Raw genomic sequence first — 54,537 nt, 5'->3', positions numbered from 1 at the left:
AGCTTTCCAGCGCCGATGGTACTGCCTCCTTGCTGGGGTGGGAGAGTAGGACGCCGCCGTAATTGATGTTGGTTGGGCTCGTTTGGTTGCCTCTTGTGGGGGTGGCTGGGCGAGCCCTTCCGCATTTTCAGGGGTGTTTGTGTGTTGGGGGGGCGCTGCCCCCCCTTTTTTTTATGAACGGGGTGGCTTCCTGCCCTCGCAACGTCCAGGCCGGCGTGCGGCACCGGCTGTCAGATTTTCCAGAAGAGCCGTCCGTACGACTCGGGCCCGGCTCTCCTGGTGAAAACGAGTGGTTCTCACGGCGGGGCGGTATGCGAAGCGAGCTGATCCTTTGTGGTTGCGGGTCTTCAGAGACTCCGGCTGCTTCCACTGCTTCCCCAGAAGCGAGAAGCGGGGGGAGAACTTCCCGCCAGACGCGCCCAGTGGCTGACGTCGCTGGTCCCTCCTCGGGGCCCTCAGTAGCTAATCGCGCGGGTCTCCTGGACCCGCTTCTGCGCCTGCCTCCGCCCGAACACACGGGTGATGGAGGAGTTTAGGGCGTGAACTTTTCCCCGCGAGAGGGAAGCCAAAATATCGACAAAGAGACACGTCGATAACTAGATATCATGCCTGTCCGAAATTCGACCGCCACTCGTCCGTCACCAGGCCGAACGGGCGCACGGCGAAAGGGAGAGGTGCGCGTGCAAAAGTGTGCCCGGGGACGCGTCGAACCGCGGGCAGCAGACCGCCTCGGCGGGGGCCGACCGCTCCCCACCGAGGAAAGGGGTCGGGTTACTCCTCTTCGGAATCGACTCCAGAAGGGGTCTCCGCTACCTGGCGTACAAGTGCCATAAACTCTTCGTCGCTCATGGCCGCCCAGTCAACACGTTCGTTCATGGTGACCGGTGTCCCCCGGTTCAAGATCAATAAGCGCGGAACTCGGCCAATTGCCGGAGGAGTTTAGGTAAAGTTCGGGTTTCGTGCTCTTTTCGAACCCGACTGTGCCTTTGACGTGGGGATTCTCGAACCGTCCAGGTCAGATCTTGCGTTGGAGCGCGCTTCGGCACTCTGGGCAGCGGCAGCGCTTGTTGTAGCCGGTGAGCGTTCCGTGCGGCAGCGAGGGGTCGCGCTCGGCGGTCAGTGTCGTGTCGAGCTGTTCCCCGAACGCGCCGAGAATTCGGGCTGCTGCGAACACCTGTTGAGGACTTACCCCAAGGTCGCGGGAGGCCTCATCGATATGGGCCCCCATTCTGAGTTTGGCGATCAGCCGGGACCGCGTGGCAGGCGGCAACTCCTCCTCCGCGTTCGCGATCAACTGGTTGGTGTCGTCAATGGGGTAGCTCATCGGTTTCCTTGTTAAGGCGCGTGAGGGAGGCACCCTCCGCAATCCAACCTGAATCGTACGCCGTGTGCGGACAGGCTGTGACGAACCACTGCTCAGAGGTGTGATTCCTGCCTCCGCGGTCGTGTCACGGGGCACTGGTCGCCATTTGTGAATAGGTCAGGCCACGTGGTCCGGCCCCGGACACGGCGAGCCGTACCCGGTCACGACAAGACGGCGTCGTGGCTCTTCGACGTGGGGCAGGACCGAGTGCGGCGTGGATCTTTCTGATCATCTCAGGTTTCCTCGAGGCGGCCCGAGCCCACACCGTTGGGGTGCCCAAGGGCTTCACCCGACTGCCACCCCCGTGGTGGCGCTGGTGACGGGCATGGGTGCTTGGATCCTGCGCACGATTGCGACGAGAACGGGTTATGCCGTCCGGGGCGGCGTCGGTGCGGTGGGCACCGCGGTCGTGGGTGCGGCGCGGCCGGGAGGGCCGGCCGGTTCCGCCAGGCTTCTATGTCTGTTGTTGATCGCGCCTGGGGCATGGACCTGAAGCTTCTGCACCGATCCGAGCGTGCCGCACGCGTGGTTCTGGTGAGTTTGATACCAGAGTGAATAAGGATGCCGATCGGACCGGTTCACTGAACCGGTCCGATCCTCTGTTACCACTTCTGCATCCGCAAAAGCAGTGGATAACTGCCGTTGAATCCATTGGAAAGCAGCCCGCCCCCAACCGCGTGCCGCCTAAGAACAGTGTTTCGGGCAGTGAAAATTCGGCATTCGTCGACTAATTTCTACGAATGCATTGCTAGCTGCTAGTGGTAGTGCTTCTCTGGTTTGCACGACCACCACTCCCCCGGCAGGTACGGATACGAGGTAATGACCAGCCCCATCGTTCGCCGTCGTCGCCTCTCAGTGGAACTCCGCCGCCAGCGTGTGCAAGCGGGGATGACCCTCAGCGACGTCGCAGAGGAACTCGAATGGTCACCGGCGAAACTCGGTCACATCGAGACGGGCATCCGCAAGTGGCCCTCGGTGATCGAGGTTTCGGCCCTGCTCAGTCTGTACGGAGTGCGAGGCGGGCAACGCGACGCCATTCTCACCCTGGTGCGTGAGTCGCGGTTGCGGCCCTGGTGGACCGAGTACGAGGACGTCGTCCCATCCGCCTACATCGGGAACGAGGCAGGAGCCGTTGCGATCGACTCCTACGCCGGCATGCTTGTCCCCGACCTTCTCCAAGCCCCCGAGTACACCGCTGAACTCGCCCGGGCCAGAGGGCGTGACGGTGCAGCCGTCGAGCGTACGGTCGCCGCCTATCTCAAACGCCAGGAGATTCTGGACCGGGACAATCTGGGGCGCTACCACGCTCTGATCGAGGAGGACGCGCTTCAACGTGTCGCCTCCCGGTCGGAGGCACTGCACGCCCAGCTGCGCAGGCTCATCGAACTCGCCGAGGGCGACAGTCGGGTCACCGTTCAGTTGTTGCCGACCTCGGTCGGGCTGCATGCCGGAGCCGCCGGCCCCTTCACGGTCCTCGAGTTCGACGAAGGCGAGAGTTCCCTGGCCTACGTGGAAGCGACCCAGGGGGGAGCGATCGTCGAGGACGAGGCAGCGGTTGAGCGCTGCCAGGAGGTGTGGCGGCGACTTGTCGACGTAGCGGTCGACCCCCTGGCGACCATCGTCACGTTGAAACGCCTCGACCTGCTGACCTGAGCATCCCGTCATCGGTCCCCTCCGGAAGGTGACACAACCGGCAGTCTTCCGTTCTTCAGGAGTTCGGCGGCCAACACCGCGGTTGCCCACCGTGCTATTGGCCGATTCGGGCCAGCCGCCGTCATGGAGCCCGGTGGTCGCTCCACGGCACATGGGAGTCGCAGTACCTTTTTGAGCTTGGTGGACGTCTTTGCCCGGGGTGTCGCAGGCCGGAACCAGGACGCTCTCTGGCAGGATCGAATCCGTTTCCCGGTCCGGCGACGCCCGGGGCGAGTGCGAAGGTTCGTCATGCCTACCAGGCACAGTCTCGTTCTGGCGTCCGGCGTGTGGAACAGGCCCCAGCGGGGGTTGCTAGGCTACTTGTGGACAAACCCATAAAGTGCTCTACCGACGCCATCCGGCTCGGCCGGACATGATTACCGGCCGCTTTTCGCCGCGGCCGGGCCGTGCGTCGAGACTTGTTCCAAATCCGTGTAAGGAAGTTAAGGGGTCCTCGCCGTGAAGAAGATCATCGTCCTGGTGCTGGTGGCCCTCGGGGCGTTCGCCGTCTACCGCAAGATCCAGGCCGACCGCGCCGAGCTGGACCTGTGGACCGAGGCCACGGCCGCTAGCGACAACTAGCCCCGACGGCGTCCGCCACGGTGCACCCGAGGGTGCCCCGGCGGTCGCCGGGGGACAAGAGCGAGCCGAGAGCGCCGGACGGCGCCTTTCGGTTCACTTCCCGGCATGCAGCCGCCGTCGACCCGACTCGCTCGGGAAGCGGTATGCTCTTCAATCGTTGGCGTTCGCCCGTGTCCCACGGGGATGCGACAATGGATCGGACGAGGGGCCATAGCTCAGCTGGCAGAGCGCCGGTTTTGCATACCGGAGGTCAGGGGTTCGACTCCCCTTGGCTCCACAATCGAATAAGCAGGACAGCAACACGCACTGGGGCCGTCCACTCGACAGAGTGGACGGCCCCAGTGTCATTGCGGCCGGCACGAGCGGTGCACACGGCCTTCGTGATCCGGAAGCGGGCGGCGCGGCGTTTCGGACGCCGGCACCGCACCACACACCGGCTTCGGGAGCGGCAGAATCACCGCTGCGAGCGTCGCAGGCGCACCACGCAGGGTTTTCCCTGTTCCGGCGCGGAGCGGGCTCCTGAGTGCACCAGGGCCCCGTCGTCGCCGACCAGTCGGCCCCGAGGCGGAAATCAGGGGCGATCTCAGGGTTGTTTCATTGGCCTTGCCAGGGGGCGATCACCGATCATGGACAAGTAGACCGGACAGCAGCCCTGTGCAACAGGAACTCGACGCCATCGTGCGGCAAGGAGTGAACGTGGCCGTGTACAACCCAGCACCTCCTCCCGCCCCCTACAGCGGTGGTCGTGGTCCCGGCCCGTCGTTGCGGCTCACCCATGCCGACCGGGACCAGGTGGCCGAGCTGCTCCGGACGGCCTACGCCGACGGCCGGCTCGACGAGGAGGAGTTCGACGACCGTTTGGGAAAGGCGATGACGGCAAAGGTCCAGGGCGACCTCGAACCGTTGTTGGTGGACCTCGCGGTCGCCCCCGCCCAGGCTCCAGGGATGCCGGCAAATTCTGCCGAGCCCACCCGGGAAGAGCGACTGTGGGCGATGGGCGGTCACCTCTCCGGCTATTTCACGCTGGCGATCGGGCCGCTCGTGGTGTTGCTCGCCAAGGGCGGCACCTCCCACTACGTGCGCCGCCAAGCCTTCGAGGCGATCAACTACCAGCTGAACTTCCTCATCGCGTGCGTGCTCCTTCCGGTGCTGGCCATCCTGGTCCTGCCGATCATCGCGTTCGTGTTCATGTTCTTCGGCTGGCTCGTCCTTCCGCTCGTCGCAGGTCTGGCCACGGCGCTGGGAGCCAACTGGCGCTACCCGTTGACTTACAGGCTGATCAAGGACCCGAAGGCGCCCAAGACCGCCCGCCCCGGTGCTTGCCGTCAGTGACTGCACCGGATCCGGGACAACGCGTGAAAACGCACCGACACACCAGTGGCCCCGCGATCGCTCGCGGGGCCACTGGTCGTCGGGTGGAGCAGTCGGCTAGTTCTTCACCCGGCCGTTGAGCTCCCGTGCCGCGTCCTTGGCACCCTCGGACGCGGTGTCGGCGGCCTCCTGCGTCTTCGCCGCGGCACCCTCCGCCCCGCCCTTCAGCCGGTCCTTGGCTTCCTTGGCCTTGGTGGCGAGCTGGTCCTTGGTCTCGCGCACCTGCTCCCGGGCGTTGTCGAGGTTTTCCTGCCACTCGGCGTCCTGGGACGCCTGGCGCAGTTTGAGCACCCCGTACAGGGCCGCTGCACCGAGTGCACCAACGCCGATGACCACGAACGAGCGCGAGAGCCGACGGCGACGCCGGACGGCAACCGGCTCGACCCGGTGAGCGGCTGCGTTCAGCAGTTCTGCCACCCGCGGCGCTACGGTGTCCTCCACCCGCTGGGCCGCCGTTTCGAGGCGAGGCGCGGTCCAGCCGCGAGCCTGGTGGATGCGCAGAGCCGCGCTCTCCTTGGCCTGGTCCGCGTAGGGCCCGAAGCGTTCGGCCTGGTCGCGAGCCAGTCCCTGGAGGCGGTTCAGTGCCTCTTCGGTCTCCCATTTGGCCTTACGACGCTTCAAGGTGATGGACACGTCGTCCTCCTTCGCACTAGTGGCTGCTGAGTAGTCCCCTGCCCGATCTACCGTCGGCTATGCGCTGACGGTTGCTCCCGAAGCCCGCGATCGGCCTGTTATGGGGGTGTTACCTCAACATACGTGGTCGATGTGGATCGGATCACGCTAGAACCGCCGTGTCCCGGACCTCTCCTGGCGGAGTGCGCATTCACCGCGGCGGACTGAAGCGGACGGTAACGTGTGGGGTGGTAAGCACACACAACGGAAAGGCACCCAGGTGTCTGAGGCTAACGGCCAGCTTTTCGCACGGCTGAACACCAACAAGGGCGACATCGTCGTCAAGCTCTTCCCGGCCGAGGCGCCGAAGACGGTTGAGAACTTCGTCGGCCTCGCCGAGGGCACGAAGCAGTGGGTGGACCCGCGCACCGGTCAGTCCACCAGCAGCAAGCTTTACGACGGCACCGTTTTCCACCGCGTCATCAAGGGCTTCATGCTCCAGGGCGGCGACCCCCTGGGCAACGGCCGCGGTGGTCCCGGGTACCGCTTCGAGGACGAGATCCACCCGTCCCTGAAGTTCAACCGTCCCTACCTGCTGGCGATGGCCAACGCGGGCCCCGGCACCAACGGTTCGCAGTTCTTCATCACGGTGGGGGCCACCGACTGGCTCACCGGCAAGCACACCATCTTCGGTGAGGTCGTCGAGGGCAAGAACGTCGTGGACGAGATCGCCACGATCGCCACCGACCAGATGGACAAGCCGCTGGACGACGTCGTGATCCAGTCCGTCACGGTCGAGCGCAGGTAGGCTCCGCCTGATATGAGCGCCTCCCAGCCGCCCACGCCCCAGGTCGTTCCCACCTGTTTCCGGCATCCCGACCGCGAGACCTACGTCAGCTGCAGGCGGTGCGGTCGGTCGATCTGCCCCGACTGCATGCGTGAGGCAGCCGTCGGCTTCCAGTGCGTCGAGTGCGTGGCCGAGGGCAACAAGGGCGTGCGGGAGGCGCGCACCACCTTCGGCGGAAAGGTGGTGGCGCGGCCCTACGTGACCTGGACGCTTCTCGGACTCATCGGCGCGGGTTTCCTGCTCCAACAGGTCAACCCGCAGATGACCGGCCAGTTCTCCATGTGGGGAGCCGGCATCGTTCTCGGTGACCAGTGGTATCGGCTGATCACAGCGGCTTTCCTGCACGGCGGTATCACCCACCTGCTGTTCAACGGCTTTGCCCTGTACGTATTGGGTCCGCAGTTGGAGAACTGGCTCGGGCACGTGCGCTACCTGGCACTGTGGCTGGTCAGTGCGATCGGCGGATCGGTGCTCAGCTATCTGGTCGATCCCGCTCAAGCCTCGGTGGGAGCGTCAGGGGCGATCTTCGGGCTCTTCGGTGCGATCTTCGTGATCGGTCGTCGGCTCAAGCTCGACACCCGCTTCATCGTCGGGCTGCTGGCGGTCAACCTGTTGATCACTTTCGTCGTCCCGGGGATCTCCTGGACGGCGCACATCGGCGGTCTCGTCACGGGGGCGCTCCTCGGGCTGGTCTACGCCTACCTGCCTCGTTCGGGAAACCGGGCGGGACGGAGCCGCGACCTCACCCACGGGGCGCTCACCGCAGCCATCACCCTTGTCCTCGTCGCCGCTGCGGTGGCCTGGACACTGTTCCTGCGGGGCTGAGGCAAAGAACGCGTCAGGGCCCGGTACCGATTACGGTGCCGGGCCCTTTGCGTAGCTTGAGGAGCAGCACCGGGGTGCTGCTTGGGACAGCCATGCCCACAAGGGACTTTTCCCCTGTGGATAACTCTGTGGACAACTGGTTGGTCAGCTGTGGATAAACCCTGTGGAAATCCTACGGAGCAGGGACAACAGGGCCGGTTTCGTCTTGTGGACAGCTAGCGCCAGCGTGTGGAAAGAATCATCGCGATAACAAGGCCGCTGAAGCCGATCGCGAGGTTCCAGTTGCCGAGGTCTCGCATGAACGGGATGAGGCCCCCGGCGATGTAGTAGACACCGATCCACAGGATGCCCAGGAGGCCGAACGTCACCATGGCCGGGGCCAGCCACCGCGGACTGATCTTCGGCTTGGCGGCGGTCGGCGGCGGAGTGTAGACCGCCTTCTTCTTTCGATCGCTGCGGGACTTGGGCACGGTCACTGCTCCAAAGACGAATCGGGCCGGGCTTATCCAGACTGAAGGTTCAGTGTACGACCCAGACCACTCTCTTGGGGACGTCGAGGGGGATCTCTTCGCCGGCGGAGAAAACAGCAGGCAACGACGCGGGCGCCGCCCGGACCACGGTCCAGACGACGCCCGAGACACCTCTCGGTCAGTTGTCCCTGCCATCCTCCCAGGGGAACCAGGAGGGGAAACCGTCCTCGGGACTTCCCTCGCCCCCGTCCGGCGGCGGATCCGACTCGGGCGGATCCGACTCGGGCGACTCGCTGGGCTGTTGCGGTTCGATCGCGAAGACGACCGTGACCTCACTGCCCGGGTCGACCATGGCGTCGGCCCCCGGATCCTGGCGGATGGCGGTCCCCGGAGTCGTTCCGGCGGCCTCCTCCTGCTGGGGGTTCAGGCCCAACCCGAGTTCTTCCAGCCGGGAGCGCGCCTGGTCCTCGTTCAACCCGCTCAGGTTGGGTACCTTCACCTGGCTCACAGCCTTGGCCAGGACCACGTTCACGCTGGTCCCTGTCTCCACGGTGGAGTCGATGGCGGGATCGCTCTCCAGGACGGTGCCTTCCGGTGCGGAGCCGTCCTCGCGTTCCGATGTGCTGCCCAGTTTCAACCCGGCGTTGTTCAGCGCGGACTCGGCCTGGTCCTTGGTCATCCCCTGGATGTTGGGGACGTCGGTCTGGCCGGTGCCGCTGGAGACCACGATGGTGATGGAGGTCCCCTCGCTGATGGACTGCCCGCTCGGCGGATCGGTCCCTACGACGAGTCCCTCCTCCACGTCTTCGCTGGCCTGCTCCTTGGTGTCCTGGGCCACGTTGGTGAAACCGGCGTCGGTCAGTTCGGTCCGCGCTTGTTCGACGGTCTCACCGGACAGGTCGGGGACGGTGATCGCCTCCGCCCCACCGCGCAGGAACAGCCACCCGATGAAGACGAACGAGCCCAGGACAGCCAGGGCCAACAACGCCAACAGCGCCTTTTTCCTGGTGTCGCCGCGGCGGTCGTCCTCGTCGTCGTACTCGTAGTCGTCGTCGTACTCGTCACGCCGGTTCTGGGTCGGCGGCAGCATCGTCGTCGAGCCCGCGGCCCCCATGGCCATCGTGCCGGCCTCGGTGGGCATCCCCTGCATGCCGCGCTGGATGTCGGCCCGCATCTCGGCGGCCGACTGGTAGCGCTCCTCCCGATCCTTGGTCATCGCCCGGAAAACGATCTCCTCGATCCACTCGGGGATCTCGGGGTCGAGTTCGGACGGGGGGACCGGGTGCTCGCGAACGTGCTGGTAGGCGATGGAAACCGGAGAGTCGCCGGTGAACGGGGGGCGACCGGTGAGCAGTTCGTAGAGCACGCAGCCGGTGGAGTAGATATCGCTGCGCGCATCCACGCGCTCACCCCGTGCCTGTTCGGGCGAGAGGTACTGCGCGGTGCCGATGACCTGTGAAGTCTGGGTCATCGTGGCCTGGGAGTCGTTCATCGCCCGGGCGATACCGAAGTCCATCACCTTGACCTCGGCCTGCTTGGTCAGCATGATGTTCGCCGGTTTGATGTCACGGTGCACGATGCCGTTGCGGTGACTGTAGTCCAGCGCACGCAGGATGCCGTCGACCAGTTCCACGGTGCGCTCGGGCAGCAACCGCCGGTCGTCGTCGAGCAACTCCTTGAGAGTCCGCCCGTCCACGTACTCCATGATGATGTAGGGGATGGAGACCCCGTCGATCATGTCCTCGCCGGTGTCGTACACGGCGATGATCGAGGGATGGTTCAAGGAGGCGGCCGACTGCGCCTCGCGGCGGAACCGCTCCTGGAAGATGTGGTCCCGGGCGAGGTCCGAGCGGAGCGTCTTGACGGCCACCAAGCGGTCAAGTCTGAGGTCGCGAGCGCGGTAGACCTCGGCCATGCCACCCCGCCCGATCACCTGGTCGAGCTCGTAGCGACCACCGAGTAGCCGTGGCTGAGACATGTCGTGAACTGTTCCTCGTGATGGGTGAACGACCCTGTGCGGTCGCTATCGGGTCATCGGTAGCGTGAAGCCTCTGGAGTTTCCTCCCTGGTTGACGCCATCCCCACTGTTGCCGGCGTCCCCGCCGCCCCCAGGATTGCCGCCGCCTTCTTCGCCGTTGTCGCCCCCGCCGTCGGGAGCCTCCGGTTCGGTCTCAGTCTCCTCGACCGGGGGTTCCGGAGGAGTCTCGGGCTGGGACTCGGGAAGCTCAGTGTCCGGAGTGCTGGGCTGCGGCGCGGGAACGTAGGGCTCGTTCGGTACCGGGGCTTCCCCGCCACCGGGCGCAGGAACCTCTCCGCTGGGGTCAGGGTCCTCTTCGGGGCTCGGAGACACTGACGGAGAAGTATCGGACACGGGGGAATTGCTGCCTGTCATCTCGCCATTTGGCTCATTCCCCCTCCACAGCGCCGATACCAGTACCACGCCGAGTGCGACCACCGCGACGGTGGCGACCAACGCGAAGACGACGGACCGGCTCGGGCGGCCGCTCGGTGCGGATTCCTCGGCAACCCTATCCGAGGCGTCCACGGCCGCCGGTGACCATTCCTGCTCCGAGGCGATTCGTCCGGTCTGAGAGCCGGACGAGGCGGTAGTCGGGGAGGTGATGGGACCGCTCACAGCTCCGGCCAGGACCGTCGGAGCGGAGCCGCTCAGGTTCAGCGCCTCGGTGGCCGCGGTGGAGTCGATTCCCGCGCGTAACCGTTGTGCGTGTTGTGCGACATCGGCAGCGGAGCCGGGACGGGCGTCAGGATCCTTCTCCAGCAGCCACTCCACCAGTTCGCGCACCGAGGTGGGAACGGATTCGGGCAGCGGCGGCGGCGCCTCGCGGGTGTGCATCAATGCCAGGGCCAGCGGGGTGTCCGCGGTGAACGGAGGGCGCCCGGCGAGGCACTCATAGGCCACGACCCCCAGGGCGTAGATGTCGGAGGCCTGGGTGGCCGGCCTGCCCGAGACCTGCTCGGGCGAGATGTACTGAGCTGTGCCCATGACCATGCCGGTCTGGGTCAGCGTCACCGACTCGTTGCCCCGGGCGATGCCGAAGTCGGTCAGCTTGACCGAGCCTTCTTCGGTCACCAGAAGGTTGCCGGGTTTGATGTCGCGGTGCACGATTCCGCGGGCGTGCGCGGCCGCGAGCGCCTGAGCCGCCTGGCACAGGACATCCAGGGCGGTGTCCGCGTCGAAACCGGGGTTGCGCTTGATGATCGTCGACAGCGACTCGCCCGGGACGAGTTCCATGACCAGGAACGCGGTGTCGTCCTGCTCGCCGTAGTCGTAGACCTGTGCGATTCCGGCATGGGACAGTGCCGCGGTGATCTGGGCCTCGGTCCGGAAGCGCTGTCGGGAGATGGGTTCGCCCATCTGCGCCGTGTGCAGCATCTTGACGGCCACGGGACGGCTGAGCAGTGTGTCGGTCGCCCGCCACACCTCGCCCATGCCACCCGCGCCGATCTGCTCCTCAAGGCGGTATCGGTTGCTCAGGAGGGAGCCGGCCCGGGTGAGGGGCCGGCCACCGGAGGCGTCGTTTCCGCTCACTCGTTGATCACTGCCTCCATGATCGCCTTGGCGACGGGAGCGGCGAGGGTGCCACCGCTGCCGCCACCGTTCTCGATCACGACGGCCACCGCGACCTGGGGGTCGTCGGCGGGAGCGAAAGAAATGAACCAGTTGTGGGTCTGTGCCCCGGACACCTCCGCGGTTCCGGTCTTGCCGGCCACCTGGATGCCCGGGATCTGCCCACCGGTACCGCTGCCCTCGGCACCCTCGGTCACCAGGATCATCGCCTCGGTCAGCTGGTTGGCGGTGCTGGAACTGACCGCCTGGCTGTAGACCTCGGGGCTGGTGGAGGCGATTTCCGCGGCATCGGGGCCCAAGACCTCGCTGACCATGTAGGGCTTCATGACCTGGCCGCCGTTGGCGATACCGCCTGCGACCATGGCCATCTGCAGCGGCGTGGCCTGCACGCTGCCCTGGCCGATCCCCGAGCGGGCCAGGTCGTTGTCGTCGGTGGGCGGCGGGTAGTGGCTGTCCTCGACCGGGACGGGGACACCAGGGAGTCCGCTGTCGAAGCCGAACGCCTGTGCCTGCTCGGTCATCGCGGTGCCGCCCAGTTTGAGCGCCCAATTGGCCATCGAGGTGTTGCAGGAGCGTTCCAGCGAGTGCGCGATGGAATCGGGGGCCCCGCCGTTGCAGGCGCTGCCGAACGCGTTGGGCAGCGCCGGGCCGCCGTTGGGCATCTCCAGAGTCTCGGGTGCGTCGATCGTGCTGTCGATCGTCTCGCCGTTCTCCAGGGCCGCGGCCGCGGTCACCACCTTGAAGGTGGAGCCGGGGGGGTACAGCTCGTTGAACGCGCGGTTCAGCAGCGGCTTGTTCTCGTTGCTGTTGAGAGAGTCCCAGGTCTCGACGGACTTGGTGGTGTCGCTCATGTCGGAGACGGCGGCCGGGTCGTAGTTCGGAATCGACACCGCGGCCAGGATCGCACCGGTCGAGGGGTCCAGCGCCACGGCCGCGCCCTTGCCGCTGGGGCTGTTGTTCTTGATCGCCTCCAACCCCGCCTGCTGGGCGTCGGGGTTGAGGGTGAGGGCGACGGTGGCCCCCTTCTGCTCGCTTCCCGTCAAGGTGTCCAGGAAGTTGCGCACCAGCAGGCGGTTGTCGGAACCGTCCAGGAAGGAGTTCTCCGCCCGCTCGACCCCGTAGGGGCCGAAGGGGTTGAACACGCCGACCGGGTGCGAATAGAGATCGCCGGCCGGGTAGAACCGCTGGTACTGGGTGCTGCCTTCGATCAGCTCGGAGTAGGCGATCTGTTCGTTGGCGACGAGGATCGGGCCTCGGGGGACCCGGAACTGTTCGGCTGCACCCCGGCGGTTGAACTCGTGGTCCTGGAGCCACTGGGCCTGGACCGCCTGGATCCAGGTGACGTTGAGCAGCAGGACGCCGAACAGTGCAAGGGAGAACAGAGCGAGTCTGCGGATGGGTTTGTTCATCGGGAGATCACCTGGGTCGCGCCCTCGTCCTGGATGGCCACGGGGGCCGGCTTGCGGGCGTTGTTGCTCATCCGGACCAGGAGGGCGAGCATGATCCAGCTCGACAGGAGGGCCGATCCGCCCTTGGCCACGAATGGGATGGTCGCACCCGTCATCGGGATGACGCGGGTGACTCCGCCGATGACGACGAAGGTCTGGAAGGCGATGAGGAAGGAGATGCCGGAGGCGAACATCTTGACGAACAGCTCACGCGAGGCCAGCGCGATGCGCATTCCGCGCTGAGCGAGCAGGGCCAGGGCCATCAGCATCACCATGACACCGGTCAGGCCCAGTTCTTCGCCGAACGCGGTGAAGATGAAGTCGTTCTGCACCTCGATGATGCCGCGGACCTCTCCGCCGCCGAGTCCTGCGCCCAGGATGCCGCCCTCGCCCATCGCGAACAGTCCGCCGACAAGCTGCTGGCTGGTCCCCGAGACCTTGCAGAACGCCTCGTCAGCCGAGGCCATCACCGCGTCGGAGCAGTACACATCGGGGTTGAAGGCGTCCAGCCAGGTGATCATCCGGACCCGGAAGTGCGGCACGAAGGGGTACAGCAGGGCGCAGGCGCCGAAGAACGCGGTCAGACCCAGGATGATCCAGGAGGACCGTTGCGTGGCGACGTAGATCATCGCCAGGAAGGTGCCGAACAGCAGGAGCGAGGTGCCGAGGTCGTTCATCAGGATGACCAGGACGATGATGCAGAAGCCCCACATGGCGGCCATCGGCGCCATGTCGCGCATCCGCGGCAGCTCCAGGACCTTGATCGGCCCGATCTTGATCGGCTTGCTGACCAGGGCGAGCACGTCGCGCTTGGTGACCATGTAGCCGGCCAGGAAGATCACCAGGGCGATCTTGGCGAACTCCGAGGGCTGAAGGCTGGTGAACCCCAGGTTGATCCATTGCCGGGCGCCGTTGACCGAGAAACCGAGGCCCGGGAGGAGCGGCAGGAGCAGCAGGACGACCGCGGCGAGCCCGATCAGGTAGGGATAGCGCTGGAGCGTGCGCGGTTCCTTCAGGAAGAAGACGATCCCCGCGAACACCACCATGCTGCCCGCGGTCAGCATCAACTGGGTCATGGAGCTTTCGGTCGCGCCCTCCGACGCGAACTCGGGCACCAACTGGGGAGCGTCGAGGATGCGCCACAGCATCGCGATTCCCAGCCCGTTGAGCAGCGTCGCCAGCGGCAGCAGCAGCGGGTCGGCGTAGGGGGCGAAGAAGCGGATGAACACGTGCGCCAGCAGCGCCATACCCGCGAAGGGAACCGCGTACATGAAGAGGCTGGGCGGCAGCTCACCGGTGTAGGCGAGGCCGGCCGAGATCATCGCGAACATCGTGATGCCGATTGCGAGGAGCAGCATCACGAGCTCGGCGTTGCGCCGCTTGACCGGGGGAAGGGCGGTCGTCAGTCCTTCGCTCATGGCGTGCCCTCCGTATCCGGGGCCGGTGCGGAGGGAAAGGCGGCGTCCGGTGTCGCCTCCGTGGTGGCCGCCGCGCCGCTGCCGTCGGCGACGTCGAGGCCGCAGGAGTCGGGGTCGGCCTGGCAGCCCTCGAACACCTCGCGCATTTCCGCCACGCGGGTCTCGGCCTCTGCGCGGCTCTCCACCGGAATGGTCCGTTGCACGGCGTCGCGCTGGGTCTCGGGCAGCATGGCCAAGGGGATGCCGGTGCGCTCGGCCTCCTCGGCCAGGCTGTAGCCGGCGACGTCGGTGTTGATGCCCTGGTAGATCGAGACCTCGTCGCCGTCCTGGCTGGGGCCGACGAAGTACTGATTGCTCAGGAACTGGTTGCCGAAATAGAAACCGGCGCCGGCCACGATCGCGACCAGCACCAGGAATGTCAGGACCATCGGCCACCAGCGCCTGGTGCGCGGGCGTGGCTCGGAGCTGTCATCGGACTCGTAGGCGGGGATCCGGTCCATCTCGGCGGTGTCGCTGGCCCCGCCGGCGGCCGTGTTCCGGGTGAGCCCCTGTGCCCGTCCCGCCGGTGTGTCGGGGGTCATCGGCGGTTCGCGGCGTTGGTCGGCGGCGCCCACGGTCGTGGCGTCGGTGGTCGGCCCGTGCGGGTCGGTCGCGGTGTCGATGACATCGGCGATGACCGCCGTGATGTTGTCCGGCCCGCCGCCGCGGTTGGCGAGGTCGATCAGACGTCGGGCGGCGCGTTCGGGCGTGGCCTCGGTGGCAAGGGTCTCGTGGATGGTCTCCTTGCTGACCACGCCGGAGAGACCGTCGGAGCACAGCAGGTAGCGGTCGCCGACCTGCGCCTCGCGCACGGACACGTCCGGGTCGACGTGGCCCTGGCCCTGGATGGCGCGCAACAGCAGCGAGCGCTGCGGGTGCGTGGCCACCTCGTCCTCGGTGATCTTGCCTTCGTCGACCAGGGTCTGGACCAGGGTGTGATCGTGCGTGATCTGGTGGAACTCGTTGCCGCGCAGAAGGTAGGCGCGGGAGTCGCCGACGTGGATCAGTGCGACCCGCGCACCCGACCACAGCATGGCGGTCAGCGTGGTCCCCATGTTCTCCAGCCGGGGCTCCTCGCGGACCTTTTGGGCGAGTGCGTCGTTGGCGTTGTCCACGGCGGCTTCCAGCGACTGCACCATCTCGCTGCCTGGGACGTCGTCGTCCAGCGGGATGAGCGAGGAGACCGCGAGTGCGCTGGCGATCTCGCCGCCGGCGTGGCCGCCCATCCCGTCGGCGACCACGAGCAGGTAGGGGCCCGCGTAGCCGGAGTCTTCGTTTCCTTCGCGAAGGCAGCCGACATCTGAGTACGCCGCGTAGCGGAGTGCGATTGTCATTTGCGTAGTTCCAGAACGGTCTTGCCGATGCGGATGGGCTGTCCGACGGTGATGGGCTGGGGGCGGGTCAGGCGGTTCTGACCGAGGTAGGTCCCGTTCGTCGAGCCGAGGTCTTCGACGATCCAGCGGCCGTTGTCGGAGAAGATCCGGGCGTGGCGACCGGAGGCGTAGTCATCACTGATGACCAGTGTCGCGTCCTTGGCACGGCCGATCGTGATCGGCTGGGAGGAGAGGTCGAGTGTGGTCCCGGCGAGCGGGCCCTTCGTTACGACCAGGGAACGGGGCTCGTTGCGGCGGCCTCGGGGTGCGGGCTTGGCGCGCCGTGGCTCGGGCCGGGCGCTACCGCCGCTGCGTTTCGCTTTGCTGGTGGCGGGACCGAACAGGTCGGTACGGATCACTCCGACCGCCATGATCACGAAGAGCCACAGCACCGCGAGGAACGCGAGCTTGATCAGCATGAGGGTCAAGTCGGACATTGAAGTGCTCTTCAGCCCCTGTCGTGCTCCGGCTGGGTCAGCGGTGGTGGCTCCGCCAGCGCGTCGTGTTCGCGTGAACCGTGCCTACCGCCTCGAGGAAGCCGAGTGAACCCATTGGACCCGGTAATTGTGCCCGATTGGTCAAGCATTTGGGATAAATTCCCGGTTGGGCTGGGGATGTCGGCACTTGAGTCGATCGATACGGCGATGGGCGAAACCCGCAGACCCACGGGTTTCGTGGTCGCGGGCCTCGCCCCTGTTGATGCTTGTTCTACTGCGTTTGTTCTCAGTCCCGGCGGAACGTCATTGTCGTCCTGCCGAGGCTGATCCGGGTCCCGTCCGACAGGCGCGTGCGTTTGACCTGCTGGCCATTGACGAACGTTCCGTTGGTGGAACCCAAGTCCACGAGGACTGCCTCATCGTCCTCGACTCGGATCTCAGCGTGGTGTCGAGAGACTCCGTTGTCCACCAGGCGAAGATCGCAGTCGGTCCCCCGGCCGAGCAGCGTCACCTGAGCGTTGAGCTCATATGCCTGCTCCGCGCCGTGGGAGGCGAGGTTGCCCTCGACGGTTGCGCCGCCCGGTGACAGCAGCAACCGCGGGTGGCCGCGCATGGCGTCGTCGTGCCGCGGGTGGTCGCTGACCGGTTGACGGATTCCGCCGCCGACCGGGTCCACCGTCGTGCCGCGGATGACTCCCGAGCGGATCCGGAATCTTCCGGTTTGCAGGTCGTCGGCGGCGTCGAAACGGACGCGCACCGGTCCCACGAACGAGTACCCCTGCTCTGTGGCGTACTCACGCGCCAGCTTGGACAGCTCCTGTCCGAGGCTGTCCGAGTAGACCTCAAGTCGTTCCTTGTCCGAGCCGGCCAGTTCCACGACGAAGTCGTTGGGCACCAGGGTGCGGCCCTGCGCCACGATGGCCGCGCGCTCGTCCATCTCCCGTTGGACCGCGCTGGCGACCTCGACGGGCTGGAGTTCCGACTTGAAGGCCCGCGCGAAGGTGCCTTCGATCATCCCTTCGAGCCTGCGCTCGAAGCGCTGGAGCACTCCCACGAGCTACCTCCCTTACTCCACGTCCCGATGTAGACGATCGTATCCGGGCAAGCGTGTCCTTTGCTTCACCGCCGCCCTTGGGGGCCTGCGCGGAGGCACTTCGGCCGTGCACGACCAGGGTTGCGATCGTGCTAACCTTTAACTCGTCGCCAGGGAGCAGCTCGAAGGAGCGGCCGGACCAGGCGACAGTATAAGTGAATGTCACTCGGGCGGGTGGCGGAACGGTAGACGCGCACGGTTCAGGTCCGTGTGTCCGAAAGGATGTGAGGGTTCAAATCCCTCCTCGCCCACAAGTTGTTTCTTCGCCGTGAGGCCCCGACCCGGAAAAGGGTCGGGGCCTCACGCGTTGTTGGTTCCTTTTCTCAGGTCGTGGCCGGAGTCAGCACTGGTGCCAGCGATTCCCAGCGGTCGATCTCGCAACCGTCGGCCCTGCTGAATTCGGAGTCCACCTCGGTGTCGCCCACATGGCCGACAACGGTGGCTGTCTCCGGGCCACCGTAGATAAAGGTGCATACCTGGCCATCGGGTACGGGCTGGAACGCCTCTGCGCCTGCGGAGGCCAGCGCCGCGCACGCGGCGGCCGGATCGGGGTGGTCGCCTCCATCCGGGGCGCAGGTCAGGGTCCAGGTACCAGGGGTGAAGCCGTCGAGGCCGGGTTCGTCGCCGGCATCGGGATCGGTGGACAGGGTGATGGTCAGTTCGGTTTCGGCGCGGTCCGCGCCGGCGCCCGCAGAGGGGGAGCCGGACGGCTGGTCGTCTACGTTGACCTCGGTGACCCCTTCACCGCAGCCCGTGACGAGGAAACCCACAGTCGCGAGCAGTGCGATCGGAGTCAGCTGGGTCGTCGGGATGTGCTTGCGCATAACCTGTTGGACGTCCCTCGGAGCCCCGTGGTTCCCGTTGGTGACCCGTATACGACGGATGGTGACGAAGGAGTGTGGCGGTGTTCGGTTCAAGCGTTCCGGTGGTCGGGGTCGACGCGGTCCCCGATGGGAGCTATCTCCTCGACGTCCGGGAGCAGGACGAGTGGCGCGCGGGCCACGCGCCGGAGGCGGTGCACATTCCCCTGAACGAGCTGTCCCAGCGGGCAGCCGAGGTTCCCCGCGACGTCCAGGTGTACGTCATCTGCCGGGTCGGAGGCCGCTCCGCCCAGGCCGTGCAGGCGCTCAACGACGCCGGGTGGCGGACCGCCAACGTGGCCGGCGGTATGAGTGCCTGGGCGCTCTCCGGGCGCCCCATGGTCAGTGAGACGGGTGCGGAGCCCGCGGTCGTCTAGAACGCCGGGGTCTTGGGACTGCGCCGTTCCCGTTCCAGACGCAGCAGGTACTGCTTGGCAGCGGTACCACCGGTGTAGGGGCCGCATTCCCCGGGGTAGTCCGGCGGTACGACCCGATGGCAGGGCAGGAACAGGCAGAGCGGATTGGTGGCCAGCGTGTTGGCCACGGCCCTGGTAGCGCTTGCCCGTCCGATCCTGGCTGCCAGGTCGGTGTGGAAGGTCGTCGATCCGTAGGGCACGTCCAGGAGGGACCGAAGGACCACCCGACCGAAGTCGCTGGTGAGTCGGAGGTCCAGCGGAACGGTGAACGCCGTCAGCCGGCCTTCGAAATAGGCGTTGAGTTCCTGGCGCACCGGTTCCAGCCAGGCGTCGTGCGGCCCGATCCGGGGTGACACCGCGCGTGCCAGCCGGGGGAGGACTGTGTCCTCGGAGTCGAATGAGCACGAGACGAGGCCGCGCGGGGTCAGCGCCAACGAAAGGAAGCCCACCGGTGTTTCGGCGGTCCCCGACACGACATCGAACGGAATCTCTCTCGGGGCCACTTGTGGCCGTCGCACCATTCCCGGGGGTACCGCGGAGACCGCGTTGATCAGAGCGTCGATGTCACGATCCACGGCATCTGCGTCCTCGGTCGCGGCGATCCGGTCGTTCCAGCCTTCTCGCCAGGTCCGCATCACGTTCGTCCCGCCTTCCGCCGGTCCCGCCCGACACAGCACAGGATGACACGGCAGGGCTGGTTCGCCGCTCCGACGCGGCGGTGCGGTGACGACGTTGATGTGTCGCGGCCACCTAATTGCCCCGACCTTCGGCGTTCACCTGCCCCAGACGAGGCCCGAAATGGCACTATGACGTGGTGAGCTTCGAGCCGGCAGCCTTCAACGCAGAGGCCGTGTTGGCCTCAGTGGCCGACGCGGTCGTGGTCCTGGACGACAAGATGCGGGTCGTGCAGTGGAATCCGGGCGCGCAGCGCATGTTCGGCTGGACCCTCGCCGATGTGCTGGGGCGTCAGGCCCCGATCGTGCCCGACGAGCGCATGGCCGAGTACCACGCGGTGCTGGAACGCGTTCGCCTGGGCACGCCGATGTCCCTCACCACCGTTCGGGTCACCCGCAGCGGGGAACACCTCGACGTACGGTCCAGCTACAACCGGCTCAACGGTGACGACGGGCGGATGGCCGGCTGGGTGTGCGTCCTCCACCAGCACACGGTCACCGCTTCCGAGATCGAGCTCGAACAACTGCACATGACCGAGCGCGCGCAGCTGGTGCGTCGCCTCACCGACGTCATGGGCGACATCAACGCCGATCTTCACGTCGACGACATCCTCGACCGCATCGTTCACTGCCTCACCGAGCTGACCGGCGCCGACGCAGGTGGATTCGCGCTGATCCAGGGCAACAGCCTGCGCCTCGTGAGTATTACCGGCCTCTCCGCCCACCTGCGCGGATTCGAGGCTTCGCTGCGGGCGAGCCTGTTCGGGGAACTGCTCGCGAGTGGAAAGACGGTGCTCCTGGCCACCGACGACACCAGGACGTTGAGCGACCTCATCTGGTCGGACCTGGAAGGGCTGCACACGATCGCCCTGGGCGTGTCCAACGTGCAGAGTCGTCCCTACGGTGCGCTGTACGCGCTCTACAGCAGGCGCAAGGTCGGACACATCGAGTTGGAGCTGCTGGAGTTGATGGCCGCGCACGCCGGTGTGGCGCTGGGCAACGCCATGGCCTACCAGGAGATGGTCCGCCAGCGTGCCCACGAACAGGCGATCGTGGACGCCAGCGCGGACGGGATCTCGGTGCTCGACCATTCCGGTCGGGTGCGCAAGTGGAACCGGGCAGCCGCCGAGCTCACGGGGTACGCGTTCACCGATGTGGTCGGCAGGCCGCCGCCGTTCCCGCTTCCGGTGGTCCGGGGGCAACTGGTCAAGCACCGGATGGAGAGCGGACGTTGGCTGGAGATCCTCCTCGCGGACATCACCGGAAGTGAGGAGCGGGTGGTGGACTTTCGCGACATCACCCCGGCCAAGGCACTGGAGGAGCAGAAAGACCTGTTCCTCGCCACCGCCGGCCATGAACTGCGCACCCCCCTGACCGTGGTGCAGGGGCTCTCGACCACGCTGGACCGGCACTGGGACCAGATGGACGACCTCCAGCGCCACGAGCACGTCGGTACGATCGCCGATCGCGCGCAGACGATGACCCGGTTGGTGAACAATCTGCTGCTGGGGTCGCAGGCCGGAACCGGGAGCCTGGTGGTGCGCAACGGGGTCTTCGACGTCCGGGAGCCGCTGCGGCGCGCGATGACCGCCTTCGCCTCGCTTTCGGACAAGCACGAACTCTGTCTGGAACTGCCCGAGGAACTGCCCGACGTGTACGGCGATCCGGCTGCCAGCGACATGGTGATCAGCCAACTGCTGGAGAACGCCTTCAAGTACTCCCCCGACGGAGGGCGGGTGACGGTCTCAGCGGCGGAGGAAGACGGTCTGGTTGCCGTGACCGTGCGGGACGAGGGGGTGGGAATCGAGCCGGCTGACACGGAGCGGATCTTTGAACGCTTCGTGCAGTTGGACGTGGGGGACCGCCGAAGGTTCGGCGGGATCGGCTTGGGCCTCTACATCGTCCGGCGATTGGCCAGAGAGCAGCGAGGGGACGTCACTGCGCACGCCGACGACCCCGGAGGAACGCGGATGAGATTCACCTTACAGTCCGTCAATTGAGTGTCCCCGGAGGCCCGGGAAGGACTTGACCTGTGCTTTCGGTGAGATGGTCCGGTTGGGATGAAGTGATGGGCGGCTGTTGATCGAGACCCGGATGCGGGTTTCCATAGTGTTCCAACCGGGCATTTCGGCCCTGGTGGGATTTGATTTCAGGGCGCTTCTCGGCCGAAGCGACAACCAGATCAGACAAGCAAGGGCGTGTCCGCACCGCAACCTTCGCGCAACCGGATCAGCGCCCGGTGCCCGCGGGGATCAGCACGCTCGGGAACGGGAGAAGGACGTGTCGAGGGCCGTACTGCTGCCACATGTGCCGTCGAGTGTCACCACCGCGCGTCAGCACCTGTGTACCGACCTGCACGAATCAGGGGTGGCTACCTCCAAGGTGGAGGACGCCGCGCTCATCATCAGCGAACTTCTCAGCAACGCCTTGAGGCATGCGGGCCCGTTGCCGCCGCCGTTTCCTCCGGACTCCGTACAGGTCTCCTGGAACATCGTCGTCGAGTCTCCAGAGACCCCGACGGGTGGGTGGGTGGAGATCTCGGTGTGCGACGGGGGCGCCGACACCCTGCCGCGTGTCGCGCATCCCTCCCGTTCCGCCCTCGGCGGTCGGGGATTGGGCATCGTGCAGCACCTTGCGGCCAAGTGGGGGACCGAAGTGGACGGTGAGACGACGACAGTGTGGGCGGTCATCGACATTCCGGTCGCCAAAGCCGTCCGCGGCGACGCCGTCATCCCCGATCTGACCGCGGTGTTCTCGACCGCCCCAGCAGGTGTGGTTCCTCGTTCCCGCACCGCTGGAACGTGAGAAAAAAGTCCGTTCCGTGAACGTCGACCACGGAGCTCGACAGTGGTGCGGCGAAACACCGCCACCTAAGTGGCCAGGGCCCTCGGTGACCGCTACAGTCACGACTGTGGAGTTGAAGATCTCAAGTCAGTCTCAGGCCGATCACGCACTGGTTGCCGTTCGCGGTGAGATTGACCTTTACACAGCGCCGCTTTTGCACAGTGAGCTCGTCAACGCGTTGGACGACGGGGCCACCAGGCTCGTCGTCGACATGTCACGGGTGGAGTTCTGCGACTCCACCGGCATGAACGTTCTGTTGTCGGCCATGAAGAGGTCCCGGGAGAAGGACGGCGACCTCGAACTGGTGGCCCCGCGTCCAGCGGTGATGAAGATCCTGGAGATCACCGGTCTGGACTCGGTCTTCACCGTTCACGACTCGGTCGACGCGCTCGGCGCCACCGTGGGTACCGCAGCCGCCAAGTAGAGACAGGGGAGGCAGCGTGTCTTCTCCCTCAGGGGCGGACGGGCACGGCCGCGTCGCGGTCGTCATCGCGGCTAGGAACGAGGCGCAGCGGATCGCCGCAACGGTTCGCGCCGCCAGCGGCCTGCCCGGAGCGGACCTCGTCATCGTCGTGGACGACGGTTCCACCGACGACACTGCGGCCGTGGCGACGCAAGCCGGAGCCCGCGTTTTCCGGCATGGCCGCAACCGCGGCAAGGGCGCGGCCATGGAGACCGGTGCTGAGGGCGTGCGGCTGGTCGAGGAGCACGAGGCCGCCTCCGGAGTCGCCTCCGACCCGCGCCACCTGCTGTTCCTGGACGCCGATCTCGGCGTCACCGCCGCGGAGGCCGCGCCACTGCTCGACCCGGTGCGCGCAGGGAAAGCCGACATGACGATCGCGCTCTTCCCGGCCGGTCGTACCCGCCTCGGCGGGCACGGCTTCGTCGTCGGCCTGGCCCGAGACGGAATCCGGCGCGCCACCGGCTGGGAGGCCGAACAGCCGCTCAACGGGCAGCGTTGTCTGACCCGCTCGGCATTCGAGGCGGCCCTCCCCCTGGCCGCCGGGTTCGGCGTGGAGACCGGACTGACCATCGACCTCCTGCACGGGGGCTACACGGTCCAGGAGGTCGAGGTGCAGATGGAGCACCGGGCCACCGGCACCGATCTGCGCGCCCAACTGCATCGCGCCCGTCAGTTCGCCGAGGTGGGAAGGGCGCTCGCGGCCCGCGAGCTGGTCCCCGCGGCGCGCCGCGGAATACGTCGCGTGGGCGACCGTCTCCGAGGCGTGTCCCCTGCACGGCCCAGCCGGCTCCGGCGACGCCACGACGAAAAACACTGAAAGTATCCACGCGACAGCGCATCGTGGCGATTACGCTCGCAGGGTGCTCTCAATCATCTTGACTCTGATCGCTCTGCTCCTGGCAGCCGGTGCTCTCGCGCTCGGCGCCCTGGCGTTCCTGCGTACGCGTACGGTTGTCGAGGACTGCCGCAGCGTCGTCCAGCGGATGCTCCCCGACACCGGTGGCGGCATCGACGTGCGTTCCATCCGCGACGTGGGGATCGTCCGCTACGACGCCCTGGAGGAGATGTCGGGCGCCCGGTCCTTCTCCCTGGCCATGCTCAACACCGCCGGAGACGGTGTCGTGCTCACGTCCATCAACGGCCGTACCGAGACCCGGACCTACGCCAAGATCGTGGAGGGCGGATCCGCTACCGAGGCGCTGTCCCCGGAGGAATACCGCGCCATCCGTGCGGCACGTCTGGGCCAGGGTCCAGGCGGTTCGATGTCCGCAGAACCGGCAGAACCGGTGTCGTCGGTCTCGATCGCCTCCCCCCGGGAGCCGGTCCAGGACGAGGAGCCGGCCCGACCGTCCACGGAGAACGCCCAGGCGTGAGCGCGGTAGCGCCCGGACCGTCGCCCCGGTACCTGAGCCGATTCCGAGTAACCTGCTGTACATGCCGAAGACCTATGCCTACCTGGGCCCCGAGGGTACGTTCACCGAAGCCGCCCTGCGTATGCTCATGCCCGACGCCCCTGCGGGAAGCCTCGTTCCGTGCAGCGGGGTGGACGCGGTCTTCTCGGCGGTCCGGGGCGGTGCGGTCGACGGCGGCGCCGTCCCGTTGGAGAACTCGGTCGAGGGCGGGGTCACCGCCACCATCGCCGAACTCATCAACGGCGATCCGCTGCTGATCGGGGCAGAGGTCGCCGTCCCGGTGGAGTTCACGCTGTTCGCCCGCCCGGGCACCATGCTGTCCGACGTGAAACGCGTGGCCACCCACTCCCACGCGCTCGCCCAGTGCCGGGGGTGGCTCGCGGCCAACCTGCCCCACGCCGACACCTTCACCGTCTCCTCCACCGCAGCCGCGGCCCAGGCGGTCTCCGAGCCCGGAGCGCCCTACGACGCCGCGATCTCCGCGCGTCTCGCGGGAGAACGCTACGGCCTTGCCCCACTGGTCAGCGGAGTCGGGGACCGCGCTGACGCCGCCACCCGGTTCGTGTACCTGCGCCGCCCCGGCGCATTGCCGGAGCCGACCGGAGCCGACCGCACCTCCTTGGTCGCCTTCCTCCCCGACGACCACGCCGGTGCCTTGGTGGACCTGCTCAACCAGTTCGCGGTCCGCGGGGTGAACCTCACGCGGCTGGAGTCGCGTCCGACCGGTGACGGACTGGGGACCTATTGTTTCTGCATCGACGCAGACGGCCACGTGGCCGAGGCGCGGGTGGGGGAGGCCCTGATGGGACTGCGCCGTGTCTGCCGCGAGGTCCGCTTCCTCGGCAGTTACCCGCGCGCCGACGCCGACACCGAGCTGACTCCCTTGCTCCCCCGCGGAGGTACGAGCAACGCGGACTTCCTTGCCGCCGAACAGTGGCTGGCGCGAATCCGTGCGGGAGCGGTCGCCTAGACGCACTGGCCCGAGAGCTTGGATACGGCAGGAGGGCCGCTGGTCGCCGTGCGGAAACGGCGGTGGTCGTACTGGTGCAACCAGCCCCGGAACGCTTCCCGCCTCTCGGCTCCTGAGGTGCGGCTGTGGGCTCGTTCCTCGGCCAAGGCGGCCCGATGGGACGGGACCGGCGGGCAACCGCGCACTGTCGGCGGTGGGACGACGCAACCTGGAGTCGGGCAGGCCGAGGCGGCACCGGTCCGGCCGACGTGTGGGCGAGGCGTCGGTCGGTGACGCTCAAGCGTTGCTCAACCACTTCCGGTGGGAACGGACACTCGCGGGGACGGCGTGGTTCCCGTCGGGTCCGGGACCGGATCCGGCCGCGCGGCGTGCGGGGTGGGTGCCTGGCGGGGCTGGCCAGCGGCGGCGGGCGGCATCGATCCGCAACACCGGTTTGAAATACCTTGCCGACGTCGGCGGCCGGAATCTCGGACACCAGCAGCCATACCGGATCCACCACCTTCACCACAGGACTGTCGGTCCGTCCGGGATGTTCCCCTCGTCGGACGCCGGCACCTCACCCGGAGCACAGGGGACAGCGAGACGCGTGACCGCTCCCTTGGGCCGCCCGAAAACCCTCGGCTGATGAAAAATCACTTGTGACGTCACGAGCGTCAAAAGCGGTGATGCCTTCATCAGTCATGTCATGGCCGGTATCATTCGAGCATGGCCGCAACCCACGCGGGCACTGGGACCCGCCTAGAGCGTCGCAAAGCACACACCCGGCGTAAGCTCCTCGACGCGGCCCGGGCCATGCTCGCCGACGGCACTGCCCACCAGGCGAGCATTCAGGACATCACCGACGCCGCTGACGTCGGTTTCGGTTCCTTCTACAACCACTTCTCCACCAAGGCGGAACTGTTTGACATTGCGGTCATCAACGTTCTGGAGGAAATGGGGACCCGACTGGATCAGCTCGCCCTCGAACAGCGCGATCCGGCCGCAACCTTGGCCCAGTCCATCCGACTCGTCGGACGCCTCACCCGCAGGCAACCACAAGTCGCCCAGGTCATGGTGCGCCACGGTGTGGCTTACCTCGACTCCGATCGCGGGCTGGCCTCCCGCGCCCTGCGCGACATCATCGCCGGTGTCGAAGCGGGACGCTTCCACACTCCGTACCCGAAGCTGGCACTGGCCACCGTGGCCGGCGCGTTGCTGGGTGCACTGCACTTGTCGCTGACGGACCCGGACTTCGACGACGACACCGCCTACGACCACCTTGCCGAGCACCTACTGCGCATGCTCGGCATCCCCCGCGCCGAAGCGCGACGGTTGTCCACCACCGCACTGCCCGACATCACGGGGTAGTCGGTTCAGTGAGCCACGCCTCCACAGCCGGCACGGCACGTTCGGGGCGACCGCGTCGCGCCGGTGGCCGACAGGTCGCAGCTCGGTCTAGGCGAGGTGGCCACCCGGGTCGGTCGCGGTCGCCCGGGATGCCAGCGTGGTCGGTCCGGTCACCGGCACTCCAGCGCCTGGTACGCGACAGATCGGTGATCCGATCCGTCGCGTGGTGGAACGCGGCGACATTACCCGCGGTCACCCTGGCCTGTTGTCGGATATTCCGGTTGTGCCACTACCGGGAACAGCAGCCGTCGAGGGACATCGCCGGGATGTTGAGCGCGGACCGGTCGATGTCCTGGTCCGCCAACTCGTCGATGTGGTTCGCGAGCTCGTCCGCGGTGAAAGGGTGCCCGGCGCGCACGACGAGCGAGATCGAGGCCAGGTTCTCCACAGACGCGAGCGGGTCCGCGTCGAGCAGTACCAGGTCGGCGTCCATCCCTGCCGCGATTCGTCCCATCTGGCCGGTGCGGTCAAGATAGCGCGCCGGGGCGGTCGTCGCCGATCGCAACACCTCCAGCGGTGAGAGCCCGGCCTTGGCCAGCTCCCGGAACTCGAGCTGGATCGAGCTCCCCACACCGCGGCCGGCACCGTCGGCCCCGGCGAGGATGGGCACGCCCGCCTGATGCCAGATGCCCACTGTCTCGACAGCGTGTTCGTAATAGCGGCGGAACGTCTCCCGGGTGCTGGCGGGAAGCGCCGCGAACTCGTCCACGGTGGACAGGTACTCTTCCCGGGCTTCGACGGTCATGGTCTTCAACCACGGGTCGTCCCGGTAGACGGTGTCGTCAGCGAGATACTTCGAACGGAGGCGGACCAGCGTCGGGCACTGCCACGTGCCGTTCTCGACGAAGACCGCGGCCAAGTCCCGCGCACGGTCCTGGTCGAAGCTGTCGAAAGCGCGGGCGAGTAGACGAAGGTCCTCTTCGCTCGCGGTATTGGAGGCGTTTCCGGTCAGAGCCCCTTTCATCGCCGCCATGTAGATGTCACCGGCGTAGGGCAGCCCGGCCACCCAGGAAGGCTCCGACAGGCCGGCGGCCTTCTCCTCCCAGAGGGCGTCCGCGTCCCGGGAACAGGAGATCCACACGTTGGTGCTCGTGCCAAGGTGTTCGACGCAGTCGAACCCTGCTCTGGCCGCCTCGTCGATCTTGACCGACGGCGGCAGATGTCCGGCGATACGCAGCCCGTGCTCGTGCGCTGCGTGCACCGCGGCGAAGAACGCCTCCCGCTCCGTCATGATCATCTTGATGAAGTCCGCGCCCTGGTCCCACTGCCGAGCGACCTCACTGCGGGCCTCCTCGGCCGACAGCGCGTTGAAGGGCAACAGCAATTCTCCCGGCATGGCCAGCAGCCCAGGCGCCCGCGGTGTCAAGGACAGACGCTGTTCGGCCCGGTGCCGCAGCATCTCCGCCGAGCCCTCCATCTGCCGCATCCCCGTGACCCCCTCGGCGAGCATCGTCGCCAGCGCCAACGCCGGGCGGTCCGCCTGTAACGCGTGAGTGTGCATGTCGTTGAAACCCGGTACGGCGAACCGTCCCGCCCCGGCGACCACACGTACGCCCCTCTCGGCCCGGACCGTTTCCGTCGGCACCACCGACTCGACCTGTCCGCCACGAACCAGGATCGACATCCCCGCGGCAAGGGTTCCATCCAGGGGGTCGACGACCGTCACATCGTCGATGCGAACCGGGCCCGCGGTCGGGAACTCCACCCGCCCCGGCTCCGTCGGTCGCAGGAGAGGCCCCACGGCCTGCCCGCCGACGGCGCCCGCGCTCACGAGTAGCACGCCCTTGCCCACCCGCTTCAAAAAGGACCGCCGTGTCGAGTGAGTGCGCCCGCCTCGCTCCGCGGCCTCGTCCGAAGCCTCCTCCACGGCCTCGCCAGGCCCCTCGGATGCGTCGCCAACTTCTCGCTTATCCATGACCGGTCTCTCCAAGGGCAGGCACATCCCACATTCGTGGGTAAAAATCAGTAATGATGATATTATCAGTATGGAGGTTGGGATCATGGACGCCAATTGGGCGACTGGATGGGGCCACGCCGAGCGTCCCAACGACGAAGAACGACCCAGTGCGCTGACCATTGAGGTTGGTGCCACCCGGCCCGGGTGGCACGTGCGAAGGGGCCTTCGACGTCGGTGTGGATTGCGACAGTTCCACCGAACCGGAAGGCTCTGGGCACCCCGCCGCCCACGCCAACGCGCCTGACCCACGTCGGCAGCCTCACTGGAGCCCGACAAACCCGGCCGCCCACGCCGATCACCCGCTCGGACCCCGTCCCGGGGCGAACGCCGCCTCCTCCGCTGGTGGGGCCTGCCCATACCGGTGGCCGCTCGGGCCTGGGGCACACCGGCCGGGCCGTCGCACGCCCGATGCGCCGCTATGAATGGGCCCGGCGACCTCGCCCGTGTTGACCCGGACGTCAGGAAACTCGGCCGCATACCCGACGGGAACGAAGGACGGTCAGGCGACGTCGAACATCCAGTCCTCCCCGGCCGCTCTGGACAGCTCGCGCCTCAGCGCGGTTCTCAGCGCGGTGTCGTCGGGCGCGGTCCGCTCCAGGACCGCCAGCGCCTCCGCCAGTTCATTGGCGGTCATCGATCCCAGCGGCTTCGTCAGCCAGGTGCTGGCCATTCTCGTTCCCCCCGTTTCCCACCCCGCCTCAACGGCGGTTCTGCCCTCTCCGGTCGGGCCCGCCCCCTCTGGGGCCCGACCGGTAACCGCTCCAACGGAGCGTCCCCGGATCTATGACGCTGCTTCCGGGACTTCTTTCGACGACCTCCCCGCGCCGACCGTTCCCCGCCCCACGGACCTGATCCGGCCATCGGGGACGAGGAGGGCGGGAATACGAGGTGCCCCGGGTGGCGCATGCCCGGTAGCCTGCTCAGGTGATCGACCTTCGTGCTCTTCGGGATGACCCTGACCGCCTGCGCGCCTCGCAGCGGGCCCGCGGCGAAGACGACTCCGTCGTCGACCGCCTGCTCGACCTGGACTCGCGGCACCGCGCCGCGCTCACGCGCTTCGAGTCGCTGCGCGCCGAGCAGAAGAGCATGGGCAAGTCCGTGTCCCGGGCCTCTGCCGAGGAGCGCGCCCCCCTGCTGGAGCGTGCCAAGGCGCTGTCCAACGACGTCAAGACGGCCGAGGCCGAGACAGAGGCGCTCTCGGGCGAACTGGTGGCGTTGTTGACCGCGGTCCCCAACCTGGTGGAGGAAGGCGCGCCCGAGGGCGGTGTGGACGATTTCGTCGTCGTCGAGGAGGTCGGTACCCCGCGCGATTTCGACTTCACCCCCCGCGACCACCTCGAACTGGGCGAGATGCTCGGCGCCATCGACATGGACCGCGGCGCGAAGGTGTCGGGTGCGCGTTTCTACTTCCTGACCGGCGTCGGCGCGATGCTGGAACTCGGTCTGCTCAACATGGCCATGCAGCAGGCCGTCTCCGCAGGTTTCACCCCGATGATCCCCCCGGTTCTGGTCAAGCCCGAGACCATGGAGGGCACCGGCTTCCTCGGTGAGCACTCCGCGGAGGTCTACCACCTGCCCGCCGACGACCTCTACCTGGTGGGGACCTCCGAGGTCCCCATGGCCGGGTACCACGCGGGGGAGATCCTGGCCCCGGACGCGCTGCCCAGCCGCTACGTCGGCTGGTCGTCGTGCTTCCGCCGCGAGGCGGGCTCCTACGGCAAGGACACCCGCGGCATCATCCGGGTCCACCAGTTCAACAAGGTCGAGATGTTCGTCTACACCCATCCCGACCAGGCACACGAAGAGCACCAGCGGCTGCTCGCCTGGGAACGCGAGATGCTCGACAAGCTGGAGCTGCCCTACCGGGTGGTCGACATCGCCGGTGGCGACCTCGGTACGAGCGCGGCACGCAAGTTCGACTGCGAGGCGTGGGTGCCCACCCAGGGCCGCTACCGGGAGCTCACCTCCACCTCCAACTGCACCGACTTCCAAGCACGGCGGTTGAACATCCGCTACCGCGACGCCGAGGGACGCCCCCGGTTCGCCGCCACCCTCAACGGGACGCTGGCCACCACCCGTTGGATCGTGGCCATCCTGGAGAACCACCAGCGCGAGGACGGTTCCGTAGTGGTCCCCGAGGCGCTGCGTCCCTTCGTGGGCCGGGACGTACTGGAGCCCGTCAAGAAATAGCCGAAACGACGGCGCCGGCCCCTCGCGAAGAGGCCGGCGCCGTCGTCGTTGCCCCTACAGGTAGGGGCCCGACCCTCCACCCGGCAAGCGGCCGCCCAGCACCTCGTCCTCGGGGCCACCCGGCGCCATACCCGCGGGAAGCGCCTTGCGCATGTTCTCCAACTGCGCGCGGGCCGCCATCTGCTGGGCGAACAGCGTGGTCTGGATGCCGTGGAAGAGTCCTTCGAGCCACCCCACCAGCTGTGCCTGGGCGATACGAAGCTCGGCGTCACTGGGGGTCGATCCCTCGGTGAACGGAAGGGACAACCGCTCCAGCTCGCTCACCAGCTCCGGTGCCAGGCCGTCCTCCAGCTCCTTTATCGAACTGGAGTGGATCTCCTTGAGGCGTACCCGGCTGGCTTCGTCCAGCGGGGCTGCCTTGACCTCTTCGAGGAGCTGACGGATCATGCTGCCGATCCGCATGACCTTCGCGGGCTGCTCGACCATCTCGGTGATCGGGCGTTCCTCGGGTTCCTGGCCGGAGCCGTCCTCGTTCTCGTCCGCCGACCCGTTCGGCCCCAGCACCAGGACCTGCGGCTGCTCTTCTTCGTTGCGGTATCCGTTGTTCATTACTCTCACCTTGCGGCTGTGCGCGAATGGGCGGATTGCGACCTGGACGATCACCGGGCGGTGAGCACGATCTTTCCCACGTGTTCACTCGACTCCATGATGCGGTGCGCCTGTGCCGCCTCTCGAAGGGGAACTGTGCGGTCCACGATAGGCCGGATCGCCCCCTTCTCGATCAGGGGCCATACCTGTTGGGCCACTTCGGCGACGATGGCGGCCTTCTCCTGCGGCCTGCGCGAGCGCAGGGAAGTGGCGTGCACGGACAGCCGTTTGACCAGCATCCTGCCCAAGTTGAGCTCCGCCTTGGCGCCCCCCATCAGCCCGATGACCACGAGTCGGCCGCCGACCGCGAGCGAGCGCACGTTCGCGTCCAGGTAGGCGCCGCCCATGATGTCCAGGACGACGTCCACCCCCGCGCCGCCGGTCTCCTCCTTGACCCGGGCGGCGAAGTCCTCCGTGTGGTAATCGATCCCCACGTCGGCGCCGAGTTCGCGGCAGCGCGCCAATTTCTCGGGACTGCCCGCTGTAGTGAGCACTCGCGCGCCGCGCGCATGCGCGAGCTGGATCGCGAAGGTCCCGACCCCACTGCCGCCGCCGTGCACCAGGACGCTGTCGCCGCTGGTGAGACCGGCCGTCATGAACAGATTGGACCAGACGGTGCACGCCACCTCCGGCAGTGCCGCGGCGTGTACCGCGTCCACCCCTGCCGGCACCGGCAGCAGTTGGCCGACGGGAACAGCGACTCGCTCGGCGTAGCCACCCCCGCTGAGCAGGGCGCATACCTCGTCGCCCACCCGCCAGCCGGAGCCCTCGGTTCCGGGGCCCAGCGCGTTGATCCGACCAGAGCATTCCAGACCCGGGTAGGGCGAGGCGCCGGGCGGTGGCGGATAGTTGCCTTCACGCTGACTGATGTCGGCCCGGTTCGCGGCGGTTGCCGTGACGTCGACGACGACCTCCCCCCGGCCGGGCTCGGGATCGGGGACCTCGGCCCAATCGAGAGTGTCGGGACCACCGGGCTCTCTGATCACAATCGCTCGCATGCCCATGACGCTACCCAGTCGAGACGCTCCACACCGGTTCACGTGCTTGCAGGGGCGATCGCCGCCGCTGATCCTCTTCTCATTCCTTGACCGGTAGTTTTATCGTTGTTGACTCGACTGTCCGATGTGGCCAGGGTGAGAGGCCCGGCCGGTCGTCAATGAAGACGTTCGTACAGTTGGTCCTTGAAGCGTCCTGAGGAGAACCGCGGTGGCATACAGAGAGCACGACGGTTCGGAGCATGCCGGTGCTCGTCCGCTGCGTCGGGAATACGACGACGCGCCCGAAGCCGGCACCGCCCGTGAGGAGGGCACCGAGCCTGCGGAGGGGCAACAGCCCTCGCCCGCCGACCAGTGGTTCGGAGACGGGTTCGACTCGGGCCCCATCGCCCCGCCGCCGCCCTACGCACAGCCGAACAGCGACCGGTCGGGCGCGTTTCCCCCGCCGCCCCCGGCCCGGCCCCCGTCCGAATCCCAGTCCCAGCCCAACGTCGCCCCGCCCGCGCCGACCGGTGATCCGGTCCCGCTGCCGCCGCCCCCGCTCCAGCCTCCGCGGCAGGAGCATCCCGCACCCGAGCAGCGTCCCCGGCCCCCGGCACCGGCCGAAAAACCTTTTCCCTTGGAGCAACCGCCCGACGTCATCCCGCTGCCGCCGAACGGACGGGGGGCGTCGTCGGCGGTCGACGAGTCCGACGGCGGCGGGCATGCCCGCAACCAGGCACGGCCGGCACCCGAGCCCTGGTCCGATGAACTCCCCGAACCCGAACCGCTGCCGCCCCTGGACGCCCAGCCCTACCGGCTGCCCAAGGCCGGCAGCCCCCGGACGTCGACGTCACCGGGCCAGCAGCCTCCGGTAACGGATTGGAGCGCAACTCCTCCCCCGCCGCCTGCACCACCGCAACGGGTCGAGCAGCAAGACGGGCCGAAACCCCCTGTCCAGCACGTAGAGTCCGCGGGCCCTCCGCGGCAGGCTCCGCAGAAGCCCGAGCCCGTACAGGAAGCCCCCCGTGTGCCGCCCTCCGATCGGGACGGCGTGCTCTCCCCGCCCGGACCCGAGCAGCGTCCGCAGACCGGGCCGGGGCGTTCCCCGACCGGGCCCGGGCGGGGAACGGACCATGCTCCGGTCGAACAGCCGGGGTTCGATCCGCGTCCGAGGCTGCCCGAGACCGCCGAGGCGCTCAAGGCCGACACTCTGGTCCGGGGACGCCGCCAGCCCCCCAGCGCAGGGTGGCGCAAGGCGTTGCACTCGGCGACGTTCGGCCTCGTTCACCCGGGAGAGTCCCCGGCCGAACTGCGCCGGCGCGAGCTCATGGCGCGGGCACGCACGCACGTGGCGGGCGGGCACCACCGAGTGGCGGTGCTGAGCCTGAAGGGAGGCGTCGGCAAGACCACCACGAGTGTGGCACTGGGGTCGACGCTGGCGTCGCTGCGCGGAGACCGGGTGTTGGCGGTGGACGCCAACCCTGACCGCGGAACCCTGTCGGACAAGCTGCGGTTGGAGACTGCGGCGACCATTCGGGACCTGCTCAACGAGAAGGAACTGATCCAGCGCTACGCCGATATCCGCGGGTTCACGTCGCAGGCGTCGTCGAGGCTGGAGGTCCTGGCATCCGATCGTGACCCTGCGGTCTCGGAGGCGTTCAGCGAGGCCGACTACCGCGAGGTGTGCCGGCTGCTGGAGCACTTCTACTCGATCACGTTGACCGACTGCGGGACGGGGTTGCTGCATTCGGCGATGAAGGGCGTACTGGGCCTGGCCGATCAGATCGTGCTGGTCTCCACCCCTTCGGTGGACGGAGCGCGCAGCGCCTCGGCCACGCTGGACTGGTTGGAGGCGCATGAGTTCGGCTACCTTGTGCGCGGTGCCGTCGTGGTGCTGTCCATGGTGCGCACCGGCGGCAAGTCCAGTGTGGATCTGCAGCGCCTTGAGGACCACTTCGGATCGCGCTGCCGCGCAGTGGTGCAGGTCCCGTGGGACTCCCACCTGGAGGAGGGGGCGGAGGTCGACCTCGACCAACTCGCTCCGGCCACCCGGCACGCCTACCTCGAACTCGCGGCCACCGTCGGCGAGGCGTTCGCCTGGCCGCGCTGATGTCTCCTCCCGGGTCGGACCGTACCGTGCGACCCGGGAGGACACCTGGCCGCCCCGCGTGGGCTAACATCTCTGGCGAGAGGGATTCACCTCCTTCTCCCAGGAGGGTTCGCATAGCGGCCGAGTGCGGCGGTCTTGAAAACCGCTAGGTCCTTACGGGGCCTCGTGGGTTCAAATCCCACACCCTCCGCCGCAGACCTGTATAAACGCAGCTCAGGGCCGGTCTCGGAAGTCTCCGAGACCGGCCCTGAGTCGTTTTCGGTGTCCGGTTGTCACCCGCTATCAGCGGCCCTCAACGGGCCTTCACGGTGAAATAGCGGAAAAGTTCAGTCGTCATCGTCCCTGGTCATCTCCTCCATGGACCGCTGGATGCGATCCAGCGCGGCGGCCTGCTGACCGGCCACGCACTTGGCGTAGACCCGGAGCAGGACGTCTACGGAGTGGCCGGCCCAATCGGCCACCTGGGCCGCTGGAACGCCTGCGTTGAGCCACGTGGACACCGCCGCGTGGCGGAGGTCGTAGGGCTCCTTCGCCAGAGGGGATGCCGCCTCCTCCGCAGTGAAGGCGGCTTCTCGTGCCTTGGCGAGACAACCCAGGTACGCCCATTCGGCCAGGACACCGCCCCGGGGGCCGATGAAGAGCCGACCACCGGGCGCGATGTTGAACTCCTCCACGTGCCAGAGCAGGATCTCCACCAAGTCCGGGTGGACGGGAACCCGGCGGTCCTCTCCCGTCGCCCGGTGCTTGAGCTGGCGTTTCTGGCGAGACTTCCGGCTGTCGTTGTACTTCGTTCCGGCGCGGGGCTCCGCTTCCGAGAAGACGATCTCGCCCCACCCTTGATCGGGCAGGCGCTCCAGATTCGGCCGTGCCAGACAGATGGCCTCCTCCGGCCGTAGAGCCGCGTAGTACAGCAGGGCGTAGAACGCCTTGACCCGGGGGCCGTGCCCGGGCTGTTCCCCGATGCTCTTCAACAGGGTCTTTGCCTGCGCGGCGTTGACGACCACGTTCGGGTTGACCATGGGTGCCGCTCGTTCGCGGGTCCACCTGATGTGCTTGATGGGATTGGCCGGCAACAGGCCGATCTCACAGGCGTATTCGAGCGTGTTGTTGAAGACCATGCGTTTGCGCTTGGTCGTGTTCGCGGCGGCGAGTGTGCCGTCCAGCTTGCGCGAGAGCCGTTCCAGAGAGCGCCGCGCCAGGACCGGATCGGATAGCGCCGATACGTCCACGGTGTTGCGCTCCAACCACCGCAGAATCGGTTTCAGCCGTTCGGGCAACGGGTCGCCCCACAGACGCGTGCTGAATGCCCAGTCGCGAAGGACCTCCCGGCGAAGGGAGCGATCCGGCATGCTTCGGTCAGTGCTCAACAGGGCTTCGGTCACGTCGGTGAGTGCTTCAGCGATCGACCGCCGTGAGTTGGGTGCGGCGGTCTCCCATTTCATGTCCACGTAGGAACAGGCGAATTCCAGCCATGACCTCTGTTCCTTGAGCCAGGAAAGCGGCTTTCCCGAAGCGGTGTCGAACGGTTCGCCGCGCTGGCGGGCGGAGACGATTTCCGCCTGGTAGGCGGTCGCTGCGGCCCGGGTGCCGAAAGGCTCGCGGAACTCCGTGCCGTCCACGGTCCACCGCACCGTGTAGGTCGTGGCGCGCTTGCCCACGTACTTGTGCAGTTTCCACACATTGACCTTGAGGGAGGCGGGACGGCCGCCCCAAACGGGGCGGCCTCCCTGATGCTGGTTGCTCACGCGGCGGACTCCAAAACGCTCAGGAAGGCGTTCAGCTCGGAACGACGGACCCTGAGAGAGCCGTTGGGAAGCGGAAAGCAGCGCGGTCCTTTCCCGGTCTGGTTCCAGTGGTAGAAGGTGCTCCGGCTGATCCCCAGTTCCGCGCAGACCTGGGGGACGGTCAACAGCGGGTCGGAGACGGGGAGATGGGCGGTTTGCTTGGGCAACGGTCTTCCTTCCTGGCAACAAGTGGTCCGGGCGGTTTGCTGGTGGCTATGCGCGCGGACCGCTGATATCGGGGTGAACGAGGTACTTCGGTGAGGGCGGGCGGCCTCCCTTCTTCCCGGTCGGCGGCACAGGCGCCGGTCTGATCCATCCGAGGTCGGCCAGCAGCGCCAGCGGCGCTTCCAGATCTCCCGCCTTGGCGACCTGCTTCGTACGCAGCGCCCTGAACGCGTCGCGAGCGGAGAACTCGCCGGGCGTGGTCTTGGTGAGCCAGTCCAAGACCTTGCGGGCGATCTCGTGGGCGGGGTCGTTGCCCATTGCGCCGAAGACGGCCAGGGCGTGTTCGGCGTAGTACTCACCAATGGCGTACGCCTTTTCGAGTGTGGCCGTATCGATGGGACGCGCCCATCCGTCGGTGAGGTGGTCACCGAGGTGGATCAGCGCGGCGATGCGCACGATCGCCCCGACGTACTTGCCGCCCCAGTCGCGGATCTGTCCCAGACGCCCTTCAGGGCGCAGCTGTGGTTCCACTTCCTCGTAGAGCAGCCGCGTTATGCGTTGGCGCGCTTCGGGGGTGAAGGTGAGTGTGACGGGTTCGGTGAGGTTCCACAGCGAGTAGAGAAGGGTGGTGAGCCGGTGGCGGTAGGTCTGGGCGACGTCGGGCGGAACGGGAACAGAGGTCGCCGTGCGGTAGCCGACGTTGTCGGCGGGCAGCGCGTAGAGGATGCGCGCCAGCAGTCCGCGACCCCGGCCGCCCGGGGTCGCGAACACTTCGCTCAGTGCTTCGGGCTGTAGAGCGATGCCGATGGTCAGCGCGGACTTGGCAACGAAGTCGGGTTCGCGGCCCTGGCGGTCAACCCGGATGGGCTCTCCCGCGTGGGCTTTGAGGAAGGTGTCGAGGTTGGGCATCCCGGAGTAGCGCCCGGCCAGGGTGCCAAAGAACCCGCCTTCGGGTGCCAGCAGCGACAACCGGCCGCCCTGTTCGGCCAGACGACGCGCCAGGTTTTCGGGGGTGATGTCGTCGGCCACGAGCTTGGGCTGATGGGGCACGCTCAGTTCGCCGGCGCTCTCGGCCGCGCCCATCGCATCAGCGATCGACTGCGGGTCGCGGTCCTTCTCGGCCTTGGCCGCCAGTTCCTCGGCCTTGGCATCAGCGATGCGTTTGGTGAGGGCGGCTTCGATGATGACGGGCTTCATGTGTTCCACGAGGTGTTCCTCGGCAGCGAACACCGGTTCGTTCATTGCCGCGAACACCGCGCTCTTGCGTGAGGCGGGTTCCATGGCCGCCACCGTGTAGACGCACACGGGTTCGCTCCACTGGCCGGTGTCGGCCCACACGCGCCCCGACGCCGCTGTGGACAGCGCGGCCAGGGCCAGGCACCCGGCCAGATCGGGCGGGGTCTGGGTGGAGTCGGACACGGCCGCCGCGAAACGCCCCACCCACTCGGGCAGCGCCTCCAACGGGAATTCGGGCAGCGTGCCCTGTACGGCGTCCAAGGCCACAGGGTCGGTCCACGCGGCCTTGGCACGCACGGTGTCCAGGTGGCCTTTGGCGACCTGCATCAGGTCGCCGATGTCGCCGTCACCGGAGTAGCCGACCTGCACCAGGCGGGTCCCGGTCTCCACCACCGCGCGCCGTTGGGCGAGGTCGGCCACGGTGCGCGCGTAGTAGCCGCCGTTGGCCGCCACGGGGACGGATTCGGTGAGGGTGTGCAGGTAGGGAGCGCCACCTACGCGGGTGATCTCGCCGCTCTGGGTGAGTGCGGCGTTCACCGAGACGGGATCGGCGGGTTCGCCCTGGCGGTGCAGTCGGGTGATGGTGGCGAAAAGGATCTGGTGGGCGGGACGGTAGAAGTCGGTGGCCACGACCAGCCGGGCCACGTCGGCAATCGCCTCGGGGGAGAGCAGCATGGCGCCAAGAGCCGCCTGTTCGGCTCCGAGGTCGTGCGGGGGCATCGGACCCCAATCGGGTCCCTCCGCCGGTTCGGGGACGGCCATCAGTGCCATGATGGGAACTGCTCCTTCCTTGGAGTGCGGTCCCGGCGGTTTGCTTGGTGGCTATGCGCCGGGACCGCTTTGTGCTGTCGGAGTGGGTGTCAAAGAGGTGTTGGAGTGGGTGTCTGACACGTGTCAGACACCCGTTGACCTGTAAGGGACTCGCGCGCCGGGCCGCACCGTGTCAAAGAGCGCGGCCAAGCGCGCTCAGACCAGTGCCGGTTCGCGGTCGGGGTCGGTGGGGGCTGCCTGGATCTCGAACTCCCCGCCGTCGTGGTGGGTGATCCGCCCTTCGCCCTCCAAGCGTTTGAGTTCGGTGATGACCCAGGAGCGTTGGCGGTCCAGACCCTGTTCGTCGACGAGCGCGCGGCGCAGGTCGGGAGCGCGGAACGTGTGGATTCCACGGTCCTGCCACAACTGGAGTTGGGCGACCAGACGGGCGCGGGCCTCCTCCGCCCCTTCCTTGGACCGCTTGGGCTTGGTGAAGGTCAGCAGGTTCTCCCCCGGGACTGCCTCAAGTTCGTCGTCGATGCCGGCGTTGAGGTCGGGATCGGGGTCGGGGGTGGTGTCCAGGCGCACGTCGTTCATGTCGAAGTCGTCCTCTTCGCGGGGGTCGGCAACAGCCGGGGAAGGGGTGGCACTGGGGGTGAGTGGTGCCACGGTCTGCCCGGGGGCGGTGTGGCGGATGCGCTGGGTGTAGGCCTCACCGAACGCGTCGGCGGTGATGGGGTCCAGCTCGGGTTCGGGCAGGGTGGCCACGATTTCAGCGATCGCGGCGTTGTCGATGTCGTAGATGCGGATGGGGACGGAGTGGCGGTCTTCGTCGATTCCGTCGATGGCGGCGTAGCAGCACCCGGGCTTGGACTTGCGCCAGTTCTCGGGCACGGCCCCGGCTTCCAGTACGTAGTCGGGCAGCGCGTAGGAAGCGTCGTCGGTGGTGCGCACCCCAAAGCACATCGACGACCCGAAGTTGGACCGGGCGTCGGTGTCGAGGTTGGTGTGGGTGGCGCGCTGCAACGAGGGTTCGATGTGGATGCCCACCGAGCGCGCGACCTTGATCAGGTCGGTGAACTTGTCGTTGTCGGGCAGGATCGCCGATGCCTCTTCGATGAGCAGGTAGACAAACGACAGCCCGCACCCCTTCGCCCAGTTCTCCAAGCCGAGGTTGGCCAGGTGATCGGCGCGGACCTTCACGGCCTTGTGCAGGCGGTCGATGATGGGGGCTGCCTCACGCTTGGAGAAGGCGCACCACCCGACGACGGGGATGAGCGGGCCCAGGGTTTGGCGGCCCTTCTCCACGTCGATGGCGATGACGAACGCATCGGAGCGTGCGGCCATGAGCAGGGCTTTGAGTTTGGCGTAGCGGGACTTGCCCGCCCCGCTCATGCCCACGGTCAAGCAGTGCTGGTTGCGGGGGTCGATGGCGAAGCGCTCCCCGTCCTCATACACCCCCAACTCCAACAGGGCATCGGCCACCGATGCGCCGGTGAGTGCGGGGGTCATGCCGGGCCACGGGATGGTGGTGGCGAGCATGTCCTTCTTCACGATGGTCACCCGCGCTTTGGAGGAGTCGGCGGGGTCGGGCACGGCGCGAATGGAGCCGGGCGGGAGTTGGTAGGCGCTGGCCAGGGAGGAGAGCTGGCCGGTGAGTTCGTCGATGGTTTGGCCCGGGACCAGGTGCACCACGCCTTCGGTGCGCACCTCGGTTTCGGTCTTGGTCTCCAGGCGGGTTCCGCGAAGCGCGCCGATGCGTTCGGTGATCTCGCGCCAACTCGGGGCCTTGACGGCCGTGTCGGTTCCTGTTGTCTGGTTGGCTGCCCAGGTGTGGACGTTGGAGCCGATCGACAGGGTCGCCCCACCCAGGACGAGGATGTCCAGCACCGGGCGACCGGTTCCGGCGGCGGTGGCCAGTGCCATCCACGCCGCTCCCCCTCCTGCGGATGCGGTGGCGATCATGCAGGAGTACCAGGTGCGGGCTTTGGTGAGGTGGTAGCTCAGGGTGGTGATGGCTCCCCCGGCCACACTCACGCCTGCGGTCGCCGCGGCGGTGGCCCACCCGGCTTCACCCCACATGAGGTGGGCGGCCCACCCGGCCGGGATCATCAGGGCGGTGGTGCCCCACGGGCGCAGGTAGGCGGCTGCTCCGGGGCCGCGCTTGGCCAGGGGTTCGGGGTTGGTTCCGGTCCACACCAGCGCGCTGGATTTCTTGGCCATGTCTGTCTCCTTGTGGGCGGGGGAGGGGGCGCGAGCGGGTGCGCCCCCTCAAGCGGCGGTGGTGTGGGTTAGGCCTTCATGTTCATGGACTTGCGGGGCTTCTCGGCGCCCATCAAAATGCCGTAGTGCTTGCGCACCGACCCCCACAGCGACACCGAGCTGATGGCCGACTCCCGGGCGCGTGAACCGGCCCGGCGAAGGTGGGAGGCAACCGCCTTGGCGCGTTTGCGGCTGGTGGCCATCGACTCGGTTGAGGTGAGCGCCACGGTGGCCAGTGCGGCCTCCAACTCGTCGGCGGAGAGCTCGACCTCCATGGCGATGGCGCGCTGCAACTCGCGGAGTTTGGTGGCGTAGCGGCGGATGTCGGAGGCGTTCTCGAACTCGATCTTGCCCATCTCGTCCAGGAGCTTCTTCGCGGTGGCGGTGGACTCAGACATCAGTTCTCCTTGTCAGTGGTGATGACGACGGCGATGAGGCCACGGGCGGGACCGTGGAGGTCGCGGCGGGCGGTGGTGAGCGCGTGGTGCCAGCACCGGCCCGCCCACGCGGCTGTGTCGATGGCGGTCTCGGCCAAGGGGCGGGTGTCCAGGCGGGCGGCAAGCCAGTTGTCGGCGTCGGTGGCCGCGTTTTGGATCAGGTGCCACCAGGTGCGACGGCGAAGGCGGGGGTCCATCACGCCACGTCCCAACCGGGGAGAGCGAGTTGGCCGGCACACAGCGGGCAGGTATCCCACGGGCGGGCGCCGTGCTCACGCGGGCGGGTACAGCGCTGATCGAGGGGGACGGTGATGTCCATCAGGTGAGCGGCCTTGTCCTGCTCGGCCACACGCCGCGCGTACCGCACGTCACCGACCAGCCCGCACGAACAACTCAGTCGGTAGATGGCGGCCGTTCCCTGAGGGGTTTCTTCTACCTGTCGGCACACGTGGGGGCGGTGCTGGCTCATGCCTTGCCCTCTTCGATGTCGCGGCGGATTCGGCGCACGGTGGACACGCCCAGCCCGGTGTGAGCGGCGATGTCGCCCGTGTGAGCGTTGGGATGGGCGGCCAGGTAGGCGGCGACGCTCGCACGGTTGCGCTCACCTTCCAGACGGCGGCGTTCCTGGGCGGTGAGAACCCGCTCGGAGTCCTCGGAGCCGTGCGTGGGAGCGGGATGCTCGCACGGGCGCTCAGACGCCCCCACCTGCCCCGACACCTCGGTGTGGGGTGTGGTGGTGTCGTCGTGTGAGCGGTCGGGCTCTGCCGTGGGAGCGGCCCCGCTCGCACGGGCGCTCAGGTAGTCCTCGATCTCACGTACCGCGCTGGTACTCACCTGGGTGACCGACTCCTCAAAGGCCGGACCGGTCGCGGTGGGAGCGGGGACGGGCTCCGTGCGAGCGTCCGTGCGAGCGGGCGGGGTGGGGGCGCTGTTCTGGTGGTCGATCTGGTGGATGGACTGGGTGATCGCCGCGCTGGCACTGGTGTTGATCAGGTAGGCAAGACCCGCGAAGAGGGCGGAACCGATGGAACAGGCCGCACCGACCGGTCCGGTGCCCAGCCACGACCCGACGATGGAGACCAGCAGCGGTGCCAGCATCAGCGCCACGAAGAACCGGTTCGTGGCCGCGTCGAGCACGGTCCCGGCCCGCGCGAGGATGCCCCGCCACACGATGACGGTGGTGGACAGCCCCGTCAGACCGATCTCAGCGAGGTAGCCCACCGGGGCCGGACCCTGGTTGGCCTCGACGAGTGCGGCCAACCCCATGGCCGACCCCACACTCAAGGCCAGGGAAGCGGCCAGCGCGACCCGTCCGAACCGCGCCTGGTAGCGGGTCATGTCCAAGATCGTGCGCGCCGGGGAAGTGGCCCGGCGCGCGGCGGCGATGATCGTGTCCACCTCGGAGCGCTCGGCTTCGCGCCGGTCGGCTTCGTGGGCGTCACGGAGCTTGCGGCGGTGGGCCAGGTCCAGTTCGGCTTCGAGGCGCTGAGTGGTCAACTCGTCGTAGCGGGCCCGGGTCTTGGGGTTGAGGGCCGGGTTGTCCAAGAGTTCCTGGCCGGGGATGGAGGCCAGGGTCTTGGCGTCCTGCACGGTCTTTTGGACCTGGTGGGCGGTGATGGCGGGGGCGGCGTCGGGGTGCTTCTTGCGGGGGTTCACCGGCGGGTCTCCTTGCGGCGCTTGGCGATGGCGCGGATGGTGTCGCGGTCGGTGGTGCTCTCGGGCCACAGCCACACCACGACCGCGACCACCACGACCAGGGCGGCCAAACTGATCAGGATCGACATCAGCGACGTGCCTTCTTCCTGGATGAGCGCCTGGTGTGGACCAGGCCGATACGGATACGGGTCAACCGGCGAAACCGAGAACGCGCTTTGCGGTAACCGGCGGCGACTCTCAGCGAACCGAGCACCAGCAGGAACACCACGACGGCGGTGGCGATCACCGGGGGCAACAGGTCAGGGGTCGACATCACGCCTCTACCTCGTCGGTGGTGGGGGTGGTGGTCCAAACCCGCACGGTCACACCGTTGACGGTGAAGAGCGTCTGAGGCCGGAGGCCGCCGTGGCGCTCCCACTCCACGGTGGCGTTGAAGACGGTGGCCCACGCGGTGAGGTCGGCGCGGGCCTGCTCAACGGAGCGTTCGAAGGTGGAGAGCTGACCGTCGAGCCGGTCGGGGCAGAAGCTGTTGATGCTCCACTCCACTCCGGGCAGGCGCATGGACAGCAGGGTGTCGAGCACGCGCGCGCTGCGCTGCTGTGCGGTGAGGTAGTCGGTGTTCATCAGGCAACCTCCCCGAGCTGGTTGAACATGCGGATCTCCTCAGCGGTGCAACCAGCCCAGAACCCGTGTTCGGGCTCGGTACGGGTGGCGTACTCGAAGCAGAGCCGGCGGGCGGGGCACTCGGCGCACAGCACCGAAGCGGCCTGCTCCCGCATACGGCGGGCGGACTCGGTCTCGTCATCAGTGGCGAAGAACAATTCCGGCGAACTGGCACACGGGCGGGTCGTGGCCAGCAGCACGTCACCGAGCTGCCGATTCGTCATCTCTCGCGGGTCCATCTGCAAGAACCTCCCTTGTCGGGTGCGCTCCCGCTGGTGGCTATAAAGCGGGGATCGCATGGCCAGGTTGGCTATGCATCTAGCTTGGCTAGCCAAGCTAGGAGAGTCAAGAGGGTTCCCTGATTTTCTTCCTAGGTGGCCTAGGCAAGCTGCCCTAGACTGAATTCATGAGCATCGATCCGGAAGACCCCAGACCGCCTTTTCAGCAGGTGGCAAGCGCTCTACGCGCAGCGATCTTGACTCGCAAGTTCGAGCCAGGGGACAAGTTGCCCTCCGGTCCGGAGCTGGCAAAGACCTACGGGGTAGCCCGAATGACTGTCCAGCAAGCCGTCCGGTTGCTTCGCGATGAGGGCCTCGTGGTCTCTCAGCAAGGACGTGGGGTGTTTGTCCGCCAACGGACCTCTCGCCCAGTAGGACTTCGTCCACATATTGAACGGGCGTTCACCAGTCAGACAGTGACTATCGACTTTGCCGGTTTTGGGGGTGAGACGCTGCACGGCGCCCTCCAGGAGCCGCTAGATAAGGTCCGCGAAGGAAGGTTGACCCCGGAGACCATTCGCATGCGCATTCTCGTTCCAGATCTCTCTGCATCGATGGGACTTCCCGTCCGCACAGACACTCTTGCCGACGACCCCGATGTGCGGAACAGGATGCGACGGATCATGCTCCGGAACACCCAGGGCATCGAAGACGCGGTCCACGAACTGGAGAGTCTCGGGCTTGTTCAAAGCGCTGTTGTGCGTACCCGTGTCTACTCTGTCGCTCCGATGTTCAAGCTCTACTTGATCAACGGCCAGGAAGCGTTTTTCGGTTACTACCCGGTTAAGGAAAACATCGTCTCAGTCAACAAAGAGAAAGTAGAGATCTTCGACCTCATGGGCAGAGACGCCACGTTGTTTCACCATGCTGCGGATGAAGATCCTGAGTCAACCGGTTCGCAGTACGTCGCCCAATCCCAAGTGTGGTTCAACAGCATCTGGGAGAACGTCTCCAGGGAGCGTGAGGAATGACCTCAGAAGACGTAATCGTGATCCGCCGCGCCCGTGCGGTGCTGCTCGACTTCGACGGCCCGGTGTGTGACGCCTTCGCTGGCTATCCAGCATCCGAAGTTGCCCAAGACATGCTGGCAAGTTCCAGTGAGGCCGGGGTTCCGATCTCGGAGGAAGCAGCCACGATGACAGACCCAATGGAGGTACTCCGCTACCTGTTCAAAGTCGCTCCGGAGCGACAAGCGGAATCCGACCGAATGCTCAGGGATGCCGAGATTTTCTCTGTCGAGAAGACCTCACCAACTCCCGGAACAATAGACTTCATGGAGGCATGTCGAGAGACTGGGCGTTCTGTCATGGTGGTCAGCAATAATTCACCAGAAGCTGTGAAAGTATTTTTCGAGCGCCGTAATATTACAAATTATATCTACGGGATCGTTGGGCGGAATCCGTCTTCGCCAAATCTTATGAAGCCTAATCCTTACCTCCTAAACTTAGCGATAAAAAAGCTGGATAAAACTTTTTCTGAATGTCTCATGATTGGAGACTCTGTTACCGATATCGAGGTTGCCAAAGCAGTGAATGTCCCTGTTGTTGGCTATGCGAATAAGCCAGGAAAGGCTGAGATTTTCCGCTCTTTGGGGAGTGATTTTGTCACGCAAAACATGGGAGAGCTTGCAAGTCTGGTGCGAGTTGAAAATTCATATCAATGATAATTAGATAGAACAGGCATCTAGGGCGGAAAGGATCTCTGACTCCACTTCTGCCATCCTCTGGACAAGCTCGTCTATGTCTCGGATGGCGACTTGGTGCGTCTCAGCGGTTTTTCTGTACCGGCTGCGAGTGACGTAAAAAATTCTTTCGTCGGGAAGAGCGTTCCTTGGTCGAATTATGCACATGCAGTACTTGCTGCCAGGTACATCGCCATCGCAAGCGAATTCGCACTTTTTGGTCCACTCGCCATGGACTAGCCTGTTGCGCTTATTGTTCAGTTCCTGGATTTCATTGAGGATCTTGATGGCTCGCTCATGTTCGGGGCGAGCGGGTGGTTCTTTGAGTACTGCCTTGGTGTTGGAGACCATCCATTCGATCGACTGGCCTTCGAAGAGGATGCTTCCGTTGTGGTAGTAGACCATGAAGAGGGTTGCAAGACCGCGACGGAGAGATGACTCCAGTTTGGCGCTGGCGACTACGAGGCGGCCCAGGGAATGGTGGAGTGTTTCAAGGTGCATGCCGACCAAGCATGCCGTATGACGCTGGTGTAGTGCCCGTTGATTATCCAGCAGAGCTGTCGGACTGCAACTCTGCGGTGAGATCTCAACGACAGGTCCGGTACCACTTCAGCAACATCGCAGTACCACCATCTGCCATCGCAGAGTCACCAAATGAGATGACGTCTTAGAGCGGTATTGGTGGAGTTGTGAGACCACATCGTGAGGGACGATCTCAGTAACTGACAGAAGGTAGGCAGCCGCTCTGGCCCCTGGGAATCAGAACCACAGTGTGAGGCGCGTCGGATTTCGTCGTCTTCGGGGGGCGACCCCCGGACAGAACTGACACAACTGACAGAACTACTGTTCATGCAGTTCAAGGATGGTTTTTGGTTTTGGACAGAACTCGGTGGAAACCTCCCCCGTCGTTGACAGAACCTCTTCGGTGAAGACTTGACGCCTGGCGTGGCGAGGTTCTGTCCAAAAGACCAGGGGTTTCCGTCGAGTTCTGTCCAAGCCGAGATCTGGTCTTTGACCAGCGACAACAGGGGTTCTGTCGGTTGTGTCGGTTCTGTCCAAGGGGGCGGAACCAGGGAGTGTGCTTGGAGTGGGGTTCGTCGGGCACGTGGCGCCGACACAGAGCCGTTGTGGAGGTGTCGCCAGACGGTCTGGCGAAGCCGTCACGAGAGCGTCTTGGCGATCTGACGGAGAAATCCGCCGTGACCTCGGTATTCATGCAGGTCAAAGAGAGTTTCCCCAAGCCTCTTGAAAACCGCTAGGTCCTTACGGGGCCTCGTGGGTTCAAATCCCACACCCTCCGCCACAGACCTGTATAGACGCAGCTCAGGGCCGGTCTCGGAAGTCTCCGAGACCGGCCCTGAGTCGTTCGGTGCTTGGGAATCGACGAGCGCAGCCTCGTCCTCAGCTCCGCGAAGAGGCTCCGACGAGGGCGCCGATAACGGCCTTCGCAGCGCGTGAACCACTTGCGAGTGCGCCCTGGATCGAAGGGGTGTCGCGGTGGTCGCCGGCGACGTAGAGGCCGTCAGCCAGCGCAACCGGTCGCCGCAGGTCGCCCAACGGCGGAGGTGCGCTCGGCAGCGCCTCGGGGACCCGTACTTCCCGGACCAGTTCCCAGTCGGAGGCGGAGGTTCCGTGGACGGCCGCGGTTTCGGTGCGCACCTGCGCCTCGGTGAGCCGACCGGTACCCAGTACCGACGTGGCGATCAGGGATCGTCCATCGGGTGCGTAGGACGGAGCCGTGGCAGTGAGCACCACGGAGTTGGCTATACGCGGTCCGCGGCGCATCACACGTCCGTCCACGTGCAGGAGTGCTTCCTCGCCCTTTCCGGCAGGGCGCGAGTGGTAATAGGTCGTGACCGCGTTGACCTGCGGCTCGGGGAGGAGGGACGGGAGCAGTTGTGCTGCCTGGACCGGTCCGGTCGCCACGATGACGGCCTCGGCCCGCACTTCGCCGTCGTCGGTCAGGACATTGTTCCCGCGCACTTGACGCACCGCGGCTCCCAGACGGATACGTCCCGTCTCCAGACGGGCCGCCATCTGCTCCGGGATCGTCCCCATGCCTTTGGCCGGCACGGTGACCCTGCCGAGCACGAAACTGCGCCACACCAGATCGGCGAACCGGCTCGATGTGGAGAGCGAGTCCTCCAGGAAGACCCCGGACAGGAACGGGGCGACCAGCGACCGTACGGTCCGCTCGCTCAGTCCCTGCGCGCGGAGCTCCTCCAGCGCAGTGGTCTCGGGTCGTGCCTTGAGCCGGGCTGCCGGGGCGGCAGCGTTGCGCGCGGTCATGCGCAGCAACCGCAGCGCATCGTGTGTCCCCACGGCGGGGCCGGCGAGGAAGGCCAGTGCGGACAGCGCCCCGGACGCCGACGCGCTCAGCCGGTGGAGGCCACGGTCGCTGCGCACAGCGACACCCTTGGGGAAGGTTCGGAGTTCGAGCGCTTCGAGGTCGAGGTAGCGACGCAGTGCGGGATAAGCGGTGTTGAGCACCTGGAAGCCTCGATCGATGCGGTACCCGTCGACGAGGTCGGTGCGCATCCGTCCGCCGACCCCGTCGGATGCCTCCAGTACCAGTACGTCGAGCCCGGCCGATGTCAGGTCCAGCGCGGCCGCCAACCCTGCCAGACCTGCTCCGACGATGACGACATCACATGTTCGAGGGATACCAGTCACGGTCACCACCCTAGTTCGGAGGGCGGCTGATCTGCGGGATCCCCGCACCGGTCGCGTGGGAGGGGCTTCCCCCGTGGGAGGAGGGGCGCGAGCGGTGAATTCCCCGCCACGGTGCAAAGGAGCCGACGCAGCAGAACGCAATGACTCGCGCGAATCGTCGTCAACCGGTCAGAGCGAGGAAACCGATCGGATCAATGCGACCTTGGGTAACTGAAAACAAGCGCGGAGCAGTCGACTTCCCGCTTGTTCGCAGAGAGGAGGCCGATCATCCATGCAACGTCTTGGCTCCACTGTTCTGGTCGCGGCAGCGTTACTCGCACTGGCGGCAGGCGGAGCCCATGCGGCCGACGAGGCAGGCCATGACGGGCACGGGTACCGGCACAACAGCAGGCCGCAGGCCACCGAAAGCCTCGGACGCACCGGCGGGGAGGTCTTCGTGGCCAAGCTCAAGCCGTTGAAGGTCAACAGATCCACTGCCGCCGGGGACGCCCGGATCATGCTCAAGGACAACCGGGCGCACGTGTGGATGAGGGTGAGCGGTGTCCTCGCCGATGCTCCGCATGCCCAGCACGTCCGCTTCGCCGGCGAAGGGCGCTGCCCGGTCGGCTCCGAGGCCGGCATCCACCAAGGTTTCCCTGCGCTGAGCCTTTCGGAGGGACGCCGGGCCCATGGCGGCATCGGTGTCTCGCTGACCACGTCGGGCGACACCGGTCCCGACAGTGTGCTGGCGATGGACCGTTTCCCGAGCGCTCCGGACGGCTCCTACGACTACGCCCGCACGATCACGCTGTCAGGGGGCGCCATCGACGCGATCCGTGACGGCAGCGCGGTGATCGTCGTGCACGGGATCGACTACAACGGCAACGGCAGGTACGACGATGTCCTGGGGGGCAGCGACGTTGCCTCCGACCTGTCCATGGAAGCCACCAGTCCGACCGCCTGCGGCGTTTTGCGCTGACCCTCGAGTGAACGGGCCCGTCGCGTGCCGGGTCCGCGGCCCTGGCCACATTTATTACCGGCTAGTAACATTGGTTGGTATGACGACCGACAACGCTGAATTCGTGAAGTCCGGCCTTCTGGACGCCGTTCCGTTCGCCCGAACCCTGGGGCTGGAGTTCGTGGACCTCGCCCCCGGCAGTGCCACTATGCGGTTGCCCGACGACCCCGCTCACCACAACCACGTCGGTGGGCCACACGCCGGGGCGCTTTTCTCGTTGGCGGAGTCGGCCTCGGGGGCGATCGTGCTCGGATCGTTCGGCGACCAACTCGACCGTGCCGTTCCGCTCGCCGTGACCGCGGAGATCCACTACCGGAAGCTCGCCATGGGGCCGGTCGTCGCCGAGGCGCGACTGGGGAGGCCGCGCGCGGAGGTGGTTGCCGAGCTCGACGCCGGCGGGCGGCCGGAGTTCCCGGTGGCGGTCGAGATCCGGACCGAGGACGGAACCGTCACCGGTGCGATGACCGTCACGTGGACGCTTCGACCTAAGCGCTGACCGCCTGCGGCGATCCGTTCCGACCCGGGGGCCGTCCGTCGGGTGGGGGCGGATCGCCCATCGGCCGAGGGACGGCATGGTTGCTCCGGATTCGATCCCCGTCCCGCGGTCGGGCAGGCGTGCGCGGGCCTCGGTGCTTGGGAGTCGAGGGGGAACGGCGGTGTTTTCCGGGAAATTGTCCACAGGGTGTGGATTCTTTCCGGGCAATGTCACTCGCGCTGGGTACGGTGGCCTCACAACCGGGTGACCGGGGCGAACACTGGAGGTCAACGTGAAGTTTCGAGCCGATCGCGATGCTTTTGCCGATGCAATCGCGTGGACGGCCCGCGCACTGCCCGCCCGCCCCGCTGTCCCCGTCCTCGCCGGAATCCGGCTGGACATCACCGATTCAGCTGCGGGAACGCTGGATCTCTCCGGCTTCGACTACGAGGTCTCCGCCCAGGCATCTGTGGAGGTTCAGGTCGAGGAGCCCGGCAGCGTCCTCGTCTCGGGACGGCTCCTCGCCGAGATCGTCCGCAACCTTCCCCCCTATCCGGTGGAGATCGGTCTGGAAGGTTCCAGGGTCGTCTTGACCTGTGGAAGCTCTCGATTCACACTGCTCACCATGCCGGTAGAGGATTACCCGACCCTGCCGGCCATGCCCAGGGTCACCGGCTCCATTGCCGGAAACACCCTGGCCACCGCCATTCGACAGGTCACTCCCGCCGCCAGTCGCGACGACACCTTGCCGATGCTCACGGGGGTCAACCTCAGTCTCACGGGTGACGCCATCGCCCTGGCCGCCACCGACCGCTACCGCATCGCCGTCCGCGACGTCTGGTGGCAGCCCCAGACACTCGAAACAGAAACCTCGGCCCTGGTTCCCGCCCGTACCCTCGCCGAGATCGCGCGCTCGATCACTTCCGGCGGAAACGTCGACGTCGCCCTGTCCGCCATGGGTGTCCCCGCTTCCGCGCAAGGCGAAGGAATGATCGGCTTCGAACACGCCGGACGCCGGACGACAACCCGTCTCATCGACAGCGAGTTCATCAAGTACGAAGCCCGGTTCCCCACCGATTTCGCCGCAAGCGCCGAGATTCCCGTCGCTCCGTTGCTCGAAGCGGTCAAACGCGTCTCCCTCGTCGCCGACCGCAGTACTCCACTGCGCCTTTCCTTCGGCACGGGCGAACTCGTCCTGGAGGCAGGGTCGGGTGACGACGCCCAGGCCCGCGAGGTGCTGGACGCCAAGTTCGAGGGCGAGCCCATGCGGGTCGCGTTCAGCCCCCAGTATTTCCTGGACGGCCTCGGCGCGGTGGAGACAGAGGCGGCCCTGTTGAACTTCACCGCACCCACGAAGCCGGCGGTGATCACCGGAGTCCCTGTTGACAAGGGCTCCCCGCCCGACTTTCGCTACCTCGTCATGCCGCTGCGCGTGGCCTGAGGAAACGCCAAGCCGGGGCCGGTATGCGCGGTGCGGGAGACTGGTTGAAAGACTGACCGGGTACGGCTCGGGCGGGTTGCAGGGCGCCGTTCGCCCAGGAGGCGTGGCGCGGCCCGCGGTAGTTCTAGTGTGACCAGGAGAATGTAATGGCCAAGGCTCCCGTAAACGTGACTGTCACCGGCGCTGCCGGGCAGATCGGATATGCGCTCCTCTTCAGGATCGCCTCGGGCCAGCTGCTCGGTGCCGACACCCCCGTCAAGCTCCGCCTGCTGGAGATCCCGCCGGCGGTGAAGGCCGCCGAGGGCACCGCGATGGAGCTCAACGACTGCGCCTTCCCGCTGCTCGCCGGGATCGACATCTTCGACGACGCCCGACAGGCGTTCGACGGTGTCAACGTCGGTCTGCTCGTCGGCGCCCGTCCGCGGGGCAAGGGAATGGAGCGCGGCGACCTCCTTGAGGCCAACGGCGGTATCTTCGGGCCCCAGGGCGAGGCGATCAACGCCGGCGCCGCTGACGACGTTCGCATCCTTGTCGTGGGCAACCCCGCCAACACCAACGCCCTCATCGCCCAGGCGCACGCCCCCGACGTTCCCGCCGACCGCTTCACCGCTATGACCCGTCTCGACCACAACCGTGCGCTGTCGCAGCTCGCGGCCAAGGCCGGGGTGACCGTGAACGACATCAAGAAGCTGACGATCTGGGGCAACCACTCCGCCACCCAGTACCCCGACATCTTCCACGCCGAGATCAACGGGTCCAACGCCGCGGCGACCGTCAACGATGAAGCTTGGCTGAGCGACACCTTCATCCCCACCGTCGCCAAGCGCGGTGCGGCGATCATCGAGGCGCGCGGCGCTTCCTCTGCGGCCTCCGCCGCCAACGCCGCCGTCGACCACGTCTACGACTGGGTCAACGGCACCCCCGAGGGCGACTGGACCTCCGCGGCCATCGTCTCCGATGGTTCCTACGGTGTCCCCGAGGGTCTCATCTCCTCGTTCCCGGTCACCTCTCGCAACGGTGCCTGGGAAATCGTCCAGGGCCTTGAGGTCAACGACTTCTCCCGCGAGCGCATCGACGCATCGGTGCGCGAGCTGGCGGAGGAGCGCGATGCTGTGCGCGGACTCGGCCTGATCAAGTAGTCGCGGCCCTGAAGTGTTTCGGGGTCCGCCGGGTCATTCCGGCGGACCCCGGTCGCTGCGTTGCCTGTCGATGACGCCCGGCCCGGGCTCCTCGACCACCCGCAGTTCGTAGTGCAGTGTCCTGCGATGCATCAGCCGATACGACAGCGGTACCGCCCAGCGGTGCAGGGCAGGATGGCGCCGCTGCAGGAGGTGCGCGGCGTCGCGCGCCTTTGCCCCCAGGAGCAGCCGGACCTCTCCTCGGGCAGCCGGGCCGGTGGGCCTGCCACCGATGGTGCAGGGGCGCAGTTCCGTCATCGGGTTGCGGCTCAGTCGTTCGGCCTTGTCGGAGTCCTCCCAGGTCTGAAACAGGACGCGGTCGCCGTCCACGACGATGCTCACCGGAGTGTCCACCCCACCGGTTCCGTCGCTCAGGTAGGTCCGCAGCAGGCCGGTGCGATGCCGGCGAAGTGTTTCCAGGAATGCGGCCACTGGTATCCCCGCCTCCCCATGGAGATGGACGTGGTGTTCTCTTCCTTCCCGCTCCGGGGGGCGTCACGCGAACGGCCGTCACTTGTGGACAGCGCGTCGTCCTGCCCGGACGGAACCACCCGCGGCCACGCGAATGCGTCAGATTCGGGTCGGAGGAATTGACCGTCGGTCGTCCACCGGCAGCGGTCGAGAATTCCACAGGTGGACGGGGTGCTTTCCGGGCCGACCCGGTTGATCCTCCCAAGGGGGTGGAGCCGTGGTCGCGATCGTCTTGTCAAGTCTTTGACGTGCGTCAACGCAAAAAAGTGTCGGTCATTGCCCAGTGTCGCCCCGGGGCTCTTCTGGGCAGTCCGAAATCCGAGTTATCCACAGTTTCCCCAGGTTTATCCACAGGATTTCCCTTGTTGTGGAAACCGTGGACACCGAATCCGGTTGGGCAGAAAAACGCCTGGTCGAAGAGGGTGTCACCTGGAAGAGGGGGCGCTGGTTCCGCTTGGCGCCCCCTCCCGTTTCCCGCTTGTTCAGGAACCCAGCCGGGCAAGCTCCTCGTCGGTCAACAACCGGGACCTGATCAGGAAACGAACTCCTTCCGGTGCCTCGACGGAGAATCCACTTCCTCTCCCAGGAACCACATCGATCGTCAAGTGGGTGTGTCGCCAATACTCGAACTGCGACTCCGACATCCATACCGAGACCGGCCGCTCGATTCCGCCGACGTGCAGATCGCCCAGGTGGACGTCGGAATTGCCCAGGCGAAAATCGCCGTCGGGGTAGCACATCGGTGAACTTCCGTCACAGCACCCGCCCGACTGGTGGAACATCAGTGGGCCATGCGTCTCGGTGAGCCGGGCGAGCAGTTGTGCTGCCTTCTCGGTGAGAGAAACCCGCTCGGGCCGGTCCGCGTCGCCGGCCATGGCTAGAAGAGTCCCAACGCGTTCTCGGAATAGCTGACCAGCAGATTCTTGGTCTGCTGGTAGTGGTCGAGCATCATCTGGTGGTTCTCCCGGCCGAAACCCGACTGCTTGTATCCGCCGAACGCGGCGTGTGCGGGGTAGGCGTGGTAGTTGTTCACCCACACCCGGCCGGCCTGGATGTCGCGCCCCGCCCGGTAAGCGGTGTTGCCGTTGCGCGACCACACGCCCGCCCCCAGGCCGTAGAGCGTGTCGTTGGCGGTCTTGATGGCGTCGTCGTAGCCGTCGAACCTGGCTACCGAGACCACCGGGCCGAAGATCTCCTCCTGGAAGATCCGGAGTTTGTTGTGACCCTCGAAGATGGTGGGCGCGACGTAGTAGCCGCCGGCCAGGTCACCGTCGTGCACCAGGCGCTCACCGCCCAGCGCCACCCTGGCGCCCTCCTGTTTGCCGATGTCGATGTAGGACAGGATCTTTTCCAGCTGGTCGTTACTGGCCTGTGCCCCGATCTGGGTCGCCGTGTCCAGTGGGTTGCCGGTCGTGATCCTTCGGGTCCGCTCGATCGCGGCGCCCAGGAAGTCGTCGTAGATGTCGGACTGGATGAGTGCACGGGAGGGGCAGGTGCAGACCTCGCCGGAGTTCAGGGCGAAGAGGGTGAAGCCCTCCAGCGCCTTGTCGTAGAAGGCGTCGTCAGCCGCCGCCACATCCGAGAAGAAGATGTTGGGGCTTTTTCCGCCCAGTTCCAGGGTGACCGGGATCAGGTTTTCGCTGGCGTACTGCATGATCAGTCGACCAGTGGTGGTTTCACCGGTGAAGGCGACCTTGCGGATGCGCTTGTTCTGCGCCAGAGGTTTGCCGACCTCCACCCCGAACCCGTTGACCACGTTGAGTACGCCCGGCGGCAGCAGGTCGGTGATCAGGTCGACCAGGAGGTGGATGGAGGCTGGGGTCTGCTCGGCCGGTTTGAGTACCACGGCGTTGCCCGCTGCGAGTGCCGGCGCGAGTTTCCACACCGCCATCAGGATCGGGAAGTTCCACGGGATGATCTGGCCGACCACCCCCAGCGGTTCGTGGAAGTGGTAGGCGACGGTGTCGCCGTCGAGTTGGGAACTGTGCCCCTCCTGGGAGCGGATCGCCGCCGCGAAGTAGCGGAAGTGGTCCACGGCCAGCGGGAGGTCGGCGGCGAGGGTTTCCCGGACCGGCTTCCCGTTCTCCCAGCTCTCCGCGACCGCCAGTTGTTCGAGGTTGGCCTCGATCCGGTCGGCGATCCGGTTGAGGACCAGTGCGCGATCGGCCGGCGGTGTACGGCCCCAAGCAGCCGAGGCTCCTTCGGCGGCGTCGACCGCGCGCTCCACGTCCTCGGCGGTGCCACGGGAGATCTCGGTGAACGGGCGCCCGGTGACGGGGGTGATGTTCTCGAAGTACTGACCCTTCACCGGAGGGACGTACTCC

Annotated in this window: 54 protein-coding genes, 3 tRNA genes and 1 riboswitch (1 of these 58 cut by a window edge); of the genes, 24 read left to right on the top strand and 33 right to left on the bottom strand. The window is 66.8% G+C overall.

What is annotated here, in order from left to right; genetic code table 11:
- Positions 1-1,015 precede the first annotated feature (1,015 nt).
- Entirely contained in the window at positions 1,016-1,324 is a 309-nt protein-coding gene (locus QSJ59_RS20885) for a hypothetical protein (protein WP_285761420.1), read from the bottom strand.
- Positions 1,325-1,478: 154 nt separating this feature from the next.
- Positions 1,479-1,544: riboswitch (guanidine-III (ykkC-III) riboswitch) on the top strand.
- A gap of 638 nt (positions 1,545-2,182) precedes the next feature.
- Between QSJ59_RS20885 and QSJ59_RS20880 the strand changes: the two genes are divergently transcribed.
- From QSJ59_RS20880 to QSJ59_RS20865, 4 genes are all read left to right on the top strand, one after another.
- Positions 2,183-3,016: a helix-turn-helix domain-containing protein gene (locus QSJ59_RS20880; protein WP_285761419.1), complete on the top strand. Its 834-nt coding sequence runs from the start codon at positions 2,183-2,185 to the stop codon at positions 3,014-3,016.
- Positions 3,017-3,514: 498 nt separating this feature from the next.
- On the top strand, positions 3,515-3,637 hold the full coding sequence (locus tag QSJ59_RS20875; RefSeq protein ID WP_285761418.1) for a DLW-39 family protein: 123 nt from the start codon (positions 3,515-3,517) through the stop codon (positions 3,635-3,637).
- Between the two features lie 204 nt (positions 3,638-3,841).
- Positions 3,842-3,914 (top strand) — tRNA-Ala (locus QSJ59_RS20870).
- Between the two features lie 419 nt (positions 3,915-4,333).
- Entirely contained in the window at positions 4,334-4,969 is a 636-nt protein-coding gene (locus QSJ59_RS20865; protein ID WP_285761417.1) for a DUF1707 and DUF4870 domain-containing protein, read from the top strand.
- Between the two features lie 96 nt (positions 4,970-5,065).
- On the opposite strand, the gene QSJ59_RS20860 is transcribed toward QSJ59_RS20865, so the two are convergent.
- Positions 5,066-5,641 (bottom strand): hypothetical protein, encoded by a 576-nt coding sequence (locus tag QSJ59_RS20860; RefSeq protein WP_285761416.1) that lies wholly within the window; start codon positions 5,639-5,641, stop codon positions 5,066-5,068.
- A 259-nt stretch (positions 5,642-5,900) separates the two neighbouring features.
- On the opposite strand from QSJ59_RS20860, the gene QSJ59_RS20855 reads away from it, so the two are divergent.
- Together QSJ59_RS20855 and QSJ59_RS20850 are read left to right on the top strand one after the other, a co-directional pair.
- Entirely contained in the window at positions 5,901-6,428 is a 528-nt protein-coding gene (locus QSJ59_RS20855) for a peptidylprolyl isomerase (RefSeq protein WP_285761415.1), read from the top strand.
- Positions 6,429-6,440: 12 nt separating this feature from the next.
- Positions 6,441-7,292, top strand: coding sequence for a rhomboid family intramembrane serine protease (locus QSJ59_RS20850; RefSeq protein ID WP_285761414.1), 852 nt, complete (start codon positions 6,441-6,443; stop codon positions 7,290-7,292).
- A 215-nt stretch (positions 7,293-7,507) separates the two neighbouring features.
- Here QSJ59_RS20850 and QSJ59_RS20845 read toward each other — a convergent pair whose 3' ends face one another.
- The 8 genes from QSJ59_RS20845 to QSJ59_RS20810 all read right to left on the bottom strand — a co-directional run bounded on the left by QSJ59_RS20845 (position 7,508) and on the right by QSJ59_RS20810 (position 17,120).
- Positions 7,508-7,762: a cell division protein CrgA gene (locus QSJ59_RS20845; RefSeq protein WP_285761413.1), complete on the bottom strand. Its 255-nt coding sequence runs from the start codon at positions 7,760-7,762 to the stop codon at positions 7,508-7,510.
- Positions 7,763-7,940: 178 nt separating this feature from the next.
- Positions 7,941-9,740, bottom strand: a complete 1,800-nt coding sequence (gene pknB / locus QSJ59_RS20840) for a Stk1 family PASTA domain-containing Ser/Thr kinase (protein WP_285761412.1) — start codon at positions 9,738-9,740, stop codon at positions 7,941-7,943.
- Positions 9,741-9,785: 45 nt separating this feature from the next.
- Positions 9,786-11,312, bottom strand: a complete 1,527-nt coding sequence (locus tag QSJ59_RS20835) for a serine/threonine-protein kinase (protein ID WP_285761411.1) — start codon at positions 11,310-11,312, stop codon at positions 9,786-9,788.
- Positions 11,309-12,760 (bottom strand): peptidoglycan D,D-transpeptidase FtsI family protein, encoded by a 1,452-nt coding sequence (locus tag QSJ59_RS20830; protein WP_285761410.1) that lies wholly within the window; start codon positions 12,758-12,760, stop codon positions 11,309-11,311. Before QSJ59_RS20830 ends, QSJ59_RS20835 begins: the two co-directional genes overlap by 4 nt.
- Positions 12,757-14,217: an FtsW/RodA/SpoVE family cell cycle protein gene (locus QSJ59_RS20825; protein ID WP_285761409.1), complete on the bottom strand. Its 1,461-nt coding sequence runs from the start codon at positions 14,215-14,217 to the stop codon at positions 12,757-12,759. Before QSJ59_RS20825 ends, QSJ59_RS20830 begins: the two co-directional genes overlap by 4 nt.
- Positions 14,214-15,590, bottom strand: coding sequence for a Stp1/IreP family PP2C-type Ser/Thr phosphatase (locus tag QSJ59_RS20820; protein ID WP_285761408.1), 1,377 nt, complete (start codon positions 15,588-15,590; stop codon positions 14,214-14,216). Before QSJ59_RS20820 ends, QSJ59_RS20825 begins: the two co-directional genes overlap by 4 nt.
- Positions 15,587-16,066, bottom strand: a complete 480-nt coding sequence (locus tag QSJ59_RS20815) for an FHA domain-containing protein FhaB/FipA (protein ID WP_285761407.1) — start codon at positions 16,064-16,066, stop codon at positions 15,587-15,589. Before QSJ59_RS20815 ends, QSJ59_RS20820 begins: the two co-directional genes overlap by 4 nt.
- A gap of 286 nt (positions 16,067-16,352) precedes the next feature.
- Entirely contained in the window at positions 16,353-17,120 is a 768-nt protein-coding gene (locus QSJ59_RS20810) for an FHA domain-containing protein (protein ID WP_285761406.1), read from the bottom strand.
- A gap of 207 nt (positions 17,121-17,327) precedes the next feature.
- Between QSJ59_RS20810 and QSJ59_RS20805 the strand changes: the two genes are divergently transcribed.
- Positions 17,328-17,410 (top strand) — tRNA-Leu (locus QSJ59_RS20805).
- Between the two features lie 72 nt (positions 17,411-17,482).
- Here QSJ59_RS20805 and QSJ59_RS20800 read toward each other — a convergent pair.
- Positions 17,483-17,983: an SSI family serine proteinase inhibitor gene (locus QSJ59_RS20800; RefSeq protein ID WP_285761405.1), complete on the bottom strand. Its 501-nt coding sequence runs from the start codon at positions 17,981-17,983 to the stop codon at positions 17,483-17,485.
- A gap of 80 nt (positions 17,984-18,063) precedes the next feature.
- On the opposite strand from QSJ59_RS20800, the gene QSJ59_RS20795 reads away from it, so the two are divergent.
- Positions 18,064-18,396 (top strand): rhodanese-like domain-containing protein, encoded by a 333-nt coding sequence (locus QSJ59_RS20795; protein WP_285761404.1) that lies wholly within the window; start codon positions 18,064-18,066, stop codon positions 18,394-18,396.
- Here the strand turns inward: QSJ59_RS20795 and QSJ59_RS20790 are convergent.
- Positions 18,393-19,070 (bottom strand): methylated-DNA--[protein]-cysteine S-methyltransferase, encoded by a 678-nt coding sequence (locus QSJ59_RS20790; RefSeq protein WP_285761403.1) that lies wholly within the window; start codon positions 19,068-19,070, stop codon positions 18,393-18,395. The genes QSJ59_RS20795 and QSJ59_RS20790 overlap by 4 nt on opposite strands.
- A gap of 179 nt (positions 19,071-19,249) precedes the next feature.
- Here QSJ59_RS20790 and QSJ59_RS20785 point away from each other — a divergent pair, with 179 nt between their 5' ends.
- The 7 genes from QSJ59_RS20785 (at position 19,250) to QSJ59_RS20755 (ending at position 26,145) form a co-directional block, all read left to right on the top strand.
- Positions 19,250-21,109, top strand: a complete 1,860-nt coding sequence (locus QSJ59_RS20785) for an ATP-binding protein (protein WP_285761402.1) — start codon at positions 19,250-19,252, stop codon at positions 21,107-21,109.
- Between the two features lie 280 nt (positions 21,110-21,389).
- Entirely contained in the window at positions 21,390-21,914 is a 525-nt protein-coding gene (locus QSJ59_RS20780; protein WP_285761401.1) for an ATP-binding protein, read from the top strand.
- A 118-nt stretch (positions 21,915-22,032) separates the two neighbouring features.
- Positions 22,033-22,377: an STAS domain-containing protein gene (locus QSJ59_RS20775; protein WP_432707513.1), complete on the top strand. Its 345-nt coding sequence runs from the start codon at positions 22,033-22,035 to the stop codon at positions 22,375-22,377.
- A gap of 16 nt (positions 22,378-22,393) precedes the next feature.
- Positions 22,394-23,233 carry a glycosyltransferase family 2 protein gene (locus QSJ59_RS20770; protein WP_285761399.1) on the top strand — a complete coding sequence of 280 codons (840 nt, stop codon included), beginning with the start codon at positions 22,394-22,396 and terminating at the stop codon, positions 23,231-23,233.
- Positions 23,234-23,276: 43 nt separating this feature from the next.
- Positions 23,277-23,789, top strand: coding sequence for a DUF4446 family protein (locus QSJ59_RS20765; RefSeq protein WP_285761398.1), 513 nt, complete (start codon positions 23,277-23,279; stop codon positions 23,787-23,789).
- Positions 23,790-23,850: 61 nt separating this feature from the next.
- Positions 23,851-24,798, top strand: coding sequence for a prephenate dehydratase (pheA, locus tag QSJ59_RS20760; RefSeq protein WP_285761397.1), 948 nt, complete (start codon positions 23,851-23,853; stop codon positions 24,796-24,798).
- Between the two features lie 705 nt (positions 24,799-25,503).
- Positions 25,504-26,145 (top strand): TetR/AcrR family transcriptional regulator, encoded by a 642-nt coding sequence (locus QSJ59_RS20755; RefSeq protein WP_285761396.1) that lies wholly within the window; start codon positions 25,504-25,506, stop codon positions 26,143-26,145.
- Between the two features lie 268 nt (positions 26,146-26,413).
- Here the strand turns inward: QSJ59_RS20755 and QSJ59_RS20750 are convergent, their stop codons facing one another.
- Both QSJ59_RS20750 and QSJ59_RS20745 read right to left on the bottom strand, forming a co-directional pair.
- Positions 26,414-27,889, bottom strand: a complete 1,476-nt coding sequence (locus QSJ59_RS20750) for an amidohydrolase family protein (protein ID WP_285761395.1) — start codon at positions 27,887-27,889, stop codon at positions 26,414-26,416.
- Positions 27,890-28,640: 751 nt separating this feature from the next.
- Positions 28,641-28,811, bottom strand: coding sequence for a hypothetical protein (locus QSJ59_RS20745; protein ID WP_285761394.1), 171 nt, complete (start codon positions 28,809-28,811; stop codon positions 28,641-28,643).
- Positions 28,812-29,065: 254 nt separating this feature from the next.
- On the opposite strand from QSJ59_RS20745, the gene serS reads away from it, so the two are divergent.
- Positions 29,066-30,331 (top strand): serine--tRNA ligase, encoded by a 1,266-nt coding sequence (serS, locus tag QSJ59_RS20740; protein WP_285761393.1) that lies wholly within the window; start codon positions 29,066-29,068, stop codon positions 30,329-30,331.
- A 54-nt stretch (positions 30,332-30,385) separates the two neighbouring features.
- On the opposite strand, the gene QSJ59_RS20735 is transcribed toward serS, so the two are convergent.
- The gene (locus QSJ59_RS20735; protein ID WP_285761392.1) at positions 30,386-30,940 is read right to left on the bottom strand and encodes a bacterial proteasome activator family protein; all 555 of its coding nucleotides are present in this window, start codon (positions 30,938-30,940) and stop codon (positions 30,386-30,388) included.
- Positions 30,941-30,990: 50 nt separating this feature from the next.
- Positions 30,991-31,977, bottom strand: a complete 987-nt coding sequence (locus QSJ59_RS20730) for an NAD(P)H-quinone oxidoreductase (RefSeq protein ID WP_285761391.1) — start codon at positions 31,975-31,977, stop codon at positions 30,991-30,993.
- Positions 31,978-32,185: 208 nt separating this feature from the next.
- On the opposite strand from QSJ59_RS20730, the gene QSJ59_RS20725 reads away from it, so the two are divergent.
- Positions 32,186-34,066, top strand: coding sequence for a MinD/ParA family ATP-binding protein (locus tag QSJ59_RS20725; protein WP_285761390.1), 1,881 nt, complete (start codon positions 32,186-32,188; stop codon positions 34,064-34,066).
- 102 nt (positions 34,067-34,168) lie between these two features.
- Positions 34,169-34,256 (top strand) — tRNA-Ser (locus QSJ59_RS20720).
- Between the two features lie 136 nt (positions 34,257-34,392).
- Here QSJ59_RS20720 and QSJ59_RS20715 read toward each other — a convergent pair.
- The 12 genes from QSJ59_RS20715 to QSJ59_RS20660 form a co-directional block, all read right to left on the bottom strand.
- Positions 34,393-35,811: a tyrosine-type recombinase/integrase gene (locus tag QSJ59_RS20715; RefSeq protein WP_285761389.1), complete on the bottom strand. Its 1,419-nt coding sequence runs from the start codon at positions 35,809-35,811 to the stop codon at positions 34,393-34,395.
- Complete coding sequence (locus tag QSJ59_RS20710) at positions 35,808-36,017, bottom strand: helix-turn-helix transcriptional regulator (protein WP_285761388.1); 210 nt, start codon at positions 36,015-36,017, stop codon at positions 35,808-35,810. Before QSJ59_RS20710 ends, QSJ59_RS20715 begins: the two co-directional genes overlap by 4 nt.
- Before the next feature lie 46 nt (positions 36,018-36,063).
- Positions 36,064-38,022 carry a DUF3987 domain-containing protein gene (locus tag QSJ59_RS20705; protein WP_285761387.1) on the bottom strand — a complete coding sequence of 653 codons (1,959 nt, stop codon included), beginning with the start codon at positions 38,020-38,022 and terminating at the stop codon, positions 36,064-36,066.
- A gap of 195 nt (positions 38,023-38,217) precedes the next feature.
- A complete protein-coding gene (locus tag QSJ59_RS20700) occupies positions 38,218-40,224 on the bottom strand; it encodes an FtsK/SpoIIIE domain-containing protein (protein WP_285761386.1) in 2,007 nt (668 codons plus the stop codon).
- A gap of 68 nt (positions 40,225-40,292) precedes the next feature.
- On the bottom strand, positions 40,293-40,661 hold the full coding sequence (locus QSJ59_RS20695) for a hypothetical protein (RefSeq protein ID WP_285761385.1): 369 nt from the start codon (positions 40,659-40,661) through the stop codon (positions 40,293-40,295).
- On the bottom strand, positions 40,661-40,897 hold the full coding sequence (locus tag QSJ59_RS20690; RefSeq protein WP_285761384.1) for a hypothetical protein: 237 nt from the start codon (positions 40,895-40,897) through the stop codon (positions 40,661-40,663). The genes QSJ59_RS20695 and QSJ59_RS20690 overlap by 1 nt, the downstream gene beginning before the upstream one ends.
- Complete coding sequence (locus QSJ59_RS20685) at positions 40,897-41,169, bottom strand: hypothetical protein (protein ID WP_285761383.1); 273 nt, start codon at positions 41,167-41,169, stop codon at positions 40,897-40,899. The genes QSJ59_RS20690 and QSJ59_RS20685 overlap by 1 nt, the downstream gene beginning before the upstream one ends.
- Entirely contained in the window at positions 41,166-42,356 is a 1,191-nt protein-coding gene (locus QSJ59_RS20680; RefSeq protein ID WP_285761382.1) for a hypothetical protein, read from the bottom strand. Before QSJ59_RS20680 ends, QSJ59_RS20685 begins: the two co-directional genes overlap by 4 nt.
- Positions 42,353-42,484: a hypothetical protein gene (locus QSJ59_RS20675; RefSeq protein ID WP_285761381.1), complete on the bottom strand. Its 132-nt coding sequence runs from the start codon at positions 42,482-42,484 to the stop codon at positions 42,353-42,355. The genes QSJ59_RS20680 and QSJ59_RS20675 overlap by 4 nt, the downstream gene beginning before the upstream one ends.
- Positions 42,484-42,669, bottom strand: a complete 186-nt coding sequence (locus QSJ59_RS20670) for a hypothetical protein (RefSeq protein ID WP_285761380.1) — start codon at positions 42,667-42,669, stop codon at positions 42,484-42,486. The genes QSJ59_RS20675 and QSJ59_RS20670 overlap by 1 nt, the downstream gene beginning before the upstream one ends.
- Positions 42,669-42,980, bottom strand: a complete 312-nt coding sequence (locus tag QSJ59_RS20665) for a hypothetical protein (protein WP_285761379.1) — start codon at positions 42,978-42,980, stop codon at positions 42,669-42,671. Before QSJ59_RS20665 ends, QSJ59_RS20670 begins: the two co-directional genes overlap by 1 nt.
- The gene (locus QSJ59_RS20660; protein WP_285761378.1) at positions 42,980-43,243 is read right to left on the bottom strand and encodes a WhiB family transcriptional regulator; all 264 of its coding nucleotides are present in this window, start codon (positions 43,241-43,243) and stop codon (positions 42,980-42,982) included. Before QSJ59_RS20660 ends, QSJ59_RS20665 begins: the two co-directional genes overlap by 1 nt.
- Positions 43,244-43,425: 182 nt before the next feature.
- Here QSJ59_RS20660 and QSJ59_RS20655 point away from each other — a divergent pair, with 182 nt between their 5' ends.
- Together QSJ59_RS20655 and QSJ59_RS20650 are read left to right on the top strand one after the other, a co-directional pair.
- Positions 43,426-44,268 (top strand): GntR family transcriptional regulator, encoded by an 843-nt coding sequence (locus QSJ59_RS20655; protein ID WP_285761377.1) that lies wholly within the window; start codon positions 43,426-43,428, stop codon positions 44,266-44,268.
- Positions 44,265-44,960 carry an HAD family hydrolase gene (locus tag QSJ59_RS20650; RefSeq protein WP_285761376.1) on the top strand — a complete coding sequence of 232 codons (696 nt, stop codon included), beginning with the start codon at positions 44,265-44,267 and terminating at the stop codon, positions 44,958-44,960. Before QSJ59_RS20655 ends, QSJ59_RS20650 begins: the two co-directional genes overlap by 4 nt.
- 3 nt (positions 44,961-44,963) lie before the next feature.
- Here QSJ59_RS20650 and QSJ59_RS20645 read toward each other — a convergent pair whose 3' ends face one another.
- Positions 44,964-45,479: a hypothetical protein gene (locus QSJ59_RS20645; protein WP_285761375.1), complete on the bottom strand. Its 516-nt coding sequence runs from the start codon at positions 45,477-45,479 to the stop codon at positions 44,964-44,966.
- 900 nt (positions 45,480-46,379) lie between these two features.
- Positions 46,380-47,651: an NAD(P)/FAD-dependent oxidoreductase gene (locus QSJ59_RS20640; RefSeq protein ID WP_285761374.1), complete on the bottom strand. Its 1,272-nt coding sequence runs from the start codon at positions 47,649-47,651 to the stop codon at positions 46,380-46,382.
- A gap of 271 nt (positions 47,652-47,922) precedes the next feature.
- On the opposite strand from QSJ59_RS20640, the gene QSJ59_RS20635 reads away from it, so the two are divergent.
- The 4 genes from QSJ59_RS20635 to QSJ59_RS20620 all read left to right on the top strand — a co-directional run bounded on the left by QSJ59_RS20635 (position 47,923) and on the right by QSJ59_RS20620 (position 51,703).
- Positions 47,923-48,609 carry a hypothetical protein gene (locus QSJ59_RS20635; RefSeq protein ID WP_285761373.1) on the top strand — a complete coding sequence of 229 codons (687 nt, stop codon included), beginning with the start codon at positions 47,923-47,925 and terminating at the stop codon, positions 48,607-48,609.
- Positions 48,610-48,688: 79 nt separating this feature from the next.
- Complete coding sequence (locus QSJ59_RS20630; RefSeq protein ID WP_285761372.1) at positions 48,689-49,144, top strand: DUF4442 domain-containing protein; 456 nt, start codon at positions 48,689-48,691, stop codon at positions 49,142-49,144.
- A 271-nt stretch (positions 49,145-49,415) separates the two neighbouring features.
- A complete protein-coding gene (gene dnaN, locus QSJ59_RS20625) occupies positions 49,416-50,564 on the top strand; it encodes a DNA polymerase III subunit beta (RefSeq protein ID WP_285761371.1) in 1,149 nt (382 codons plus the stop codon).
- A 146-nt stretch (positions 50,565-50,710) separates the two neighbouring features.
- Complete coding sequence (locus QSJ59_RS20620) at positions 50,711-51,703, top strand: malate dehydrogenase (protein WP_285761370.1); 993 nt, start codon at positions 50,711-50,713, stop codon at positions 51,701-51,703.
- Between the two features lie 33 nt (positions 51,704-51,736).
- Here QSJ59_RS20620 and QSJ59_RS20615 read toward each other — a convergent pair whose 3' ends face one another.
- The 3 genes from QSJ59_RS20615 to exaC all read right to left on the bottom strand — a co-directional run.
- The gene (locus tag QSJ59_RS20615) at positions 51,737-52,174 is read right to left on the bottom strand and encodes a PPOX class F420-dependent oxidoreductase (RefSeq protein ID WP_285761369.1); all 438 of its coding nucleotides are present in this window, start codon (positions 52,172-52,174) and stop codon (positions 51,737-51,739) included.
- A gap of 521 nt (positions 52,175-52,695) precedes the next feature.
- The gene (locus QSJ59_RS20610) at positions 52,696-53,088 is read right to left on the bottom strand and encodes a DUF779 domain-containing protein (protein ID WP_285761368.1); all 393 of its coding nucleotides are present in this window, start codon (positions 53,086-53,088) and stop codon (positions 52,696-52,698) included.
- Between the two features lie 2 nt (positions 53,089-53,090).
- A protein-coding gene (gene exaC / locus QSJ59_RS20605; RefSeq protein ID WP_285761367.1) for an acetaldehyde dehydrogenase ExaC crosses the window boundary here: on the bottom strand, positions 53,091-54,537 show its 3' portion. The gene runs 77 nt beyond the window's last position; the window shows 1,447 of its 1,524 coding nt (coding positions 78-1,524); the start codon falls outside the window, past its right edge — the gene reads right to left on this strand; the stop codon is at positions 53,091-53,093.

The organism is Nocardiopsis ansamitocini (assembly GCF_030268225.1).
Classification (GTDB): domain Bacteria; phylum Actinomycetota; class Actinomycetes; order Streptosporangiales; family Streptosporangiaceae; genus Nocardiopsis_D; species Nocardiopsis_D ansamitocini.
The sequence above is the reverse complement of the archived record's forward strand: the minus strand, read 5'-3'. Positions and strand labels throughout refer to the sequence as shown.

Coding starts and splice junctions, on each gene's coding strand:
- QSJ59_RS20885 (WP_285761420.1), bottom strand. CDS start 1,324: ATGAGCTACCCCATTGACGACACCAACCAGTTGATCGCGAACGCGGAG.
- QSJ59_RS20880 (WP_285761419.1), top strand. CDS start 2,183: ATGACCAGCCCCATCGTTCGCCGTCGTCGCCTCTCAGTGGAACTCCGC.
- QSJ59_RS20850 (WP_285761414.1), top strand. CDS start 6,441: ATGAGCGCCTCCCAGCCGCCCACGCCCCAGGTCGTTCCCACCTGTTTC.
- pknB (WP_285761412.1), bottom strand. CDS start 9,740: ATGTCTCAGCCACGGCTACTCGGTGGTCGCTACGAGCTCGACCAGGTG.
- QSJ59_RS20830 (WP_285761410.1), bottom strand. CDS start 12,760: ATGAACAAACCCATCCGCAGACTCGCTCTGTTCTCCCTTGCACTGTTC.
- QSJ59_RS20825 (WP_285761409.1), bottom strand. CDS start 14,217: ATGAGCGAAGGACTGACGACCGCCCTTCCCCCGGTCAAGCGGCGCAAC.
- QSJ59_RS20820 (WP_285761408.1), bottom strand. CDS start 15,590: ATGACAATCGCACTCCGCTACGCGGCGTACTCAGATGTCGGCTGCCTT.
- QSJ59_RS20815 (WP_285761407.1), bottom strand. CDS start 16,066: ATGTCCGACTTGACCCTCATGCTGATCAAGCTCGCGTTCCTCGCGGTG.
- QSJ59_RS20800 (WP_285761405.1), bottom strand. CDS start 17,983: ATGCGCAAGCACATCCCGACGACCCAGCTGACTCCGATCGCACTGCTC.
- QSJ59_RS20790 (WP_285761403.1), bottom strand. CDS start 19,070: ATGCGGACCTGGCGAGAAGGCTGGAACGACCGGATCGCCGCGACCGAG.
- pheA (WP_285761397.1), top strand. CDS start 23,851: ATGCCGAAGACCTATGCCTACCTGGGCCCCGAGGGTACGTTCACCGAA.
- QSJ59_RS20755 (WP_285761396.1), top strand. CDS start 25,504: ATGGCCGCAACCCACGCGGGCACTGGGACCCGCCTAGAGCGTCGCAAA.
- QSJ59_RS20745 (WP_285761394.1), bottom strand. CDS start 28,811: ATGGCCAGCACCTGGCTGACGAAGCCGCTGGGATCGATGACCGCCAAT.
- QSJ59_RS20735 (WP_285761392.1), bottom strand. CDS start 30,940: ATGAACAACGGATACCGCAACGAAGAAGAGCAGCCGCAGGTCCTGGTG.
- QSJ59_RS20730 (WP_285761391.1), bottom strand. CDS start 31,977: ATGCGAGCGATTGTGATCAGAGAGCCCGGTGGTCCCGACACTCTCGAT.
- QSJ59_RS20705 (WP_285761387.1), bottom strand. CDS start 38,022: ATGGCACTGATGGCCGTCCCCGAACCGGCGGAGGGACCCGATTGGGGT.
- QSJ59_RS20700 (WP_285761386.1), bottom strand. CDS start 40,224: ATGGCCAAGAAATCCAGCGCGCTGGTGTGGACCGGAACCAACCCCGAA.
- QSJ59_RS20695 (WP_285761385.1), bottom strand. CDS start 40,661: ATGTCTGAGTCCACCGCCACCGCGAAGAAGCTCCTGGACGAGATGGGC.
- QSJ59_RS20690 (WP_285761384.1), bottom strand. CDS start 40,897: ATGGACCCCCGCCTTCGCCGTCGCACCTGGTGGCACCTGATCCAAAAC.
- QSJ59_RS20685 (WP_285761383.1), bottom strand. CDS start 41,169: ATGAGCCAGCACCGCCCCCACGTGTGCCGACAGGTAGAAGAAACCCCT.
- QSJ59_RS20675 (WP_285761381.1), bottom strand. CDS start 42,484: ATGTCGATCCTGATCAGTTTGGCCGCCCTGGTCGTGGTGGTCGCGGTC.
- QSJ59_RS20670 (WP_285761380.1), bottom strand. CDS start 42,669: ATGTCGACCCCTGACCTGTTGCCCCCGGTGATCGCCACCGCCGTCGTG.
- QSJ59_RS20665 (WP_285761379.1), bottom strand. CDS start 42,980: ATGAACACCGACTACCTCACCGCACAGCAGCGCAGCGCGCGCGTGCTC.
- QSJ59_RS20660 (WP_285761378.1), bottom strand. CDS start 43,243: ATGACGAATCGGCAGCTCGGTGACGTGCTGCTGGCCACGACCCGCCCG.
- QSJ59_RS20655 (WP_285761377.1), top strand. CDS start 43,426: ATGAGCATCGATCCGGAAGACCCCAGACCGCCTTTTCAGCAGGTGGCA.
- QSJ59_RS20650 (WP_285761376.1), top strand. CDS start 44,265: ATGACCTCAGAAGACGTAATCGTGATCCGCCGCGCCCGTGCGGTGCTG.
- QSJ59_RS20645 (WP_285761375.1), bottom strand. CDS start 45,479: ATGCACCTTGAAACACTCCACCATTCCCTGGGCCGCCTCGTAGTCGCC.
- QSJ59_RS20635 (WP_285761373.1), top strand. CDS start 47,923: ATGCAACGTCTTGGCTCCACTGTTCTGGTCGCGGCAGCGTTACTCGCA.
- QSJ59_RS20630 (WP_285761372.1), top strand. CDS start 48,689: ATGACGACCGACAACGCTGAATTCGTGAAGTCCGGCCTTCTGGACGCC.
- QSJ59_RS20620 (WP_285761370.1), top strand. CDS start 50,711: ATGGCCAAGGCTCCCGTAAACGTGACTGTCACCGGCGCTGCCGGGCAG.
- QSJ59_RS20610 (WP_285761368.1), bottom strand. CDS start 53,088: ATGGCCGGCGACGCGGACCGGCCCGAGCGGGTTTCTCTCACCGAGAAG.